Consider the following 57187-nt stretch of genomic DNA (forward strand, 5'->3'; position numbering starts at 1 on the left):
CCGGCGGGCGGCGCTGGCGGCGTTCGGCGCGTGGCAGGCCGGCCCGACCGTGGAGGGGCGCAGCGCGCTGCTGGGCGCGATCACCGACGCCTACCGCGGCCGGATGACCGGGCACGTCGGCGCGATCAACGGGCTCGCGATCAGCGGTGACGGGAAGGTCGCGGCGTCCGGCGGACGGGACGGCACGCTGCGGCTGTGGGACGTGCCCGCGCGCCGCGAGCTGGCCGTGCTGGACGACGAGGGCAAGTGGTACCGGACGGTGGCGATGAGCACCGACGGCCGGCTGCTGGCCTCCGCCGACCCGCTGGCGAACAAGGTAGAGCTGTGGGACGTGGCCGCGCGCAAGCGGGTCTTCACCGTGCCGGAGAGGGCGGTGGACACGGCGCTCTCGCCGGACGGCGGCACGCTCGTCGCCTACACCGACCGCGGTGTGGTGGTCTGGGAGACGACCGGGTTCACCGAGCGGGCCGTGTTCGTCGCGGCGCCGTCGATCCGGATGGCGTTCACGCCCGACCCGGGCCTGATCGCGTTGACCAGCGGCAACGACGTGGTGGTGCACCGCGTGGGCGACGGCGCGGTGGTCGCGACGCTGACCGGGCACACCGGCGAGGTGAACTCGCTGGCGTTCGCGCCCGACGGCGGGCTGCTGGCGAGCACGGGCATGGACGCGACGGTCCGGTTGTGGGACGTCGGGACGTGGACCGCGCGCAAGGTGATCACCGCGGCCGAGGTGGGGCTGAGCTCGGTCGCGTTCACGCCGTCCGGCAAGGCGGTGGTGGCGGGTGCGGTCGGCGCGAGCGTCTACTCGTGGGACATCGCGACCGGTGAGGCGCTGACCCAGTTCGCCGCGGGCTCGGTGACCACGTTCGGCGTGGCGATGTCCGCCGACGGCCACACGCTGCTCAGCGCCGACTCCACCGGGGTGCTCACCGTGTGGTCCTACGAGCGGTTCACGCTCGGCCCGCGTGACGCGGTCGTGCTCGGCGCGGCGTTCCAGCCCGGCGGTGACCTGCTCGCCACCACCAGCGGCAACGGCGTGGTGCGGCTGTGGGACCACCGGAACTCGCGGTTGGTCCGGGAGATGGCAGGCCACGGCGACAGCGCCTACGACGTCGCGTTCAGCCCGGACGGCGGCGAGCTGGTCACGGTGGGCAAGGACGGGCTGCTCGTGGTGTGGAAGGCGGAGACCGGCGCGGAGGTGCGCCGGTTCTCCCGGCCGGGCACGGAGTTCACCGCGGTGCGGGTCAGCCCGGACGGCAGGACGATCGCCGTCGCGGGCCGCAAGCCGACCGGGTCGGAGGAGGAGCGCGACGAGCTGCTCCTGTTCGACGCCGCCGACCTGCGCCTGGTGAGCCGGCGGCCGACGGCCCAGGAACCGCGCAACACACCCGTCAACGGGGTGGAGCCCAACTACCCGACCGGCGTCTCGTTCAGCCCGGACGGCCGCACGCTCGCCGTGGCGTTGTCGGGCGGTCGGATCGGGTTGTGGGACCTGGCGGACCTCGGTTCGGAGTGGACGATCCTGCCCGGTCACGAGAGCATCGCGCTCGACGTGGAGTTCAGCCCGGACGGCGCGGTGCTCGCCACCGGCGGCGGCGACCGGCTGGTGCGGCTGTGGCGGGTCAAGGACGGCGTCGAGGTCGGCACGCTCACCGGCAACGACGCGCCGGTGCGGCGGGTGGCGTGGAGCCCGGACGGCCGGACGTTGGCCACCGCGAGCCAGGACACCGTGCTGCGGCTGTGGGAGGTCGACGGGGCGCGGCAGCTGGCGCGGCTGGACCGGCACGGCGGCGAGCTGAACGACCTGGCGTTCGACGCCGGCGGTGAGCGGGTCGCGTCGGTGGGCGCCGATGGCGCCGTCCGGCTCTGGGACCTCGCGCCGGACCGCGCCGTCGAGGTGCTGTGCGGGGCGCTCGACCGCGATTCGCTGGCCGAGGAGTGGCGGGCGCTCGGACCGGACCGGGGCGATCCGCCCGGTTGCCCGGAGTAGCGCCGTGCCGAGGGTGGTGGTGCGTGGCGCGGGCCTGGCTTCGGTGGTGCTGGGGCCGGGCGAGTCGCTGCTGTTCGGGCGTGCGCCGCACGGTGTCGTGGGTCCGGCCCGCCCGGGGCGGGTGGTGGTGACGCTGCCGGACTGCGCGCCGCACGTGTCGCGGCTCGTCGGCGAGTTGGCGGTGGGCGCGGACGTGGTGTCGTTGACGTGGCTCGGCGCGGGTGAGGCGCAGCTGTCCAGCCTGTTCGACGCGCCGGGTGGCGCGCGCCGGGTGATCCTGACCCGGTCGGCGTCGGCGTTGCTGGACGTCGGCGAGAACCAGCTGGTGCTGCTGCTGGGCCGCAACGGTCCCGGCGACGGGTTCGCCGACCTGCTGATCACCCTCGACGTGGAGCACGTGCCGTCGACGTCGGAGGTGGCGTTCGGCGCGGGCGGCGAGGACACGCGGACCGGTCCGGGGCTGGTGCGGGGCGGTCGGGACTGGTTCGTCGCGCTGGCGCTGTGCGAGCCGTGGCTGGTCGGCGCGGACGACTACCCGAGGCCGCCGTCGAACCGGGAGGTCTTCGAACGCGTCCGCGAGTGGCACGGCTACACCTGGAACCTGCACCGGGCGCAGCGGGTGGACGACGCGATCCGGGCGATCTCGGCGATCGCGTTCGGCGCGACGGACGACCCGTTCGCGGCCCCGCACGAGGGCCGGTTGCAGAACACCCGGTTCGCCGTGGCCCGCCGTGCCGCCGAGGTCCGCCTGGTGACCGCCGCCGACCTCGCCGAGGTGGAGCGGACGGCCAGGAACCGGAAACTTCCACCCCCGCCGTCCTCGCCGGGCCACCAGCCCGCTCCGTAGCGTCCTGGGTCAGGGCGCCGGATGGGTCGCCCCACTCCTCACGGCACACGACCGGTTCCGCCACGCGGCTCCCGGGTCCGCGCCGTACCCGGGAAGGACGACAGCCATGGTGCAGCACGATTCCGCCAACTCGCCCGACATCACCCGCCTCGCCGAGCCGCGCGTCAGGAAGGGCGGCGGCATCGTCGTGCTGCTGGTGCTGATGACCCTGGCCAACGCGCTCGTGCTGGTCCTCGGGGTGGTGGGCTGGGTGGACGAGGTCGACCACGGCGCCGAGTGGGGCGACGACTCGTTGCGGCTCGTCGTGCTGCTGACCGCGGTGAGCCTGGTCGCCGTCGTCGGGCTGGTCGGCGCCTGGTTCACCCGCAAGTGGGGTCCTCGGCTGTACGTGCTGACGTCCGGGTTCAGCCTGCTGTTCGGCCTGCTCGTCTCGGGAGGCGCCGGCTTCTCGCCGCTGAACCTCGTCGGCCTCGGCCTCGCCGTCGGTCTGTGGCTGCACGCCGAGGCCAAGTGGTAACCCTCCCGACCGCGAGAGTCCTACGTCCAGAACGCGAGAGTCCTACGTTCAGAACACGCGTGTCCTACGTTCGGAACACCCGAGTTGAACGCTCAGCACGTGCCCGGCTGTCCTGAGCGTTGAATTCGGGTGTTCTGAACGTAGGACACGCGTGACGCGAACGTAGGACTCTCGCGGCGTGAAGGTAGGACTCTCGCGGTCAGGGTTTGGCGGTGTAGGCCTGGCGCAGGCGGGCCAGGGTGTCGTCGTCGATGTCGTCGGCGCTGCTGATGCCGATCAGCAGGGTGGTGTCACTGCCCGGGGAGCCGGCCAGGCGCAGCCCCAGGTCGACGCGGGCACGGGTGGTCGCCTTCACGGCCGCGAACGTCCGGCGCGGCGACACCAGCGCCACGTGCGTCCTGTGCGCCCGAACGCTCATCGGACCCAGCAACGCCGCCTCGGCCAGCAGCCGGTCGAGGATCGGGCGCAGCTCGGGCCGGTCGGCGTACTGGGCGTCCACCAGGGCGTCCGACGACGCGCTGAGCAGGTCCGGGTAGCCGAACCGCTCCATCACCAGCAGCATCTGCGGATACCCGGTCACGCCCTGGTCACGCAGCCAGAGCCGCAGGTCGCACTCGTTGTCGAGACCGGACGACAGGACCCGCCGGTTCCACTCGGGCACGCCCTCGCCGGTGCCGCGGCGCAGCAGCGCCACGGACCAGTCGACCATCTCCCGCCAGTTCTCCGCCACCGCCACGGACGACATCCTGCCGCCTCACGGCAGACGTTGCCCGAAGAGCAGCGCGCCCGCCACGGCGATCATCCCCAGCACGGTGCCCAGCATCACCCACGGCCGCGACGCGTCGGCCTGCTTCTTCTCGTACCCGATCTGCTCGCCCAGCGTGTCGTACACCCGCCGCAGCTCCTCGGCGCTCGCGGCCTTGAAGAACTCGCCGCCGGACAGCTTCGCGATCTCCTTCATCGAGTCGTCGTCCACCGGCACCTCCTGCCGCCGCCCCTCGATCTCGACCACACCCTCCTCGGTGCCGAACGAGATCGTGGAGATCGGGACGCCCGCCTTCTTCGCGTCCTCAGCCGCGTCGAACGCGTCACGCGTGCCGACCGTCTCCTTGCCGTCCGTCATCAGCACGACCCGGGCGGGCGGTGGCCCGTCCGCGCCGCCGACGACCTTGCCGAACGAGTCGATCGCCGCCAGCGCGGCCACGATCGCGTCACCGGTCGCGGTCGACTGGGCCAGCTTCAGCCCGTCGATGCTCTGCGTGACCGCCGCGCGGTCGGTGGTCGGCGCGACCAGCACGGTGGCCGAACCGGCGAACGAGATCAGCCCCAGGTTGATGCCCGGGGTGAGCCCGTCGGCGAACGACTTGGCGGCCACCTGCGCGGCGTCCAACCGGGACGGCTGCACGTCGGTGGCCTTCATCGACAGCGACGTGTCGATCACCAGCATCACGGTCGCGCGGTTGCGTGGCACCTTCTGCTCGGCGGTCGGCCCGGCCAGCGCCACGGTCAGCGCGATGAACGCGACCATCAGCAACGCCGGCGGCACGTGCTTGTACCAGCCCTGCCGCTTGGGCGCGACCTTCTCCAGCATCGACAGGTTGGCGAACCGCAGCGTCCGCTTGCGCATCACGCGTTGCAGCACGACGTAGAACGCGGCGAGCGCCACCACGCCCACGATCAGCAGGAACCACCACGGCGCGGTGAAACCCGACAGGCTCATCAGGCCACCCCTCCCGACCAGCGGCGCTTGCGCGCGACGACGAACCGCACGATGTCGGCGATCCAGTCCGAGTCGGTGCGCAGCACCAGGTGGCCCGCGCCGGCGCGGCGCAGCCCGGCGGCCACCTCGGCGCGGTGCTCGGCAGCGGCGGCGGCGAACTCCCGGCGCAGCAGCGGCGACGCGACGACCTCGCGCTGCCTGCCCGACTCCGGGTCGGCCAGCACGACCCTGCCCACCTCGGGCAGGTCGATGTCACGCGGGTCGATCACCTCGATGGCCACCAGGTCGTGCCGGGCGGACAACGCGCGCAGCGGGCGCTGCCACTCCGTGCCGCCGAGGAAGTCCGACATCACCACGACCAGGCCGCGCCGCCGCGGCGGGCGACGCAGTTGCTCGACCACGTCGGCCAGCGAGCCGCGGGTGCCCTCGGGAGCGCGCGGCGTCTCGGCGACCTTGCGGATCAGGCCGCGCGAGTGCGCCAGGCCGCCGCGCGCGGGCACCCGGACGAGGTCCTCGCCGGTGGAGACCAGCGCGCCGATCCGGTTGCCGCCGCCGCGGGTCAGGTGCGCCACCGCGGCCGTCGCGGCGACCACCAGGTCGCGCTTCTCGCACGCCGCCGTGCCGAAGTCGAGGCTCGGCGACAGGTCGATCGCGAGCCACGTCTCCAGCTCGCGGTCGGCGACGGTCTCGCGGATGTGCGGCACGGTCGTGCGCGCGGTGACCGCCCAGTCCATCCGCCGCACGTCGTCGCCGGGCTGGTAGGGCCGCGCCTCGCCGGGTTCGGAACCCGGTCCGGGCACGAGCCCCAGGTGGTTGCCCTGGAGCAGGCCGTCGAGCCGGCGGCGGACCTCCAGTTCGAGCGTGCGCAGCGCCGCTTCCATCCGGCCGCCGTGCAGCACCGGCGGCGCCCAGTTGGGCCGGTCGACGCCCTGCGGGTTCGCCTCGGTCACGGCCTGCCCGCGGGCTGCGGCGTCTGCGGACGTGCGGAGACCTGCGGCAGCGGCACGGTCTGGAGCACGCGGGTGATGATGTGGTCCAGCGGCACGCCGTCGGCCAGCGCGTCGTAGGACAGCACCAGGCGGTGGCGCAGCACGTCCGGCACCACGTCCACGACGTCCTGCGGCAGCACGTAGTCACGGCCGCGCACCAGCGCGAGGGCGCGGGCGGCGGCGATGATGCCGAGGCTGGCGCGCGGCGAGGCGCCGTAGGCGACCCACCCGGCCACGTCGGTGAGCTGGTGCTCCTTGGGCGCGCGGGTCGCGATGACCAGCCGGACCACGTAGTCGACCAGCGCGTGGTGCACGAAGACCCGGGAGGCCACGCCCTGGAGGCGGACCAGCTCGTCCGGGCCGAGCACCTGGCTGGGCACCGGCGGCTCGACGCCCATCCGGTAGACGATCTCCCGCTCCTCCTCGGCCGTCGGGTACTCGACCTGGATCTTGAACAGGAACCGGTCGCGCTGCGCCTCGGGCAGGGGGTAGACGCCCTCGTTCTCGATCGGGTTCTGGGTGGCCAGGACCAGGAACGGGGTGGGCATCGGGAACGTCTTGCCGCCGATGGACACGTGCCGCTCGGCCATCACCTCGAGCATCGCCGACTGCACCTTGGCGGGCGCGCGGTTGATCTCGTCGGCGAGGACGAAGTTGGCGACCACGGGGCCGAGCTCGACGTCGAAGGTCTCGCTGCCCTGGCGGTAGATGCGGGTGCCGAGGATGTCGGCGGGCACCAGGTCGGGGGTGAACTGGACGCGGGAGAACGAGCCGCCGACCACGCCGGCGAACGTCTCGACGGCCAGCGTCTTGGCCACGCCGGGCACGCCCTCCAGCAGCAGGTGGCCCTTGGCCAGCAAGCCGACGAGCATCCGCTCGACCAACCGGTCCTGACCGACGATCACCCGCTTGACCTCGAACACGGTGCGTTCGAGCAACTGGGCGTCACGAGCCGGCGTGTTGGGAGCCTCGGCGGCGGGCTCGGACAAAGGTCCTCCTCGACAGGGTTGTACGACGGTGGCCCAGTCTTCCCTGCCGACGGTATGGCTCTTGTGAAGGGGGTCCACCCCGGAATCGGGCCGCGATGCAGCTCACGCCCATCCCACCCGATCTTGGTCACGCGTCGCGGTGCGAGATCGGTCACCCGTCACGGTGCGAGGTCGGCGGGGGTGTCCACGTCCCGAGCTTCACCCGGTCGGGCGGTGACGGGGACCGGGTCCAGCGGCCCGAGGACCGAGCGCGCGGAGACGTCGCGAGGGTCGGCGGGCACGGCTCGGCGCAGCGCCCCGGTGCGCCACGCGCCGGTGAGCCACTGCGACCGCCCCCCGTCGTCCACGAGGACCGCGCCGGTGTCGCCGACGGCCGCGAGCAGCCGGTCCACCGTGGACCGGGTGATGCCCGGCTGGTCCACCGCGAGCACCACCACCAGGTCGGTCTCGACGTGCGCGAGCCCGGCGGCCAGCCCCGCGACCGGTCCGCCGCCGGGCGGGTCCTCCCGCGCCCACGTCACGCCGGGCACGTCGTCCTTGCGCGGACCTACCACGACGGTCCGCGCGGCGAGCGCGACCGCGTCCAGCACGTGGTCGAGCAGCGTGCGGCCGCGGACCACGACCGACGCCTTGTCCACGCCGCCGAGCCTGCTGCCCCGACCACCCGCGAGGACCACCGCCGTCCAGGACGTCACGGGCCAACGGTAACCGCTAGACGGGCTCGCCCAGCGCGTCGTCGTCGGAGGTGAAGAGCATCCACAGCAACGCCGCCACCACCAGGGCGCTGGTCACGAACACCGGGAACACCAGGTCGAACGCGGACGTGCCCTGCGGCGACGGGATCGTCGGGTTGGTCGTGACCCGCACGGCGGCCATGCCGGTGTAGTGCATGCCGGTGACCGCCACACCCATGATCAGCCCGGCCGCGATCCGCGCCGCCGCCGTCTTCACGACCAGGGTGAACCAGAACGCCGCGGTCGCCGCGACCACCGCGATCACGAACGACAGCGCGACGAGCGTCCGGTCGTAGGAGATCTCGCCGCGGAACCGGATGGCGGACATGCCCAGGTAGTGCATGCCGGCCACGCCGAGCCCGGCCAGGGTGCCCGCGACGAGCAGCCGCATCTTGGTGAACCGGACGAGCGTGACCAGCGACAACCCGACCCCGACCACCCCGATCGCCACCACGGCGGACAACGCGGTCAGCGGCACGGAGTACTTGATCGAGGCGTCGGGCACGTCGAAGCCGAGCATGGCGATGAAGTGCATGAGCCAGATGGCGATGCCGCCGATGGCGAACGCGCCGAACACGGTCCAGCGCGTCTTGAGGGCACGGCTCGGCTCCGCTTGGGCGCGCGCCATGCAGGCGAGGCCGATGAGCGAGCCGATCACCGAGACGATGTAGGCGAGCACGAGGGTGGAGAGGCCGTCGGAGAAGTGCTGCATCGAGTCGTGGTCCACGCCTCTTACTAACTCACCGTGACCACGTTCACCAGAACGGCCCAGGTGAATTCATTGATTCGCAATGCAACTGGCCAATTTCTCTACTCAGCGTAGTCACATGTTACGCCGAACAGCCGACACCCAGCGCCGTGCGGGTGAGAACCGCACGGTCCGCTCCCACCGCCGTGCGGGTGAGGGCGGCGCGGCTCACGCGCCGGCCAGGCGGCCGACCACGCGGTTGCGGCCCGCGTCCTTGGCCTCCAGCACCGCGACGCTGGCCTCCTCCACCGCGTCGGTGACGGACGCGCCCGGCACGACCTCCACCGCGCCGATCGACACCGTCACCAGGCCGCCGGTGTTGCCCCGGTGCTCCAGCCCGAGTCGTTCCACCGCCTGCCTGATCCGCTCGCCCGACGCCAGCGCGCCGTCCAGCCGCGTGCCCGGCAGCAGCACGGTGAACTCCTCGCCCCCGTACCGGTACGCGCGATCACCCGCACGGGTGGTGCGGTCGATGGCCTCGGCGACCTCGCGCAGCGTCTCGTGCCCGGCCAGGTAGCGGTAGAGCGTGTTGTAGCTGTGGAAGCGGTCGATGTCGACCAGCAGCAGGCTGTACGGCTCGCCGGCGCGGTTGCGGCGGGCGTGGTCGGCGTCGAACGTCGCCGGGTTCGGCAGGCCCGTGCGCTGGTCGATGGTCGCCGCCTCGGCCAGCGCCCGGTTCTCCGCGTGCAACTCCTCCAGCCGTTCGGCGAGCCGGTCGACCTGGTGCTTGCGCGCCAGCGCCCAGTCCTCCAGGTCCTGGTCGTAGACGGCGACGCCGACCGGGCCGATCGTCTTCGCCCGGTACATCGCCAGGTCCGCCTGGTGCAGCAGGTCCTCCGCGCCGTGACCGGGCCGGACGAACGTGATGCCCGCCGACACCGACACCCGGATCACGCCCTCGTCCAACGTCACCGGCGTGCCGATGACGGCCAGGATCTCCTGCGCCGCGGCGATCGCCTGCTGCTCGTCCAGCTCGTCGAGCAGCACGGCGAACTCGTCGCCGCCGAGCCTGGCCGCCGTGCCGCGCCCGGCCACCACCGCGGCCAGCCGGGACGCGACCAGGCGCAGCACGTGGTCGCCCGCCGCGTGCCCGTGGCAGTCGTTGACGTCCTTGAACTGGTCGAGGTCGAGGAACACCAGCACCGGGCCCGGCGTGCCGCGCACGGCCTGCTCCAGGCGCGGCAGGAAGCCGGTGCGGTTCGCCAGGCCCGTGAGCGCGTCGGTGTTGAGCCTGCTGCCCAGCTCGTCGGCCGTCTCCGCCCAGCCCGTGACGTCGAGCGCGACCACCACCAGGCCGCGCACGTCCGGGTCCTCGCTCAGGTCGCGGGCGATCAGGTCGACCCGCCGGTGCACGGAACCCTCCACCGGCACCGCGCACGTCAACCGCGACGCGCCTGCGCGCCCCGCCGCCTGGAGGAACGTGCCGACCGCCGCCGCGTCGCCGTTCGCCACGAGGTCGGGCAGCAGGCCGGACGCGGCGCCGAACAACCGCCGGGCGGCCGGGGACGCCCACCGGACGCCCAGGTCACCCGGGTCCACCACCAGCACCGCGGCGTCGGCCCGGTCGAGCACCGCCTGGTGGAAGCCGCCGTTCATCGCGACGCGCTGAGGAACCGCAGCAGGGCGCGGTCGAACTCGTCCGGCCGGTCCAGGTTCACCAGGTGGGCGGCGCCCTCGACGACGACCTTCTCCGCCCGCGGCGCGGCGTCGAGCACGAGGTCGGCCACCACGTGGATGTCCGACGAGTCGAGGTCTCCGACCACCACGAGCGTCCGCGCGGTGAGCTCGCGCAGGCGGTCCACCGCGTGCACCTCGTTCCCCGTGATCGTGAACGCGCCGCTCGACACGGCGCGGACGGTGAGCACGCGGCACAGTTCCCGCACCGCCGGGTCCACCTCGTCCGGTGACCGGTGCGGACCGTCGACCCACATCCGCAGCACGCGCTCCGCGACCTCGGCCACCGTGGTCGACGTCCGCAGCCGCGCGAACTGGTCCACGATGAACGGGTCCTCGAACTCCATCCCGCTCACGCCCGGCCCGACCAGCACCAGGCCCGCCACCCGGTCCGGGTGGGTGACCGCGAAGTCGATCGCGGTGCGGGCGCCGAGCGACAGGCCGACCAGCGTCGGCCGGTCGAGCCCGAGCCCGTCCAGCAAGTCCCTCAGGTCTTCGTGGTGCGCGTACGGGCCGGTCACCGGCGACGACTCGCCGTGGCCCCTCGCGTCGTACCGGACCACGGTGTGGTCCCGCGCCAGCAGGTCGAACTGGCGGTCCCACACCGCCACCCCGAGCCCGCCCGCGTGCAGCAGCACGACCGGCGGCCCCTCGCCACGTCTGTGATAGGTCAATTCGCCGTCGTCGAGAATCAATCGGCCGGCCGTCATGGTCCCCCCTGGACTTGACTTCCTCCCTCAGACCACCGACGCTACCGAACCCACGCCTCGCATTCAGGTGATCACCCGCATTTTCCGCAATTCCAGGGCTTGCTTTGCGCGATCGTGTCGAATTGGGGTTCATATCCACCCGTAGTCCACTGTGGACGAACCAGGCGGGACGGCTCCGACAACTCGGTGGACAGCCGCTCGCGGTCCTGCCTAACCTCACCGCCACCCGTACCCACGTGTGCGAACGAGGTGCATTGCATGCCCGTCCGGTCCACGGCCGCCCAGCGGCCGATCACGCCGACCTCTCCCCTGGACGTGAGGACTACCGGAAGTGGACATTCCCCGCGGTTTCACCATCCGTGAAAGCACCCACCGCATCCACAACCCGTTCGACGACGCCAAGCTGGCCGTCCTCGGGCGGGCGCTGCGCCCGGAACCGGGGTGGCGCGTGCTCGACCTGGCCTGCGGCTCGGGCGAGATGCTGTGCACCTGGGCCCGTGACCACGGGCTGACCGGCACGGGCGTCGACCTGAGCGCGACGTTCATCGCCTCGGCGAAGGCCCGCGCGGCCGAGCTGGGCGTGGCCGACCGGGTGGAGTTCGTGCACGGCGACGCGTCGGGTCACGTCGCGGACGAGCCCGTGGACATCGCCGCGTGCGTCGGCGCGGCGTGGATCGGCGACGGCGTGCCCGGCACGGTGGAGCTGTTGCGGCGCAGCCTGCGCCCCGGCGGCCTGCTGCTGCTCGGGCACCCGTTCTGGCGGCTCGACCCGCCCGACCAGGCGACGGTCGAGGGCTGCCACGCGACCAGCCGGGACGACTTCCTGCCGCTGCCCGACCTGCTGGCGGGGTTCGGGCAGCTGGGCTGCGACGTGGTCGAGATGGTGCTCGCCGACCAGGACAGCTGGGACCGCTACGTCGCGGCGCAGTGGCTCACCACCCGCCGCTGGCTGGACGAGAACCCGGATGACGAGCTCGCGCCCGCGCTGCGCGCCGAGCTCGACACCGCGCCGGTCCGGTACGCGCGGTACGAACGCGAGTACCTGGGCTGGGGCGTGTTCGCCTTGGTGGACCGCTGACGCGGGGGCGCGGGCCCCGGATCGTCGTGGGCCCGCGCCACCATGGGCGCATGGGTGATCGTCGACTGCTCATCGGGGTGCTTCCGCCCGGCGGAAGGCGCCCGCCCCGACTCACCCGGCGTGACCCACGACTGGCGCACCGACCCGGAGGTGCCCGAGGGGCGGTACCGGAAACGGCTCTACGTCCGACCCGACCCGGAGGCGACGGCGATCCTGCACGTGCGGCAGTTCGGCAACCCGTGGCACCGGCGGACGATCGACTTCCGCGACCGGCTGCGCGCCGAACCGGCCGTGCGGGGTGCGTACGAGGCCGCGAAGCTCCGGGCGGCCGAAGCGCACGTCGAAGATGGCGACTACGACGACTACACCCGCGCCAAATCGGATTTCTTCCGCTCGACCGGGTGAATTCACTCAAGCCGTACGGCCGACACGCCGATGGGGCGTTGCTCGATCGAGCGAGATCCCGACGTGCGCAGGAGGAGTTCGGCATGGGTTTGCGCGACCGCGTCCGCGATGTCGTGGACGGCAGGCGCTTGCAGCGGATGGTCATCGCGGTGATCGTGGTCAACGCGGTCACCCTCGGCTGCGAGACGTCGACGGCACTGGTCGCGTCCTACGGCACCGTCTTCGACGTGGTGGACCGCACCACCCTGGCGATCTTCGTCCTGGAACTGGCCGCGCGGCTGTACGCGCACGGCCCCCGGTTCTTCCGCGACCCGTGGAACGTCTTCGACTTCGTGGTGGTCGGCGTCTCCCTGCTACCGGCGGCCGGTCCGCTGTCGGTGGTCCGGGCCCTGCGCATCCTGCGCGCGCTGCGCCTGGTCGCGATGGTGCCGAGCATGCGCCGGGTGGTGACCGCGCTGGTGAAGTCCGTGCCGGGCCTGCTGTCGCTGTCCGGGCTGCTCGTGCTGATGCTGTACGTCGGCAGCGTGGTCGCCATCAACCTGTTCCGCGCCAGCGGCGATCCCCGGTTCGGCGACCTCGGCGCGACCATCCTGACGCTGTTCCAGCTCACCACCGGCGACGGCTGGTCGGACGTGATGCGCGACCTGATGGCCACCCAGCCGCTGGCCTGGATCTTCTTCGTGATCTACCTGCTGGTCGGCACGTTCACCATGCTGAACCTGTTCATCGCGGTCGTGTGCAGCGCGATGGAGTCCGAGGGCGCGCCGCCGCCGAGCGCGCCCGACGACCGGCTGCTGGAGGAGATCAAGGCGCTGCGCGAGGAAGTCCGGGCGCTGGGCCTGGACCCGATCGGGGACCGGCGTTGACCGGGCGGCCTTGACCGGGCGGCGTCCACCGGGGAGGACGCCGCTCACAGCAGGCGCGTCACGTACGGCGTGATCCCGCCGTACCGGACCGGAGCGACGCGGACGTGCGAGCCGGAGTACGGGGCCTCGACCATCATGCCGTCGCCGAGGTAGAGCGCGACGTGGGTGCCGCCGCCCGGTCCCCAGAACAGCATGTCGCCGCGCCGCGCCTGGGAGAGCGGCACCTTGCGGCCGGCGTTGTACTGGTAGCCGCTGTAGTGCGGCAGGTAGACGCCGACGCCCGCGAACGCGTACATCATCAGCCCGGAGCAGTCGAAGCCGACGCTGTAGTAGTCGCCGTGCGCGTCGCCGGCGCCACCGTCCCGGATGCCGACGGTCGGGCCGTCGTAGTTGCCGCCGCCCCACGAGTACCGCACGCCGAGCTGCGCCAGGGCCCGGGCGACGACGGCCTCCACCCCGGTGCCGCTCGGCGCCGTCACCGCCGGCGGTCGGGGCGCCTGGGGCGCGGTCGCGGGAGCAGCGGCGGCGGCGAGGGCGGCCAGGCGTGCGGCCTCCTCGTCCTCGCGGCGCTTGTCGGCCAGCCACCGGTCGTACTGGGCGCGTTGGCCCTCCAGCCCTTCGACCGCGTGCAAGGCCTGGTCCAGCTCGCCCTCCACCCGGGCCTTGTCGTCCTGGAGCCCTCGCGCGGCGGCGGCCTGACCCTCCTGCGCCCGCACGGCGGTGGTCCGCGCCGCGTCGGCGTCCCGCGCGGCCTGGTCCGCGGCGGCCTGCTTCCGGTCGGCCAGGTCGAGCGCGGCACGCGCGGCGGAGTTCTTGTTCACCTGCTCGGCACGGGTGCGCTCGACGTCGTCCAGCGCGTCGAGGCTCGACTCGCTGACGGCCTGGAGCAGTTGCGCGCGGGCCAGCAGGTCCTGCGGGCTGGTCGCGCCGAAGTAGGCCGAGACGGAGCCGACCAGGCTGCCCTGCTGGAAGCTGGCGGCGGCGAACTCGTCCAGCCGCACGCGGGCGTCCTCGACGGCCCGGGCGGCGGCGTCGGCCTCGACCCGCGCCGCGTCGGCGGCCCGGCGCGCCCGGTCGGCCTCGCCCTGGGCGGTCTCCAGGTCGACCCGCGCCTTGTTCGCCAGCTCCAGCTGGAACGCGACCTCGTCGGTGAGCTCGCGCAGCCGGGCCTCGGCGTCGGTGAGCCGACCGGTCAGCTCGCCGACGTGGGCCGCCTTGGCGTCGGCCTGCTGCCGGCCGGCGGCGATCTCGGCGTCGCCGGGGTTGGGCGGCGGTGGCGGCGCCGCGTGCGCCGTGCCGCCCAACCCCACCGCGGTGGTCAACGCGATCACGATCGGGATCACCCATCGAGTCACGACTGCCGCCCTCCCCGCGCACTCGGCCGATCGGCGTTACGCCGAACGGCGCTACGCCGGTCGACTCTGCCACTCGTGCCTCGCTGTTTCCAACCGACCCGGCGTCAACATCAGCCACACGGGTCACAGCGGCCACGGGGAAGCACCCTCACCCGGGTGACCGGATCACCGTCAGTTGACCTCGCGGTCGAGGTCGGCCCAGTACGGCTCGCGCAGCTTGAACTTCTGCACCTTGCCGGTGGCGGTGCGCGGGATCGCGTCGCGGAACTCGACCGACGTCGGCGCCTTGTAACCGGCGAGCCGCGCCTTGCAGTGCGCGATCAGCTCGGCCTCCGTCACCTCCGCGCCCTCGGCCCGCACGACCAGCGCCTTGATCGTCTCGCCCCACTTGTCGTGCGGCACGCCGATGACCGCCGCCTCGGCCACCCCGGGGTGGCCGAACAGGGCGTCCTCCACCTCGATGGACGACACGTTCTCGCCGCCGGTGATGATCACGTCCTTCTTGCGGTCGGAGATCGTCAGGTGGCCCTCGTCGTCCAGCTCGCCGCCGTCGCCGGTGTGGAACCAGCCGTCCTCCAGCGCCCGGGCGCTGGCCTCGGGGTTCTCCCAGTAGCCGGCCATGACGACGTTCCCCCTGGCCAGCACCTCGCCGGTCGGGGACACCTCCAGCCGCACGCCGAGCCCCGGCGCGCCCGCCCGGGACAGCTTGCGCGCCCGTTCCGCCGGCGGCAGCCCGTCGTCGGCCGGTCGGGTGCGGTTGAACGTCAGCAGCGGCGACGTCTCGGTGAGGCCGTAGAGCTGGAGGAACTCCCAACCGAGCTCCTCGCCCACGCGGGCGATGGTGCGGCTGGGCGGTGGCGCCCCGGCGCAGATGACGCGGACCCGGTCGCGGCCGGGGATCTCGCCGTCCCAGTCCCGCGCGGCGTCCAGCACGGCGTTCCACACGGCGGGCGCGCCGCACATCAGGGTGACGCCGTGGTCGCGGACCCGGTTGAGGATCTCCGTGCCGTCGACCTTGCGCAGCACGACCTGCGGCACGCCGAGCCCGGCCAGGCCGTAGGGCATGCCCCAGCCGTTGCAGTGGAACATCGGCAGGACGTGCATGTACACGTCGCGCTCCCAGACGCGGGCGTGCATGGCGAACGTGACCGCGTTGAGCCAGATGTTGCGGTGGGTCATCTGGACGCCCTTGGGCCGGGCGGTCGTGCCGGAGGTGTAGTTGATCGTGGCGGTGGCGTCCTCGTCCGGCTCGCGCCAGGGCCGGGGCTCGGTGTCGAAGCGCATCAGCTCGGTCTCGGTCTGCTCGCCGAGCACGAAGCGGTGCCGCGCGGTGACGCCGGCCAGCTCCAGCTCGGGGTCGACGAGCAGCGCGGACGCCCCGCTGTGCTCGACGATGTAGGAGACCTCGTCGGGCCGCAGCCGGAAGTTGACGGGGACGGCGACGCGGCCCGTGGCGGGCACCGCGTGCAGCAGTTCGAGCAGCCGGGCCGAGTTGTGGCTGACCACGGCGACCCGTTCGCCCTCGCCGAGGCCGAGCGCGTCGAACCCGGCCTGCCAGGCCCGGACACGGGTGGCGAACTGGCCGTACGTGCTGGTCGGCACCGGTGCGGCGGGCTGCACGGGCTCGTCGACGGAGGCCGTGGTGTCGGCGAAGACCTGCTCCGCCCGGTAGAGGAAATCGGCGACGGTCAGGGGTACGCGCATACGAGGTGACCTTATTTACCCGCGACGGCCCCGGCTACCTCCTCGTCACCCGGTCGTCAGCACGAACCTCCGGTTCACCGGCTGGACGGTGCGGGGGTGGTCGGCGTGCGTGCGGATGAAGGCGCGCAGGGCCGGGTCGTCCACCTGGACCGGCTCGTTCATCACGACCCAGCTGACGATCTCGTCGAACTCGCCGGTGGTCAACGAGCCCTCGTAGCGGTGGAAGCCGCCGCCCGGGAAGAGCGCCGGCAGGTCGATGCCGCTAGGCGGCTTCCCCTCCGACGGGCCCGGCTCCCCGAGGTCGACGAACACCGCCACCACGCACGCCCGCAGCTCGTCCTCCGCCCTCAGGTGCACGGCGTGCATCTCCGCGCCACGCGACCGGCCGCGCACCCAGTGCTCGCTCGGCCGGTGGAAGTGGAGGTTGCCGAGCCGGAACTCCTGCCCGCCGAGGCACACCAGGTGCTCGCCCCGCGGCCGGAACCGCCACCCCTGGCCCTCCTCCCGGGCGCTGAACTGGTCGGCCCGCCAGCGGACGTCCAACTCCTCCGCCAGCCGGGGCACCACCACCGCGTCACGGAGGTTGATCGGTGACTGTTGACTCCCCATACGGCCACCTTGGCACCGCGATGCGCCCACGATCAGGTGGTCACGCGTCACGAGCGGGTGGTTCACCAGGTGCTCGGGTCGCCCCACGTGCGGATCGGGCCGGTCGCCACCACGGGCACGGCGGCCAGTTCCGGCAGCGCCGACGCGGCCGGCTCGCGCACCACCGCCGCCGCCAGCGAGTCGTACGGCGTCGGGTCCAGGGAGCAGATCACCACCGCCGCGCCCGCCTTCGCCGCCAACGGCACCAGCCGCGCGGCGGGCTCCACCGTGAGCGACGTCCCGGCCACGAGCATCACGTCGCAGTCCAGCACCGCCATCCGGGCCGAGCGCAGCACGTCGTCGTGCAGCGGCTCACCGAACGCGACCGCCGCCGGCCGCAGGACCCCTCCGCACACCGTGCAATCCGGCGGGACCTCGCCGCCGCGCACGCGCGCCAGCGCCGCGCCCATCGGGCCGACCGCGCCGCATGAGACGCACACCACACGTGACATGGACCCGTGCAGCTCGACCACCGGGGACCCGGCCCGCTGGTGCAGCCCGTCGACGTTCTGCGTCAGCAACGAGCGCACCCGCCCGGCCCGCTGCAACCCGGCCAGCGCGCGGTGCGCGGCGTTCGGCTCGGCCGTCCACAAGGGATCGTCCAGCCAGGACTCCCACACCTCGCGCCGCACGCGTGCCGACGTCAGGAACGCCGACGCGTCGAACCGGAACCGCACCACCCCCGACGCCAGGGAGACGCCCGCGCCGGTGAGCGCGGTGATGCGCCGCGCGAGGGCCATCACGTCCCGTGCACTCATGCCACCACCGTCCCACACGCCTGCGAGCATGTCGGGGTGCGCGGGACACGTCGGCGGAGCCGACCATGAGACGACTGTCAGCGGAGCCGACCACCGGGCGTTGGGCGGGCGCGGTGCTCGGAGTTATCGGTTTGGTCACAGCGGTGACGGGTTTCTTCCTGCCGTGGCTGCGCTCCGGCACGGTCACGAGGACGAGTTACGAGGTGCTCGCTCTGCGTGGTTTCGCCGGGTTGGACGGTGTGCCGGGCGAGGTCGTCCGGGGCGCGTGGGTGGCGCTCACCCCGTTGGCGGTGGGCTGCGTGGTGCTTTGGGCGGTGCGTTTTCACCGAATCGCGGCATGGCTCGCACTGGTGTTTGGCACGATTGCGGGAACGGTGGCGGCACTTGCCGCCGTCCAAGGGGGCAACGAGGCGGCACTGGTCGGGATCAGCCTGACCGGACCGGTGACCACCCTCGGTGGTGCTGTGCTGGGGATCGCCGGGGCGATCACCGTGCTCACCGCGAAATCCCGCACAGCGATCAGCACTCCAGGAGGAGCACCGTGACGTACCCAGGTGGCGGCGGAGGCGAATGGCCACCGCAGAACAACCCGTACGGCCAGCCGCAGCAGGGCGGCTACCCGCAGCAGGGGCCGCAGCAAGGCGGTTACCCGCAGCCGGGTCCGCAGCAGGGCGGCTACCCCCAGCAGGGCGGCTACCCGCAGACCGGTCCCCAGCCGCAGCAGCAGGGCTACCCGCAGACGGGCCCGCAGGGCTTCCCGCAGCAGCCGGGTTACCAGCAGGAGTTCGGCCAGCCCTACGGCCAGCAGCCCTACGGCCAGGGACCGGTCGGCTTCGCGGGCGGCGAGCCGCCGAAGAAGAAGCGCACCGGCCTGGTCGTCACCGCCGTCGTCGCCGTCCTCGCGCTGGCCGCGGGCACGGTCGCCACGGTGTGGGCGCTGCGCAGCTCCGACGAGGTGGCCGCCGGCTCCGAGAGCCCGTCCACCGCGGCGAACAACCTGCTCAGCGCGTTGGGCAGCGGTGACGTCCTGGGCATCATGAACGGCCTGGCGCCCGCCGAGGCGAAGCTCAGCAAGGACTACACCGAGGCCACGATCAGCGAGGCCAAGCGGCTGGAGATCCTGAAGAAGGACGCGGACCCGAACAAGCTCAGCGGCGTCCAGATCAAGAGCGAGGGCATCAAGTTCGACGACGCCGCCGCGGAGAAGGTCAACGACCACCTGACGATCAACAAGGTGATCGAGGGCAAGATCACGGTCACCTCGGACGTCAAGCAGATCCCGTTGACCGACAAGCTGGTCGACGCGCTCGGCGCGGAGCTGGACAAGGCCGGCACCGAGACCGACACGCTGGACTTCGCCAAGGAGATGGCCGACCGGAAGGGCAAGCCGATCGGCATCGCCACCATCAAGGTCGGCGACGAGTGGTACCCGAGCCTCTTCTACACCATCGCGAACGCCGCGCTGGAGCAAGAAGACCTGAAGTGGCCCGCCCAGGGCATCGCGCCGGCCGGCGCGGGCTCGGCGGACGACGCCGCGAAGCAGATGGTCGAGAAGGCGCTCGACGGTGACATCGAGGGCGTCCTCGCGCTGCTGCCACCGGACGAGATGGGCGTGCTCCAGGACATCGGTCCGGTCATCCTGGACCAGGCGGGCAAGACGCCCGCCACGGGCGCGAAGCTGATCGAGCTGGAGACCGACTCGAAGGACGTCTCCGGCGGCAAGCTGCTCACGATCCGCAAGCTGGTGGTCGAGGCCGAGGGCGAGACCGTCGAGGTCAGCCGGGACGGCGACTGCTACGCGGCCACGGTCAAGGGCCAGACGCAGCGGCTGTGCGCGGACGAGATCACGCAGCTGGTGGAGCAGCAGGGCGGCAGCGACATCCCGCCGGCCGCGGTCGACGTGATCGCCCGGATCGGCGCGCAGGTGCTGAAGGACGGCATCGGCGTGGTCGCCACCGAGGTCGACGGCAAGTGGTACGTCAGCCCGTTCCGCACGTACAGCGAGCTGTTCCTGACGCTGATGCGCGGTCTGGAGCCGAAGGACATCGACGAGCTGATCAAGGCGATCAAGTAAGCCGCACCACACCACCGGAACGCTCCGCAGGGGTCCCCGCCAAGGGCAGGGTTCCGGCAAAGTCGTTTGTGCTGGTGAGGGTTTGATTGTGGGACGGGCACGGCGCTCTGGTCGATCATGTGAGTGTCTACGTCGCATGATCTTGGGAGTGCCGTGCCCGCGTTGTCATCCTGCCCGATGCCCGTGGTTGTCGACCGGCTGGCCTCGGTGCCGGTCGGGCAGGTCGCGGACCTGCGGGTTTTTCTGGATCGGGTGCCGGATCCGCGCAAGCGTCGTGGGGTGCGGCACTCCCTGTCGTCGATCCTGCTGCTGTCCGCGGCGGCGGTGGTGGCGGGTGCGCGGTCGTTCGCGGCGATCGCGGAATGGGCCGCCGACGCGCCGCAGCGGTTGTTGCGACGGCTCGGGGTGCGGTTCGACATCGTCGGCGACCGGTTCGTGGCACCGGAGGAGTCCACGGTGCGCAGGGTGTTGTCGCGGGTGGACGGTGACGCGCTGGACGCGGTGATCGGCGCCTGGTCCGCGTCGCGGGTCGACGGACGGGAGACCGGCGGGGTGTTGCCGGCGGTGGCGGTGGACGGCAAGTCGGTGGCCGCCACGTTCGGCCGTGCCGGCGGCTCCGGGGTGCACCTGATGGCCGTGTTCCGTCACGAGGACGGCATCGTGGCCGGTCAGCGGCAGGTCCCGACCGGCGGCGAACTCGCCGGGTTCCGGCCGCTGCTGGACACCGTCGACCTGGCCGGGGTGGTGGTGACCGCCGACGCGCTGCACACCCAACGCGACCACGCCCGCTACCTGCACGAGCGGGGCGCGCATTACGTGTTCACCGTCAAGACCGGCTGGCCGAGGGTCTACACCCAGCTCGATTCGCTGCCCTGGGACGACATGCCGTGCCTGGTGTTCCGGGAGCGCGGGCACGGCCGCACCGAACTGCGCACCGTCCGTGTCGCCCCGCTCGGGGACCGCGGGTTCGGCGAGGTGGACTTTCCCCACGCGAACCACGCGTTCCTCGTCGAGCGCTACCGGACCTGTCACACCACCGGCAGGCGCGGTGCCTACGCCGCGCTCGGGGTGACCAGCCTGACCGGCGAGGACGCCCACCCCGCCCGCGTCGCCACCTACCTGCGCGGACACTGGCAGATCGAGAACCGGCTGCACTGGGTCCGTGACGTCACCTACGGCGAGGACGCCTCCCGGATCCGCGCCGGCCACGCACCCCGCATCATGGCCGGCCTGCGCAACCTCGCCGTCAACGCCCTGCGCCTGGCCGGCCACACCAACATCGCCAAAGGGTCACGGGCCATGGCCCGTGACCCCCGACGACCACTCCAACTCCTCGGAATCACCCACTGAACAGCACAAACGACTTTGCCGGAACCCTGCCCGCCAAGGGGGCCCCTGCTTTTATTCTGCCCCAGGGGTCCGACAATCCCGGCCGCCAAGACGCTGCCAAGACTTCGCCGGAACGCCGCGGCGCTGCGGAGCCACCGCCGGAACGCCACCCGGACGCCACTCAGACGCCGCAAGGTGCCGCGGGAACGCCGTCAGAACACCGTCAAGCGCTGCCGGGCGGCCACCAGGATTGTCGAGGCACCACTGGCCGAGATGCCGGTGCGGACAACCGGACGGTGGACACCCGAGGCGGATCGACCGCGTCGTAGTGCGCCGGCACAACCCGCTTCCCACGAGCCACAACGTCCGGTTGTGCGCACATAGGCTCAAGCGGTGGACACGGAGGCACTGCGGTCGTTCGTCCGGGCGGCCGAGCGGGGACAGCTGGGGCACGCCGCGGCCGAGTTGGGCGTCACGCAGCAGGCGGTCTCGAAGCGGGTGGCGGGTCTGGAGCGCGAGCTGGGTGTCCGCCTGTTCACCCGCACCGCGCGGGGTGTCGAGCTGACGCTCGACGGCCAGGCGTTCCTCCCCCACGCCCGCGACGTCGTCACGGGTGTCGACCGCGCCGTCACCGCGGTCCGGCCCGGCTCCCGGGCCCTCCGGATCGACGTCCTCGGGCTGCGCAGCGCGCAGGCCGTCGTCCTGCACGACTACTGGCGCTCACGCCCCGGGACCAGGCTCGACGTGGTGACCCTCAGGGTCGACGACCCGCTCCTGGCGGTGGCCGCGGTCGAGTCGGGCGAGGTCGACGCCTCGTTCCGCGCGGTCACCGACCGGGCCGCGCTGCCACCCGGCGTGCGGATGGTCCACGCGTTCGACTCGCCGCTGGAACTGCTCGTCGGCCCGAGGCACCCGCTCGCTGCCGCACGCGGGCTGACGCCGGGCCGGCTGCGCGGGCACCGGATCTGGGTGCCGGGCATCGCGCCCCGCAGCGAGTGGGCGGAGTTCTACGACCAGCTCGCCACCGACTTCGACCTCCGGATCGACGCGGCGGGCCCGAACTTCGGCAACGAGGTCCTCCAGGACACCCTCGCGGACTCCCCGGACGTGGCGACCCTCGTCGGCGCGCGCGACCGGTACACCTGGCCGTCGCACCACGACCTGCGCCGCATCCCGATCACCGGGCCGGTGATCGCCTACCCGCTCTCCCTCCTGCACCCCGGCGCGAACCCACACCCGGGACTCCGGCCGATCATCGCCCACCTGCGCGGCCTGCCCACGCTCCCCGGCGACGTCTGGCGCCCGTCCTGGGCGCTGACGCCGTCCCCGGACGACACCACGACGAGGGAGTGACCGTGCGTGACGACCGCCTCGTGCGCATCCGCAGCGCCGAGTTCCGGGCCATGTCCGAGAGGGTCCTGCGGGCCACCGAGCTCACCTCCCGCCTCAACGTCCTGCCGTTCGAGGACGAAGCGGGCAAGGCGGAGCTGCTGGCGGAGATCCTCGGCCGGCCGCTGCCGGACCGGGTCACCGTCCACCCGCCGTTCTACACCGACCACGGCCTGCGCCTGGACCTGGCCGAACGGGTGTTCATCAACCAGAACTGCACGTTCCTGGACTACGCCGGCATCCGCCTCGGCGAGCGCGTGATGATCGGGCCGAAGGCCACGTTCATCACCGTCGGTCACCCGGTGGATCCCGAGGAGCGGCGGGGGTGGCTGAGCGGCGGGCCCATCGACGTGGCGGAGAACGTGTGGATCGGCGCCGGCGCCACGATCCTGCCCGGCGTCACGATCGGGCGGGACGCCGTGATCGCCGCCGGGGCGGTCGTGGCCGACGACGTGCCGGCGGCGAGCCTGGTGACCGGCGCCAAGGCCGCTGTCCGCAGGCAGTGGTGACGCCGGTCTCAGGGCGGCGGGGCTAGCCGCGACGGGGGCCCAACGCGCTGCCGAGCCAGGTCGCGCCCGCCACGAACAGCACCGCGACCACGCCCGAGAGCGCCAACGCGGACGTGACGCCGTCGTCGTGGGACAGCGCCCACAGCACGTTGCCGACGGGCGGGGTGCGGCCGAACAGGAACACCAGCACGACCAGCGCGGTCGAGGCGAGCACCGACCAGCCGGTCTGCGTGATCACCGGACGGCCGCACAGCACGCCGACGCCGACGCCGACCAGGGCGCACACCGCCAGCGCCGCGAAGCCCTGCGCCACCGTACCCGGTGGGTACGGGCGGGGTTGCGTCAGGACCGGCGCCAAGGCGGCGACCAGGGCCACGCCCAGGGCCGCGAGCACGGCCAGCGCGGTCACGGCGGACTGGGTGCGCGCCCAGCCCCCGGCGGTCACCACGGTCATCGTCCGGCGCACCGGGTCCTCCGCGGTCGCGATGACGACCGTCAACCACGCCGACACCGGGTAGACCAGCACGCACGTGCCGGCGTACGCGGGGAGCGGAGGTCCGGCGTCGGAGGCGTAGAGCATCCCGAGCACGGCCCCCAGCAGCAGCAGCGGCGGCAGCCAGCGCTGCGTGCGCAGCACGTCCACCAGCAGGTACCGCACCAGCGCCGTCACGACCGCACGCTCCGCACCGAGCAGCCCAGCCGCAGCGCCTCGGTCAGCACGCCGTCGCTGAACCCGGCCCGCACCTCGACCCGCGCGCCACCGCCGACCTCGTGCGCCGCGAACACCCCTTCCAACGCGCTGATCAGCGCGAACGCCTCCCCCACCCGATCGAGTTCGATCACCACGCCACCCGGACGAGTCGCGCCGAGCGCCACCTCGCGCGCACCCGGCAGGTCGTGCCCGTGGTGGTCGGTCAGCACGACGGCGGCCCGCGACGACGTCACCAGCTCGCCGAGCACGGCGCTCGCGGCGGCGTCCAGCCCGGACCACGGCTCGTCCAGCACCAGCAGGTCGGTCGCGTGCAGCGCCTGCGCCAGCGCGACCTTCTGCGCGTTGCCCTTCGACAGGGTGGCCATGGGCGCGTCCGGGTCGCCGACGAACCCCAGGGCCTCCACGAGCTCCCACCGCGCCGGCACACCGCGCACGGCGGCGAGGTGGCGCAGGTAGGCGCGGGCCGACAGCTTCACCCCGGTCGGGAACCGCTCCGGGGCGTACCCGACCGACGCGCCGCGGCTCACCCGACCGCTCGTCGGCGCGGTCACGCCCGCCGCGACGCGCAGGAGGGTCGACTTGCCCGCGCCGTTGCCACCGCGCAGCACGACCACCTCACCCGGTTCCACGGCGAGCGACACGTCGCGCAGCACCCACGGGCCGCGGCCGTAGCGCTTGCCGATTCGATCAAGACGCACCACGGGTGTGATGATGCCCCGATCAAGGTAGGGCCGGGTTGAAGCGGAATACAGGACACGCGTACTGTTTGGGGTGAGAGGGCATCGCACCCGCGGGTGCGGGAGACTCGGCAGTAGTTCCCCTACCGACTTTGCGCGTCACCAGATGGAGTTTCACGTGACTGCACCAGCGAGCAAGGACAGCTTCGGCGCCCGCGGCACGCTCACCGTCGGCGACGCCTCGTACGAGGTGTTCCGGCTGAGCGCGGTCGAAGGCGCCGAGCGCCTGCCGTACAGCTTGAAGATCCTGTTGGAGAACCTGCTGCGGACCGAGGACGGCGCGAACATCACCGCCGACCACGTGCGCGCGCTGGGCAGCTGGGATCCGTCGTCCGAGCCGGACACCGAGATCCAGTTCACGCCCGCCCGCGTGGTGATGCAGGACTTCACCGGCGTGCCCTGCGTGGTCGACCTGGCCACGATGCGCGAGGCGGTGACCCAGCTGGGCGGCGACCCGACGAAGGTCAACCCGCTGGCACCCGCCGAGCTGGTCATCGACCACTCGGTGATCGCCGACATCTTCGGCCGGCCGGACGCGTTCGAGCTGAACGTCGACCTGGAGTACCAGCGCAACAAGGAGCGCTACCAGTTCCTGCGCTGGGGCCAGACCGCGTTCGACGAGTTCAAGGTCGTGCCGCCGGGCACCGGCATCGTGCACCAGGTGAACATCGAGCACCTGGCCCGCGTGGTGATGGTCCGCAACGGCGTCGCCTACCCGGACACGCTGGTCGGCACCGACAGCCACACCACCATGGTCAACGGCATCGGCGTGCTCGGCTGGGGCGTCGGCGGCATCGAGGCCGAGGCCGCCATGCTCGGCCAGCCGGTCTCCATGCTGATCCCGCGCGTGGTCGGCTTCAAGCTGCACGGCGAGCTGCCCGCCGGCGCGACCGCCACCGACCTGGTGCTCACCATCACCGAGATGCTGCGCAAGCACGGCGTGGTCGGCAAGTTCGTCGAGTTCTACGGCTCGGGTGTCGGCGCGGTGCCGCTGGCCAACCGCGCCACCATCGGCAACATGAGCCCCGAGTTCGGCTCGACCTGCGCGATCTTCCCGATCGACGGCGAGACCATCGACTACCTGAAGCTGACCGGCCGGTCCGCCGAGCAGCTGGCGCTGGTCGAGGCCTACGCCAAGGAGCAGGGCCTGTGGCACGACCCGGCCGTCGAGCCGGTCTACTCCGAGACGCTGGAGCTGGACCTGTCGACGATCGTGCCGTCGATCGCCGGCCCGAAGCGCCCGCAGGACCGCATCGAGCTGACCAACGCCAAGGAGGCGTTCCGGCAGGCGCTGGGCGCCTACGTCGCGAACACCGACGGCGTGGACAACTCGCCGGTGGACGAGGCGTCCGAGGAGTCGTTCCCGGCCAGCGACTCGCCCGCGCTGAGCAACGGTGACGCGGGCGGCAAGCCGCACGTGTTCCACACCGCCGCCGAGGGCGCGGAGGGCCGGCCGTCCAAGCCGGTGAAGGTCACGCTGGACGGCGCGGAGTTCGAGCTGGACCACGGCGCCGTGGCCATCGCCGCGATCACCTCGTGCACCAACACGTCGAACCCGTCGGTGATGCTCGGCGCGGCGCTGCTGGCGAAGAAGGCCGTGGAGAAGGGCCTGGAGCGCAAGCCGTGGGTCAAGACGACCCTCGCGCCGGGCTCCAAGGTCGTCATGGACTACTACGAGCGCGCCGGGCTGCTGCCGTACCTGGAGAAGCTGGGCTTCCACCTGGTCGGCTACGGCTGCACCACGTGCATCGGCAACTCGGGCCCGTTGCAGGACGAGATCTCGGCCGGCATCAACCAGGGCGACCTGGCCGCGGTGTCGGTGCTCTCGGGCAACCGGAACTTCGAGGGCCGGATCAACCCGGACATCAAGATGAACTACCTCGCGTCCCCGCCGCTGGTGGTGGCGTACGCGCTGGCCGGTTCGATGGACAAGGACATCACCACCGAGCCGCTGGGCACGGACCAGAACGGCGAGCCGGTGTACCTGGCCGACATCTGGCCGTCGGCGCAGGAGATCTCCGAGGTCGTCGCGTCGGCGATCTCGCCGGAGGGCTTCACCAAGGGCTACGCCGACGTGTTCGCCGGCGACCAGCGCTGGCAGTCGCTGCCCACGCCGACCGGCAAGACGTTCGAGTGGGACCCGCAGTCGACCTACGTCCGCAAGCCCCCGTACTTCGAGGGCATGCGGATGGAGCCGACCCCGGTGACGGAGATCAGCGGCGCGCGCGTGCTGGCGCTGCTGGGCGACTCGGTCACCACCGACCACATCTCCCCGGCCGGCGCGATCAAGGTCGACTCGCCCGCGGGCAAGTACCTGACCGAGCACGGCGTCGAGCGCAAGGACTTCAACTCCTACGGTTCCCGGCGGGGCAACCACGAGGTGATGATCCGGGGCACGTTCGCCAACATCCGGCTGCGCAACCAGCTGCTGGACGACGTGCAGGGCGGGTTCACCCGGAACTTCCTGGAGGAGGGCGCGCCGCAGACCACGATCTACGACGCGTCCGAGGCCTACGCCGCGGCGGGCGTCCCGCTGGTCGTGCTGGCGGGCAAGGAGTACGGCTCGGGCTCGTCGCGCGACTGGGCCGCGAAGGGCACCTCGCTGCTCGGCGTGCGCGCCGTGATCGCCGAGTCGTTCGAACGCATCCACCGGTCGAACCTGATCGGCATGGGCGTCCTGCCGCTGCAGTACCCCGCCGGTTCGACGGCGGCGTCGCTCGGCCTGGACGGCACGGAGACCTTCGACTTCACCGGCATCACCGCGCTGAACGACGGTGACACGCCGCGCACGGTGCACGTGGTGGCGACGAAGGCGGACGGCTCGACGGTGGAGTTCGACGCGGTGGTCCGCATCGACACGCCGGGTGAGGCCGACTACTACCGCAACGGCGGCATCATGCAGTACGTGCTGCGCAAGATGGTCCGCAGCTAGTCGCCAGGCGTGGGAGGGCCGTCCACCTCCGGGCGGATTCTAGGGATCGTCGCAACACCGGTGATTAACTGGCTTGGGCCAGGAGCTTAGCGAGGCGCTCGGCTGGGTTGTCCCAGCCGAGCGTTTTGCGTGGGCGTTGGTTGAGTTCGGTGGCGACGAAGGCCAGGTCCGTAGGGGTGTGGACGGCCAGATCGGTGCCTTTGGGGAAGTACTGACGCAGCAGGCCGTTGGTGTTTTCGTTGGAGCCGCGCTGCCAGGGGCTGTGGGGGTCGCAGAAGTAGACGGGGATGTCGGTGGCCAGGGTGAAGGCGTGGTGTTCGGCCGTCTCGGAGCCCTGGTCCCAGGTCAGGGATCGCCAGAGGTGGGCGGGCAGGGTGGCCGCGGTGGTGGTCAGGGCGTCGCGGACGTGTTCGGCGGTGCGTCCGTGGGGTAGGTGCAGCAGTAGCAGGTAGCGGGTGGTGCGCTCGACCAGGGTGCCGATCGCGGAGGCGCCGTCCCTGCCGATGATCAGTCGGGTAGCGGGGACGCATTACTGCGTCCCCGCCCCCTCAGAACCGTGCAAGCAGCTTTCACCGCACACGGCTCAAGCAAGCCCCAAAGGCTCGCCGGCAGGCAACAGTGCTGGACTTGTCATCGCGGCGGTTCATTCCGTCGTTGACAATGGGCGTGGAGGAGGTGGATTCGTTGATCGCCCGGCGCACTCTCGTCTGGAAGCGCGATGTACTGCTTGGAGATCGCCTTCCGGATGACCACCCGCCATGTTTCCCATTCTCGTGGGCTTCGCGGCGGGTGGTCGGCGTACAGCAGGAGACCTCCGCAGGCTGGGCAACGACCGTGTTGCGCCTGTATGAGGCGCATGGTCATGGCGTCGACCGGCAGAGGTGTTCCCTTGCGGCGCCGCTGAGCCCAGTATGATTCCAGGGCGGGGTCGTCCGGGGACGCCCTTCCCTTGACCAACCGGTGCCGGACTATCTTCGTCCAGGAGAACTTGAGGAGGTAGGCGCCGCTGTCGCGGTCACCGAACACCCACCTGTCCTTCCTGGTCCTGTTGAACCGGCCGAAGTACTTGTCGGATACCCAGTGCTTCGACTTGTTCGGGTGGCTGTGCTTGGCCCACTTGTAAGCGAGCTTCCACATGTGGTTGTCCAGCGCCGTGAAGATCTCGCTGGACACCACTGTCCTGTAATAGGCCGACCAGCCGCGTACGATCGGGTTGATCTTCTTGAGCACCGCACCGGCGTTGGCCCCACGCAGGGCCAGCATCTCGGCGCTGAGCCGTTCCCGGATTCGTCGCCGGGCCGCCCTGCTCGGCTTGATCAGCAGTTTGCCGTGATAGCGGCGGACGTTGAACCCCAGGAAGTCGAACCCGCTCTCCGCGTGGACGATGCGCGTCTTGTCCTCGTGGAAGGCGAGTCCTCTGGGTGTCAGCCATGCCGCCAGTCGTTCCTTGACCTGTTCGGCCTGTTCGCGACTGGTGCACATCGCGACAAAATCATCCGAGTACCGGACCAGCACGGGGCTGCCGCTTTGCGCACTTCCGGCGTCCCTGCCGGTGGTGTAGTAGCGGACGCCCGCGGCCTCCTCCATTCCGTGCAGGGCCACGTTGAAAAGCAACGGGCTGATCACCCCACCCTGCGGAACTCCTTCCTCGGTCGGGGCGAACCGACCGCGATCCACGATCCCGGCCTTGAGCCACTGTCGGACCAGTCCCCGGGCGGGGAAGGTGCCGAGTGCGGCCATGAGCCGGGCATGGCCGATGCGGTCGAACGCCGCCGTCAGGTCCGCGTCGAGCACCCACGCACGCTGCGGATTCTTCCCGTTGAGCGTGGAGTAGACGGCTCCGATCGCGTCGTGACAGCCACGGCCGGGCCGAAAACCGTACGACTTCGGCTCGAACCGCGCTTCCCATTCGGGCTCCAATGCCCCCAATGCCACGGCTTGCAGGCACCGGTCGACAATGACGGGAATCCCGAGCCCGCGCTTCTTCGTGGTCCCCGACTTGGGGATGAACACCCGCTTGACGGGCTTGGGAATCCACGGTCGGGCCCGGTGCTGGACCCAGTCGGCCAGTGCGGCCTTGTCCTGGGACATCAGCACGACCTTCCCGTCGACTCCCGCCGTCGCGCGTCCAGCATTGATCTCCGTGACCCGTCGCACGCCCAGAAGCGTGTTCGAGCGGGATCGGAGCATCAGTTTCTGTAGATTTCGGACCTTCTTCAGGTCCCCTGCCTGCGATGCCGCGAAGATTCTCTGCCGCAGACGCCGTACGTCTTCCTCGACCCGCCGCCAGTCGATCGACGGCCAGTCCAAGTCCTCGCCCTCGGGTCCGTTCACCGGCGCAGAAACAGCCGAGACGACCGAGGCCGCTCCGCCCGTGATCCACACAGCGTCCAACTTGTCCCTCGGTTCCGTCGTCCTGTCCAGTGTTTCCCCACAGGCTCACCCGGCCCACGTCAGCACCCTTTCGGGTCCGGGCAGCGCACCCGTATCCGGACGGTTATCCGGGGCCACCGGCGGAGAATCCGGTCAAAGCGCCCAAGTTTCCCGTTTCCTTTCGGCTTCCGGCATTGGCTTGTTGGGCCGTCCTGTTCCCGCTGGAGAGTTGAGCCTTCCTTGCGGTCGACCGACCGGGCCACGAAGGCCTGGACCTCAACGGGTTTTCCACGTTCCACACGAGTGAGATACGACCGGGGTGGGTGCTCCCTTTACCCCGAGGCGGCGGTGTCCACCTGGCCGGAGAGACCTCTGCCAGCCAGCGCCTGCCGCTTCTCAACGGCCAGCCATGCACCCCACTAACACATTCCATCGGCGGGGCTTGGGATCACGAGGCATCATCGGGAGTTCACTTGCGTTCACCCGTCCGGTCTTCCCCTTGCCGGTAACTCCCGGATGGAACAGGAGTCCTTGGGCTTTCCCCCGAGCTTCGCACCACGCCGTTACCGGAATCGCACGTCGAGGGCGGGGACGGGTCATACGGACACGGACCCGTGACTGCACCTACGGCCTCATCAACCGCCTCTCCAATCGGTCAGTCCACTCACATTCGTGCGACTTCGTGTCGCACGGTCGCCTTCCCAGTGGCCGGGCACCGCCCGGTCGGCGGCCTCGGCGGGACGTTCGCTGATCATGACCATCGGGTGGGCGAAGCGGGACTGTCGGGCGTCGGCCTGGCGGCGCGGGACGCGGCGGGCGCGTCCGGTGCGCAGCGCGCGGGCGATCTCGCGGCGCAGCTCGCCCCTGCCTTGCAGGTAGAGGGTCTGGTAGATCGTCTCGTGGGTCACGTGCATCTCCGGCCGGTCGGGATGGTCCCGGCGCAGCAGTGCCGCGATCTGCTCGGGACTGCGCCGCCGGTCCAGATGGTCCTGGACGGCCCGGCGCAGCTCCGGGCCGGAGGTGATCTTCCGTGTCTTCGGGCGTGGACGGCGGGCGTCGGCGCGGGACTGGGCGGCATGCGGCCGGTAGTCCCCGCCGATCGGGTGGGCGTTGCGCTTGAGTTCCCGGCTGATCGTGGCGGGGTCGCGGTCCAGTTCGGCGGCGATCGCCCGGACCCCGACGCCTTCCCGCCGACGGTCGGCGATGCGGATGCGCTCGTCTTCGTTCAGGTATCGGCCCCGCACGCCCGGGGGCGCCACCGAGGTGATCGGTGGCGCCCCGCGATGCGAGCCGTGAGGGGCGCGGCCGTTGCGCCATTTCCGGCCGGTCCGGGCATCGACCCCGACGATCCGACAGGCTTCCCGGTTGCCCACTCCACACCGCACAAGATCAAGCTATGCGGCGCGTTCCCGGCTCAGGCGCCTAGGCCCCTGAGGTGTCCGGTCCTTACGGATCTCGAAGTCCATCGCATCCCCAGAGCTGGGGTGTTGCGACGATCCCTAGAATCCGCCCCGGGTGGGGCGGCCCTTCCGCATTCCCGCGCCGGGCTCGCCGCACGCCTGCGCGGACCCGGCGGGACGCGTGACCGCCGCAATGTCGTCACAAATGAAGTTTCGCCCGTAACGATCCGCAGATCAAAAACGACGAGAAATTCCTGTTAACCCGTTCGGGTGAACCGATTGCTCTTCGTGAGAATTGGTGTTTAACCTCTTCATGCCGACGCATCCGAGTCGCACGGCAAGTGTCATTCGGCCGGATCTTCGCTGGTCCGAGCCTGTACGGGGACTGACTTACCCGGCTTCACCGGAATGCGCGAACGTGATTCCAGAGGGGATTTCACGTCTCGTCGGCGCGCACGAGGAGGTGCGAATCCGAATGCACACCACCACTCGAAGACGGGCTTGCGGCGTGACCGCGATCCTGCTGGCCGCACTCGCGGCCCCGATCGCCGGCACCACCGCGGCCGCAGCCGCGGGAGGCACGGTCGCCGGCACGAAGACCCTGGGCGCGACGGACATCGCCTGCGGCGGGTCCGTCCCGGTCACCGTGACGCTCGACGCCGAGAGCGGCATCGCGGGCAACCCGGTGGACGTCGAACTGGTCCTCGACCGCTCCGGCAGCATGCAGGACGCGATCGACGAGCTGAAGACCGCCGCCAAGTTCTTCGTGGACATCCTCGACGAGGCCACCGACGGCTCGCTGGACGGCGTCATCGCCAACGGCAGCCGGATCGGCGTGGTCAGCTTCGCCGACAACGCCTCCGTCGACGTCGGGCTCACGTCCAACGCGAACGCGGTCAAGGCGGCGATCGACGCCCTGACCGCCAACGGCCTCACCAACCACTCCGCCGCCATCTCCACCGGCCAGTCGCAGCTGGCGGGCTCGCTGCCCGGCAACGCCAAGAAGATGATCGTCATGACCGACGGCCAGACGACCACCGGCGGTGACGCCAGCGACGACGCGCTGGCCGCGCGCAACGCGGGCACCGAGGTCTTCGGCATCGGCCTCGGCACCGTGGACGCCGACGAGATCCGTGACTGGACGACGAACCCCGACGGCACCCACTACTACGGGGCGCCGACCCCCGCGCAGTTGCAGGAGGTCTTCGCCGCCATCGGCGCGGCCATCGTGGTGCCCGCGGCGTCCGGCGTGACCGTGGTCGACACCGTGTCGCCGCGGTTCGCGGTCAGCGGCGCGGCGGCGTCCAAGGGCTCGGTCGGCCAGAACGGCAACCAGCTCACCTGGACCATCGACGAGCTCGGCACCGAGACGGTGACGCTGACGTTCACCGCGACCCACCTCCAGAGCACCGGTGGCGGCGTGCTGGCGGTCAACCCGACCGTCGCCTACACCGACGCCGAGGGCCACGTCGTGACGTTCGGCAACCCGACGGTGAACGTGCGCGGTTGCGCCGCGGCCATCGACGTGGAGCCCGAGCACGCGGTCAACGAGCTGGGCACGCCCGGCCAGACGCACACCGTGACCGCGACCGTCACCGACGACTTCGGCGCCCCGGTGCCGAACACCCCCGTCGACTTCTCCGTGCTCAGCGGCCCGAACGCGGGCGCGGCGGGCAACGGCGGCACCTCCGCCGCCGGCGCGGTCGACTTCACCTACCCGGGCGCCCAGGGCCTGGCGGGCCTCGGCACGGACTCGATCCGCGGCTGCTTCACCCACGCCGCGGGCCACCGGGTGTGCGACGACGTGCTGAAGGACTGGGTCGACACCACTCCCCCGGTCGTGACCTGCCAACCGACCAACAACCCGAGCGGCGGCAACACGCCGCCCGCCCAGAACGAGGACGGGTTCTTCATCATCTCCGCGACCGACGCGGTGGACCCGAACCCGCAGGTCTTCGTGTCCGACTCGGCCAGTCCGGCGGTCTTCGGCGGGTTCCCGAGCGGTACCAGGATCAAGCTGGTGCAGGCCCCCGGCGCGACGCCGAACCAGAAGCCCGGCGTCGGTGACATCGACTGGCGCATCACGCTCAAGGGCGACGCCCTCGTCCACGGCGTGGACTCGTCGGGCAACAAGTCGGCTCCCGTGAGCTGCCTGGTCCCGCCGCCGCCGAAGTAGCCGTCCCACCGAGACCGTGAGGGGCGTCCACACCCGGGACGCCCCTCACACCCGTACGACCGCGCCCGTGGTCCGCCTCGCGGTTCGGCCTCGCCGTTCGGGCTGGTGGTCCTGGCGGGTGCGGCCGTCGCCTTGGCGACGACGACCGCACCCCGTGCCCCTGTGATCCGGCGCGCCGAGTCGTCCTGAGCGTTGAACTCGGGGGTCCTGGACGTAGGACTCTCGGCGCGTGGACGTAGGACTCGCGGAAGGGCTAGCCGACGGCGCGGGCCAGGGTCAGGGCGAACCGGCCCTCCGGGTCGGTCCACCAGCGTTCGAGGGCGAAGCCCGCGGCGGTCAGCTCGCGGGCCACGCCCTCACGGCGGAACTTCGCGGACACCTCGGTGCGCAGTTCCTCGCCCTCGGCGAACTCCACGTCCAAGGACAGGGCGGTGACGTGGGCCTTCACCGGGCGCAAGGCCCGCAGGCGCATCTCGATCCACTCCTCCTCGGCGTTCCACAGGGCCACGTGCTCGAAGTCCGCCGGGTCGAAGTCGGCGTCCAGCGTCCGGTTGATCACCCGCAGCACGTTCCGGTTGAACTCGGCCGTCACCCCCTGCGCGTCGTCGTACGCGCGGACCAGCACGTCCGGGTCCTTCACCAGGTCCGTGCCGAGCAGCAACCACTCCCCCGGCTCCAGCACCTCGCGCACCGAGGCGAAGAACTTGTCCCGCTCCTCCGGGATCAGGTTGCCGATCGTCCCGCCCAGGAACGCCACCACCCGCGGCGGCGCGCCGGGCAGCAGGCCGAGGTGCTCGGTGAAGTCGCCGACCACGCCGTGCACCCGCAGCCCGGGGTACGCGGCCATGATCGCCCGCGCCGCCTCCGTCAACGCCGACGGCGACACGTCCAACGGCACGAACTCCTGGAGCGTGCCGTGCGAGCGCAGCGCGCTGAGCAGCAGCCGGGTCTTCTCCGACGAGCCGGAACCCAGCTCCACCAACGAGTGCGCGCCGGTGAGCGACGCGATCTCCGCCGCCCGCGCCACCAGGATCTCCCGCTCCGCGCGGGTCGGGTAGTACTCGGGCAGCCGGGTGATCTCCTCGAACAGATCGCTGCCGACCGCGTCGTAGAACCACTTCGGCGACACCCACTTCGGCCGCGCGGTGAGCCCTGCCCGCGCCTCGGCGCGCAGCGCGATCGCCGCGTCCTCCGGGGTCAGGTGCACGTCCAGCACAGGCTCGGTCATCCTCTTCCAATCCGTTGAACGTCCACAGTAGACACATCAGCCGTGACGACGTGCCCGTCGGGCACCTCCCGCCAGCGCGGGTCGTCGTCCAACGGCTCCGAGGCCAACGTCACCGCGCCGTCGCCCGAGCGCACCCACAACGAGTGGGTCCACGTCGTGCCGGCGAGCACGGCGCCGTCGGTGAGCAACAGGTTCAGCCGCGAACCGGGCGCGGCGGCGGCGACTTCGGACACGACCGAAGCCAGCGCGGCGCCCGGCGCGGCCCCCGCGGCGAGACGTGACCGCACCAACTCCCACAGCAGAGCCGCGTCGGTCGGCGCGTCCAACGTCAGCAACGAGGCCACCGGCACCGTCTTGGCCACGTCCACCACGGACTCCGGCCAGTCGGCGACCCGCCCGTTGTGGCTGAACAACCACCGCCCGTCGGTGAACGGCGCGCACGCGGTGTCCGCCACCGGCATGCCGACCGTCGCCGAGCGCACCGCGGCCAGCACCGCGCCGGACACCGTCACCCGGCTCAGCGCGAGCAGGTTCTCGTCGGACCAGATCGTGCCGGCCCGGCGGTAGCGCACCGCCGGGCCGCCCGGCGCGGGGTACCACCCCACGCCGTAGCCGTCCACGTTGACCGTGCCGCCGCCGCGCATGTCCCGAGGGGCGTACGACTGCCGCACCAACGAGTGCGGCGGGTCGTGCACCAGCGCGGCGACGGGCACGGCGGGGCCCAGGTAACCCAGGTGGCGGCACACGGTCAGGTCAGTTCGTCCCGTGAGGCGTCCCGCGCGCAGCGGAAGCCGGCGAAGATCTGCCGCCGGATCGGGTAGTCCCAGTTCCGGAACGTCGAGCGCACCGCGGACTGGTCGCTGCCGAACGACCCGCCCCGCAGCACCTTGTAGTCCGGCCCGAAGAACACCTGGGAGTACTCCGCGTACGGGAACACCTCGAACCCGGTGTAGCCGTGGAAGTCGGAGCTGGTCCACTCCCACACGTCACCGATGAGCTGGTGCACGCCCAACGCCGACGCGCCCGCCGGGTACGCTCCGACCGGCGCGGGCGTCAGGTGCCGCTGGTTCAGGTTCGCGTGCGCCTCCGTCGGCTCCTCGTCGCCCCACGGGTAGCGGCGGGACCGGCCGGTCGCCGGGTCGAAGCGGGCCGCCTTCTCCCACTCCACCTCGGTGGGCAGCCGCTTGCCCGCCCACTTCGCGTACGCCTCGGCCTCGTGGTAGCAGACGTGCACGACCGGCTGGTCGGGCTCGATCGGCTCCGTGCGGCCGAACGCGGTGCGGTACCACTGGTCACCCACCCGTTCCCAGAACCGGGGCGCGACCAGCGGCGCCTTGCGCACGTGCGCCCAACCGGCCTCGCTCCACCACCTCGGGTCGCGGTAGCCGCCGTCGGCGATGAACGCCGCGTACGCGCCGTTCGTCACCGGCGTGGTGTCGATGAAGAACGGCTCGGTGACCACCTGGTGCGCGGGCCGCTCGTTGTCCAGCGCCCACGCCTCGGTGGACGTGCCCATGGTGAATGGCCCACCGGGCACCAGCACCTCGGCCGGACCGACCGGGCCGCCACGCGGCGGCCTCGGCGCGTCCAGCACCGGGTCGCCGACGCGCAGCTGGTGCGTGGCCAGCATGGTCTCGTCGTGCTGCTGCTCGTGCTGCACGATCATGCCGAACGCGAACCCGCCGTCGACCAGCCGGTGGCCTTCCAGCGGGGTGCGCTCAAGCACGTCGAACACCTTGTCGCGGACCTCGCCGACGTACTTGCGCGCCTCGGCCGGACCGAGCAGCGGCAGTTCCGGCCGGGCCGACCTGGCGTGCTTGAACGCGTCGTACAGCTCGTCGATGTCCGCCCGGACCGGCTCACGGCCACCCACGTCGCGGACCAGCCACAGCTCTTCCTGGTTGCCGATGTGCGCGAGGTCCCACACCAGCGGCGACATCAACTTGGAGTGCTGGCGGACGAGGTCGTGGTCGTCCACCGCGTCGGTCAGCAGCCTGCTGCGGTCACGCGCCCTGGTGAGCTGGGCGGCGACCTGGTCGCGAAGGTTCTCGGTGCTGGTCATGAACGGCGCCCTCCGGTCTTCTCAGCGAGCGTGCGGTGCAGCTCTTCGGCGATCGCATCGGTCTGGCCGACCGACAGGTCGGTGTCGGACAGCGCGGCGCAGCCCAGGTCGACCACGTCGCGCGCCGCGCGGGCGAGCACCGGGTCGGCCAGGCCGTAGCGCGCGGCGGCGAGCCAGCGGTTCGCGGCGCCCTCGGTCGCCGCGAGCACCTCGTCCGCGAACTTCGACGTGCTGAACAACGCCGCCATCAGCACGACCGGCGGCAGCCACTGGCCGTGCGGCGGCGAGTCCAGGTAGCGGATCTCCAGGTACCCCCGCGGGCGGACCGGCGGGAACTGGAGGGTGAGGTGGTAGTCGAGGTCGTCGGTCGTCGGCGGGCGGTCGAGCGCTCCCGCGATCCAGTCGGCGAACGTCAACGGGTGCGGCGGCAACCAGTTCGGTCCCGGTCTGCGCACCGCGATGACCGGTGTGTCGAGCACGCGCTTGGCCCACGCGTCGGCCGGGTTCGCGCACACCGCCGCCTGCCGGGTGCGCACCGGGTCGGTGGCGTAGAGGGTGCGCATCCTCGCGCTGGCCCAGTCCGTCCGCCGGCCGTTCACCCCCGGCGAGTTGGCGAACAGCGCGGTGACGACCGGTCCGAGGGCGTGCACCGCGGCCCAGCGCTTGGGCAGGTCGACGGCCAGCCCGAAGTCCAGGCAGACCTGGAGGCCCGCGGTGCTGCACATCATCGTGATGCCCTCGGGCCCGATCGGGGCGAAGGCGTGCTCCATCGCCGCGTAGCGCGGGACCTGGAGCATCCGGCGCGGCGGGCGGAACGGGTCGGCGCCGTGCTGACCGAGCCGGAGTCCGGCCGGTTCGAGCAGGCTGTGGAGGTGGTCGATGTCCGCCGCGACGGTCTTGAGCAGATCCGTGAGCGAATCCCGCGGCGGTGTCGAGATCTCGACCTGGCCACCCGGTTCCACGGTCAGCGGGGTGCCCGAGGGCAGTGGGCGCTGAGGGCTGTCGGGGACGAGGGTCGGTGGTGCGTGCCCGCCGAGCGCGGCCGCGAGGATCTTCGCGTCGAGCGGTCGGCTGGGATCTTCGACGTGGTGGACGGTCCATTCCAGTTCGACTCCGAGCAGCCTCGGAGGCCCGTGCTTGAAGCAGACCGAGGCGACGTAGGCCTCGGCCTCCGCTCTATCGCGGAACACCGCCGGGGAGGGCCCCGGAGCCGGTGCGTTACGGACAGCAGTCACTTGTGGCACTCCCCGTGATCAAAATCTCGTCCGTTCGACGCTACACGCAGGCACCGACACTCGCAGCTATGGAAACCGTTGCGGATCAACGACATGTCGGGTGGTGTGAGCGGGGCTGACGGCCGGTCGGGTGGCGGGTGGCTGCGTTCCGGTGGCCTCCCGACTGCTCCGAGTGGACGCTTCCCGGTGCGCGAACGGACAATCCGGGCGCGGCGTGAACACCTCGTGGCAACCGGGTGACCGCTCAGGAACCCGGGTACCCGACGTCCACGCGCAGCACGCGGTCGTTGCCGACCTCCTCGTCCAGGTCCCACGTCGTCGTCACCCAGAGGTCGCCCCCGGAGTCCACCTCGACCGTCCTGAGCCGCCCGTACTCGCCCTGGAAGTAGACCGACTCCTCGACCAGCTCCGAACCCTCGACGCGCAGCCGGTACAACCGCTTGCCGACGGTGGTGCCGACGAACAGGTAGTCGTTGACGATCGCCAACCCGCTCGGGCCGCCCGCCGTCGTCGGCCACATCCGCTTCGGCGGGATGCTGCCCTCGCAGTACCCCTGCGTGCCCTCGCAGCCGGGCCAGCCGTAGTTCCCGCCGCGCTGGATCAGGTTGAGCTCGTCCAGCGAGTTGTTGCCGAACTCCGTCGCCCACAGCCTGCCCTGCGAGTCGAAGTCGAGGCCCTGCACGTTGCGGTGCCCGTAGCTCCAGATCGCCTTGCCCGGGAACGGGTTGTCCCCCGGGATCGAGCCGTCCGGGTAGATGCGCAGGATCTTGCCCGCGTCGGTGTCCAGGTTCTGCCCGTGGCTGCCGTTCTGCGCGTCGCCGGTGGAGACGAACAGGTACCGGCCGTCCGGGCTGAACCGCAGCCGGCCGCCGTTGTGGTAGCGGTTCTTCGGCACGCCGTCCAGGATCGTGGTCCAGCCGGTGAGCGTCTCGCCGATCAGCCTGGCGCGCACGACCTGGTTGCCGGCCGACGTCGTGTGGTAGATGAACACGTGGTGGTCGGTGGCGAACGTGGGCGACAGCTCGATGCCCAGCACGCCGCCCTCGCCGTCGGTGCCCTGCGCGCCCGGCACCCGGCCGACGTCGGTCCGCGTGCCGTCCGGCGCGAGGCGGTAGAGGGTGAACCGCTCCCGTTCGGACACCAGTGCCGTGCCGTCGGGCAGGAACGCCAGCCCCCACGGCACGTCGGTGCCCTCGCGCACCGTCGTCACCGCGCCGGGCCTCGGCTCGCCCGGCGGCGCCACTCCGCCGGGCGCGACGATCACCTCGTCGCCGAACGCCGAGAGGTTGCCCGCCGCGTCACGCGCCCGCACGGCGAACCGGTACCCGGTGCCGGTGCTCAGGCCGGTGACCGTGGTGGACGGGCCGTCGGTCGTGCCCACCTGAGTGCCGTCGCGGTGCACCACGTACCCGGTGACGCCGACGTTGTCGGTGGAGGCCTCCCACGCCAGCGACACGCTGGTCGGCGACTTTCCGGTGGGGCGCAGGCCGCCCGGCGCGGTGGGCGGCTCGTCGTCCGGCGGCGGGGCGTCGGTGCGCACGACGACGTTGTTGCTGGCCTGCGAGACGTTGGGCGCGGCGTCGCGGGCGAACACCGTCCAGTCGTACGCCGTGTCGGGGCGCAGGCCCGCGACGGTGGCGGACAGGGTCGTGCCGGGCACGCTCGTCATGAGCTGGCCGTGCTGGTAGACGTCGTAGCCGACCACGCCGACGTCGTCCGCCGCCGCGTCCCACGCGAGCGACACGCTGGTCCGGGACCGGTCCGTGACGCGCAGGTCGCGCGGCGGGGTGGGTGGCTCGGTGTCGGTGTCGTCCACCGCGAGGCGGTCGGCGTTCGGGCCGCCGTCCCCGGTGGTGGCGGTGGCGCGGACCCGGTTCACGCCCGCCCGCAACCGCACGGACGTGGTGACGTCGCGCCACGTGGACCACCCGCCGGTGCCGGGGAAGGAGACGACGCCCGCCCGAGCGCCGTTCACGGTCAGCGCGAGCGGGCGGTCGGCGTCGGTCCCGTTGGCGTAGCGGAAGACCAGCGCGTGCGCGCCCGTCCGGGCCGCGCTCACGGCGTACTCGACGTAGCCGCCGAACGCGTTGTCGTAGTCGACGTACCCGGTGCCGGTGAACCCGGCGTGCTCGGTCTCCACCGCGCCGCGCGAGATGGTCGCGGCCTCGGACTGGTGGTCGGCGAGCCCCTGCGCGGCGCCGGAGGCGGTGAGGAGGCACAGCGCCGTCGCGGCGGTCACCGCGGCGACCGCGAACCTCCGTCGCGGCGCGTGCGCCGGACGCGGGGCCAGTGCGTGCGATCCCATGGGTGTCCCCTCACCGGCTCCGGTAGCGCGCGGCCTGGCGGCCGAACTCCGCCCGCGAGGACGGCACGTCCAGGGCGATCCGGTCCAGCACCTTCACCGGGCGCCGTCCCTCGGGCAGGGCGAACGACGACCGCAGCGCGCCGACGTGGCCGGCCGCGAACGGCACCAGTCGGACCGGCGCGCCGGCCCCGCCCGCCAGCGCGTCCAACTGGTCGGCCATCACCGCCTCGTCGCCGACGCGGACGTGCAACGCGGCCTCGTGCACGAAGAAGCTCGCGGCGGTGTGCGGCGGCCGGTCGACGCCGGAGCCGTCGTCGCCGAGGGCTTGGGCGTACGCGGGGGTGCGCAGCGGTTCCGGGACGCACAACGCCTCGTAGACCACCACGGCGCGGTCCGGCCGACCGTCGCCGACGTCGCCGGGCCGTCGGCCGACGAGCCTGATCAGATCGATCAAGTCCGGGCCGTGCCGACTGCGGTCCACCGTGGACGGTCGGTTCGACCAGCCCAAACCCGGCACCAGCTTCAGCGGCGGACGACTGTCCTCACCTGCGGTCACGGTGCGCCACCGTAGTGACGGTGACCTGGGGTTTCGAGCCGAGACGTCGAAGTACACCCCAAAGTGGACGAGGCAAGCCGTACGTACTGATTGGATTTCGTCACGCGGCCCTGACAACATCGACAGGTGCCCAGGGTGAGCCAGGACCACCTCGATGCCCGTCGCCGTCAGATCCTCGACGGCGCTCGTGCGTGTTTCGCGCGTTTCGGCTACGAAGGCGCGACCGTGCGCCGCCTGGAAGAGGCTACCGGCCTGTCCAGGGGCGCCATCTTCCACCACTTCCGGGACAAGGAGTCGCTGTTCCTCGCGCTCGCCGAGGACGACGCGCTGCGCATGGCGGAGGTCGTCGCCCGCCAGGGCCTCGTGCAGGTGATGCGCGACCTGCTGTACCCGCCGGACCCCAATGACGTCGAGCACCCGGCGGACTGGCTCGGCACGCGGCTGGAGGTGTCGCGGCGGCTGCGCACCGACCAGGAGTTCCGGGCCAGGTGGGCGGAGCGCTCGCGGCAGCTGACCGACGCGACCCGGCAGCGGCTGGAGCGCCAGCGCGAGGCCGGGAACCTGCGCGACGACGTGGACGTGGACGTGCTGACGTCGTTCCTGGAGCTGGTGCTGGAGGGCCTGGTGTCGCACCTGGCCATGGGCCTGCCTGCGGACGACCTCGAACCCGTGCTGGACCTGGTGGAGGAGAGCGTCCGGCGGCACCGCCGCAAGGGCTGATGGCCCGGTGCCCCTGGGCCGCGGGTCTCGCCCGGTCGACGAGGTGGTGGCCGTGGTGCCGCTCGCCCTCTCGCGCGGCGGGTCGACCGTGAGGTCCGGCGCGGTGCCCACCGCGGGGTCGCCGACGTCGGTGATCCTGCTGGTCGCGGCGGGCCGACTGGTCGGCGCGCCACTCGGAGCAGCCACCGCTAGGCCGACGCGCACCGGCCGGGTGACCCCATAGGATCGCCGACATGGCTGACGCCCGACCTGCCCACGTGCACCGGGTGCGGGTGCGCCCGGTCGACTGCGACCGCCAGGGGATCGTGCACGCGTCGCGCTACGCGGTCTTCTTCGAGGCCGCCATGGTGGAGACGCTGCGGTCGTTGCTGGGCTCCTACAAGGAGCTGGAGAAGCACGGCGTCGACTTCGTGCTGGCCGAGACCTCCATCCGCTACCTCCACCCGGCCGGGTTCGACGACCTGCTGCGCATCGCGGTCCGGGTGCGGACGTTGGGCACCACCACGTTGACCATGGGGTTCGACGCGGACGTCGACGGCACGCCGGTGGCCACCGGCTGGAACCGGTACGTCTCCTTCGGCACGCCCGAACTGCGCAGCACCCCGATCCCGGCCGAGTTCCGCGAAGTCCTGGAACGCCGCCCGGCCGCCAGGTCCGCGAGCAGGCCCGCGACTAGGTCCGCGCCCGCGCCCCGGAGCTGACCGCGTGACCCGCGCCTGACCCCTCGGCGCGCGCCACCACCCGGCCGCCCTCGACGCGGATCGCGGTCTCGGTCTCGTCGCTGACCGACGGCACGCCCGCCGCGCCCGCCAACGCGCCGGTCTCGTCGCACACCACCCGCAGCCGCGGCCACGCCGCGACCGGGAACGCCTGCCGCAGGTTCACGCACAACCGCGTCGGCACCAGCCGCGCCAACGGGGCCAGCTCCCCCGGCGTGCCGGTCACCATCGCGAGGGTCACCCGGCCGTCGGTGGCCCGCACCGCCTCCTCCACGGCGGCCAGCCGGTTCAGCCCCAGCACGACCACCACGCCGTCCTCGTCCGGCGTCACCTCCGCGCCGGGCACGAGGTCCACGACGGCCGGCGGCGCCCACGGCCGGTCCTCCGGGAGCACCGCCGCGCCGGGGGGCGCCGCCCACCAGTCGTTCAGCTCCAGACCCGCGAGCCGCTCGCACGCGCTGACCACGTCGAACGGCTCCAGGAAGCCGGGCGCGGCGGTGGCGAGGCCGCTCGCGCCGTGCAGGGTGGCGAGCACGACCTCGGCGAGGCGGACCACCCGGACCGGTGGCGAGCCGGGCGGCGGCGCGGCCGGGTCGAGCGCTTCCAGGGCGAGGCTGAGCAGCACCGCGTCCAGCTTCATCAGCTGCGTGAACGGCCGGCGCGTCACCTCCTCGGCGGCCACCTCGGGCAGGAAGTCCCGCGCCAGCGCGTCGTGGTCGAGCGAGGTGACCCACGCGCGGGCCAGCGCGCCGAGCGCCGCCCGCCGGTCCGAGCCGCGGTGCGGGTTGGCCGGAACCGTCGCGCGTTCCGCCAGGTCGGCCAGCACCGCGAAGTACAGGGCGCGCTTGCCGGGGAAGTTCGAGTACACGGCACCCCTGGTCAGCTCGGCGCGCTGGGCGATCGCGTCGACCTTGGCGTCCCGGAAACCGCGTTCGGCGAACTCCGCGCGGGCCGCGTCCAGCACCCGCGCCCGGTTGCGCTCCTGCGCCTCCGCCCTGCTCAGCCGCACCATCACGCTCCCCGTTTGCCAAGCGTCGTGCGACCAAGATACCGTGACCATTCAGATGATGAGAACATCTGATCTGAACATTCGGAGGTTGGACTTGACGATCGTGCCCGACATCGACCCCGCGAGGCCCGAGGTGCTGCTCGACCCGTTCACCGCCTACGGCGAGGCCCGCGAGCGCTGCCCGGTGGCGCGCATGCCGCTGCCCGGCATGGGTGACATGTGGGTCCTCACCCGGCACGAGGACGCCAAGGCGATGCTCGCCGACCCGCGCTTCGAGCTGAGCCCCCACAGCTTCATGGGCCTGCCCGGCATCCCCGAGCACTGCAAGCCCTACCTGCGCACGATGTCCGAGATGAACGGGCCCGAGCACCTCCGGCTGCGCAAGCTGGCCGCGCCCGCGTTCACCGCGCGTCGGGCGGAGGGCTTCCGGGCGCGGATCGAGGCGATCGTGGACGCGCTGCTCGACGCCCTGCCGGACGGCGACACCGTGGACCTCATGGAGCACTTCGCCCGGCCGCTGCCGATGGACGTGATCTGCGAGCTGGTCGGCATCCCCGCCGAGAACCGGACCCGGTGGCGCGAGTACGGCGCGGCCGTGGTGAGCGGTTACGGACCGGGGTTCATCGCGGCGATCCCGGGGATCGTCGAAGGCGCGCTGGAGGCCGTGGAACTGCGCCGGACCTCACCGGGCGACGACCTGATCTCCCAGCTGCTCCGGGCGCGGGACGAGGACGGCGACCGCTTCACGGACGCGGAGCTGGTCACGCTGGTCTGGCAGCTGGTGATCGCCGGGCAGACGCCGAGCAACCTCATCGTCAACGCCCTCGAAGCGCTGCTCACCCACCCCGACCAGCTCGCCGCGCTGCGGGCGGACCCGGGCTCGATGCCGCGCGCGGTGGAGGAGCTGACGCGGTGGGTCGGCCCGCAACTGCTCACCGTGCCCAGGTTCGCCAAGGAGGAGGTCTCCTTCGGCGACGTGGTGATCGGCAAGGGCGAGCCGGTGATGACGGCGATCGTGTCCGCCAACCGCGACCCCCGGGTCTACGCCTCCCCGGACGAGCTGGACGTCACGCGCACGCCCTCGACCGGCCACCTCGGTTACTCGCACGGGGCGCACTTCTGCCTCGGGGCCGCGTTCGCCCGGGTGCAGACGCAGGTGGCGCTCTCGGCCGTGCTGCGGCGGTTCCCGGACCTGACGTTGGCGGAGGCGCCGCAGCGGACGCCGGACGGCGGCACGTGGCGGCTGGCGTCGCTGGTGGTCAGGCGCTGAGGTCGGCGCGTCGCTCCGGTGAGCCGGCCGACGGTCGACTTGCCGACGCCGGCGGGACCGAGGAGCCACAACGCGCGGGAGCGTGGTTCGGCCGGGCTTGAACCTTTCTCGCGTCCAGGCCACCGTGGTGGCATGCCGTCCACGGTGAAGAACGCGACGTTGCTGTTCCTGGGGCGCACCGTCGTCCGGGCGCAGGCCCTCCTCGGTGATCCCGCCGCCCGGCTGCTCGGGGAGAACCCGACCAGCGACCCCTACCCGGTGTACGAGTCGGTGCGCCGGCAGGGCGTGCTGGTGAAGACGAGGATGGGGCTCTACCTCACCGCCTCGCACGAGCTGTGCTCGCGGTTGTTGCGCGACCCCGGTTTCGGGCCGCTGTCCGCCGGCGCGCTGTCGCCGGTGGACTCGTCGGTCGAGCTCGACGGCCGACGCCTGGTGAACCCGGTCGAGGAGTCGTTCCTGGTGCGCAACCCGCCCGACCACACGCGACTGCGACGGCTGGTCGCGCCCTGGTTCACCCCGCGCGGGCTGCGCGCGCAGGCGGCGACCGTGGAACGGGTGGTCGACGAGTACCTGGACGAGGTGGCGGACCGGCGCACGTTCGACCTCGTCGGCGACTTCGCGGCCAGGGTGCCGATCCAGGTGATCGCCGACCTGCTCGGCGTGCCCGGCGCGGACCACGCGACGTTCGCCCGGTGGGGCAGCGCGCTGGTCAACGCGCTCGACGGCGTGCGCGACATGCGCGAGATGCGGGCGTTGCAGAAGGCGTTGCGGGAGTTCGAGGCGTTCCTGGACGACCTGATCGCGCACCGGCGGCGGCGCCCCGGCGGTGACGACATCGTGTCCGCGCTGGTCGCGCACGACGACCTGACCCGCGAAGACCTGATCGCCACGACGGAACTGCTGCTGGTGGCCGGGTTCGAGACCACGGTCAACCTGATCGGCAACTCGGTGCTGGAGGTGTTGGGGCACCCCGAGGTCCGGGAGCGGCTGCTCGCCGACCCCGGTCACGCCGACGCCGTGGTGGAGGAGACGCTGCGCCACGACCCGCCGGTGCAGTACACGGTGCGGGTGCCGTTCGAGACGACCGAGGTCGCGGGCACGCGGCTGCCGAAGGGGACGCCGATCATGCTGATGCTGGCGGCGGCCAACCGCGACCCGGCGGTGTTCGCCGATCCGCACCGGTTCGACCCCGGCCGCGCGGACGTGCGGGAGCACCTGGCGTTCTCGTCCGGCATCCACTACTGCCTCGGCGCCGGACTGGCCCGGATGGAGGGTGCGGCGGCCCTGCGCGGCCTGTTCCGCCGGTTCCCGGACCTGAGGGCGGCGGGCCGGGTGCAGCGCCGTCCGTCGCGCGTCATCAGGGGCGCGGCGAGGCTTCCCGTCACCACGGGCACGGAAAAACGCCACCTGATCGCGCAAAACATCAGCTGAGCCTCAGGAATGTGGTGCATGCTGGTACTCGCGCGACGACCCGCCGCACCGCCGCCGCGGCGGGTCGTCGCGTCCTTTCCGCACTAGTGCGGATTTTTCCGGCCACCCACGTGTTCTCCGGCGTCGTGCTCCCGCCGGGCCCGCTCGACCTTCTCCAGGTTCACCGCGGACCACTCGGCCAGGTGTGCGAACAACGGCGCGAGGCTGCGCCCGAGCTCGCTGATCTCGTACTCCACGCGAGGCGGCACTTCGGCGTGGTACGTGCGGACCACGAGCCCGTCGCGTTCCAGCTGCCGAAGTCGCTGCGTGAGCACCTTGGGCGTGATCGTGCCGATGCGGCGTGACAGCTCCACGAACCGCTGCCGCCCGAACTCGTTGAGCGCCCACAGGATCGGCGTCGTCCAGCGGCTGAACACGAGGTCCACCACCGGCGCGATCGGGCAGGCCTGCTCCGGGGAGAGCGCCGCCCGAGGTGTGCCACTGGTCACGAAAAGCCCTCTCCGCCGATACTTTCCCCTAGGTACCTACTATATCCAGGACAGTAGCTTCCCCCGAGTACGCAGGACGCGAACGACGGGGAGTGGACATGATCGTGGTGACCGGGGCGACCGGGAACGTCGGCGGGGCGCTGGTGCGGGTGCTCGTCGAGGCGGGTGAGCAGGTGACCGCCGTGTCACGCGGGGTCTCGGCGCGGGAGCTGCCCCAGGGCGTGCGCCACGTGCGGGCGGACCTGGTGGAACCGGCGGGGTTGGCGCCCGCGTTCGACGGCGCCGGTTCGTTGTTCCTGCTGACGTCGGGTGACTGGATGTCGACCGGTGGCGACGGGGCCGTGGTGGAGGACGTGCTCGACCGCGCGCGGGCCGGTGGTGTCCGGCGGGTCGTGCTGCTGTCCTCGCAGGGCGTGGAGACGCTGCGCCACTCCCCCGACCTGGAGGACGCCGTCAAGCGGTCGGGGCTGGAGTGGACCGTGCTGCGGCCCGGCGCGTTCGACTCCAACGCCTTCGCCTGGGCCGCGACGATCCGCGAGCGGCGGGTGGCCGCGGCGCCGTTCGCGGACGTGGCGCTGCCCGCCGTCGACCCGGACGACATCGCCGCCGTCGCGGCGGTGACGTTGCGGGAGGCGGGCCACGACAGCCGCACGTACGTGCTGACCGGGCCGGCGGCCGTCACGCCCCGGCAGCAGGTCGCGGCGATCGGGGACGCGCTGGGCGAGCCGGTCCGGTTCGTCGAGCAGACCCGCGAGGAGGCACGGGCGCAGCTGCTGCGGTTCATGCCCGAGCGGGTCGCGGACGCCACGCTCGACGTCCTCGGCACGCCGACCGCCGACGAGCAGCGGGCGCGCCCGGACGTCGACCGGGTCCTCGGCCGCCCGGCCGGCTCCTTCGCCGACTGGGCCGTGCGCAACGCGGCGGCGTTCGAGTAGCCGCGGCCGTTCGGGTGACCGTTCGGCGAGGGGCGTGCGCCGCACCCCTCGCCGAACGGCGTCAGGTCAGTCCACGCCCCGCATCAAGCGGTGGATGGACTTCGTCGCGACGGCCAGCGCGACACCGAGGCCGATCGCCACCGCGCCCAGCACGCCGAAGTACGCCACGGCGTTCTCGTCGCTGTAGAACCGGACCACGATCGCGCCCACACCCGAGCCGGCCGCCGTGGCCAGGAACCACAGGCCCATGGTCTGCGAGGCGAACGCGCGCGGCGCGAGCTTCGTCGTCACCGACAGGCCCACCGGCGACAGCAGCAACTCACCGCACGTCATGACCAGGTACATCAGCACCAGCCACAGGAAGCTCACCCGCACCGACGGGTCACCCTGGCTGACGACCATCATCAGCAGGAACGACAAGCCGACCAGCAGCAGCGCGTAGGCGAACTTGCGCGGCGTCGCGGGCTGGCGCTTGGCCAGCTTCACCCACAGCAGCGCGAACAGCGGGGCCACCGCGATGATCATCACCGGGTTGATCGACTGGATGAACGACGGCGGGAACTCAAGGCCGAGGAACGAGTTCTCGACCCTGGTGTCGGCGAACGCGGCGATCACCGTCGCGCTCTGCTCGAACAGCAACCAGAACATCGCCGCCGCGATGAACAGCGGGATGTAGGCGATCACGCGCGACCGCTCCACCGGCGTGGTGCGCGGACTGCGGATCATCACGGTGAAGTAGCCGATCGGCAGCAGCACCGACAGCAGGCTGATCAGGTTGATCACGCCCTCGGCGCCGAGCACCCCGAGCACGACCAGCAACGCGACCACGGCCACCGCGCCGAGTGCCGCGGCCACGATCCGGCCGATCACCCGGACGCGTTCCCCGGCGGGCAGCGGGAACGGCGGCGTGGCGGCCGAGTCGCCGAGACCGCGCTGCCCGAGCCGGTAGACGACCAGGCCCAGCGCCATGCCGACCGCCGCCGCGCCGAAGCCGAGGTGCCAGTCGTAGGTCTCGCCGAGGAACCCGCACACCAGCGGCGCGAGGAAGCCGCCGAGGTTGATGCCCATGTAGAAGATCGTGAAGCCGGAGTCGCGGCGCGGGTCCTGCCGGTCGTACAGGCCGCCGACCACCGTGGAGATGTTCGGCTTGAGCAGGCCGGTGCCGAGCACGATCAGGACGAGGCCGGTGTAGACGCCCGCCACGCCGATCGGCAGCGCGAGCGCGACGTGCCCGAACATGATCAGCACACCGCCGTAGAACACCGCGCGCCGGCCGCCGAGCACCCGGTCGGCCAGCCAGCCGCCCGCGACGCCGGACATGTAGACCGACGCGCCGTAGATGGCGACCAGCGACAACGCGAAGCTCTTGTCGAGCCCGAGGGCGCCTTCGGCGGTGGACCGGTACAGGTAGTAGGCGAGGATCGCCTTCATCCCGTAGTAGGAGAAGCGCTCCCACAGCTCGGTGAAGAACAGCGTCGACAGTCCTCGGGGGTGACCGAAGAAGCCCCGCTGCGGGGTGGAGACGGCGCTCGTGGCGCTCACTGGGTCCTCCTGTGTCAACGATGTCACCGTCGGCGTACCGGGTCACGTTACGCCGAACGGGGGTAAGCGCCGAAACCGTGATACGCCCGAGTGGTCTACCGCACAGCCTCGGGGTGCGCTCCGGGTCAACGTTTGGTGCACTCGTGGGGTGGATCTGATCGAGGCTCACGGACGCGCGATGACGGAGTTCGACTCGCGGGTGCGCCAGGTGCGCCCCGAGCAGTGGGAGTGGGGCACCCCGTGCGCGGAGTGGTCGGTCCACGACCTGGTCAACCACCTGGTGCACGAGCAGCTGTGGGCGCCGGAACTGCTGGCCGGCTGCACGGTCGAGCAGGTGGGCGACCGGTTCGAGGGCGACCAGCTCGGCAGCGACCCGCTGCACTCGTGGGTGCTGGCGGCGGCTGCCGCGCGTGAGGCGTGGATCGCGCCGAAAGCGCTGCTCAAGCCGGTGCACCTGAGCTACGGCAAGGCCACGGCGGTCGACTACGGCTGGCAGATGACGTCCGACCTGGCCGTGCACGCCTGGGACCTGGCGCGCGCGATCGGCGCGGACGAGCGGATCGACCCCGACCTCGCCGAGACGGTGCTGGAGCACCTGGAGCCGAACGCGCGGGCGTGGGCGGCGAGCGGATTGTTCGACCCGCCGGTGCCGGTGCCCGACGACGCGGACCCGCAGACCAGGCTGGTCGCGCTGCTCGGCCGGACCCCGTAGCCGTCGTGACGGCTGTCCGGGTGACGGCGGTCGTCTCGGACGGCTGTCCGCGCAGCGACTGCCACCGTGGGGAAGAGCCCATCGGAGGCTCTTCCCCACGGCCCATTCCCTGGTCACGGGCGGGGCCCCCGTGACCAAGCCCGGTCGCGCACGCCCCGTCCCGCGCAGTTCCCCCGACTGCGCCGGACGGGGCGCACCTCCCCCTCGCGGTGTGCGCGGCCCCCGACATCTCGGCGCACAGGTCAGTGATAGCCCTCGGGCGTTGTCAGCGGTCGGTGGGCGATGCCTTGACAACACTTCCCGGACAACGACGTCGGGCCCCACCGCGTGGTGCGGCGGGGCCCGGACGGTGTCGAACGGTGGTGGTGGAACCCGGTCGGGTCAGGGGCCGTTGACCCCCGGCTCCCAGCTCTCCGGCCGGCCGCTCTCGGTCAGCAGCAGCTGCCAGTCGCCGAAGCCCATCGGCGCGTCGTGGTGCCACGGGAACTTGCCGTCCGCGGTCGGCAGGATGATCTGGAGCGCGGCGAAGTCGCCCTTGCCGTAGAGCAGGAACGCGCTGCCGAAGAACTCCGGGTAGAAGCCCTTGAAGACGCGCTCGAACGTGACCGGCACGCCGCCGAGGAAGTCGTAGTAGAGCCGACCGGGCACGAACCGCTCGCCACGCCTGGCGCGGTCGACGTAGGCGCGGATGAGCACCTGCGCGTGCTCGGGCGGCAGGCCGAGCACCACGGCCTCGGCCACGCCGAAGCGACGCCACGCGCCGACGGAGAACGAGTAGCCGGCGCCTTCGCCGTCCTCCGGCACGGTGACGACGGCGTGGCCGTGCTGCTCGGCCTGCGTCAACAGCCAGTTGCGCAGGTTGATGTCCTGGACCGAGGGGGCGGAGGGGTTCGACACCCGGCCATTGTGCCCGTTGCCCACGTCAACCCCGCATAAGCGCGGCCACGACGTGCCCCGGACGGACGACAGCCCCTGCGGGCGGACGGCGGCTCCGGACGGACGACCGCCCCGCGTCGACGCTGCCGACGCGGGGCGTTGAGCCGGAAATCCGGTTCAGTCGACCTCGGCCATCACCTCGTCGGAGACGTCGAAGTTCGCGAACACGTTCTGCACGTCGTCGCAGTCCTCGAGCGCGTCGATCAGCTTGAAGATCTTCCGCGCGCCCTCGGCCTCCAACTGCACGGTCACCGACGGCAGGAAGTTCGCCTCCGCCGACTCGTAGTCGTACCCGCCGTCCTGGAGGGCCTTGCGCACCGCGACCAGGTCACCGGCCTCGGACACGACCTCGAAGCTCTCGCCCAGGTCGTTGACCTCCTCGGCGCCCGCGTCGAGCACCGCCATCAGCACGTCGTCCTCGGACAGCCCGTCGCCCTTCGGCACGATCACCACGCCCTTGCGGGTGAACATGTAGGACACCGAGCCCGGGTCGGCCATCGAGCCGCCGTTGCGGCTCATAGCGGTGCGCACCTCGGACGCGGCCCGGTTGCGGTTGTCGGTCAGGCACTCGACCAGCACCGCCACGCCGTTGGGGCCGTAGCCCTCGTACATGATGGTCTGCCAGTCCGCGCCGCCCGCCTCCTCGCCGCCGCCGCGCTTGCGCGCGCGCTCGATGTTGTCCAGCGGCACGGAGTTCTTCCGCGCCTTCTGGATGGCGTCGTACAGGGTCGGGTTGCCGTCGGGATCACCACCGCCAGTCCGGGCCGCCACCTCGATGTTCTTGATCAGCCGCGCGAAGAGCTTGCCGCGCTTGGCGTCGATTGCGGCCTTCTTGTGCTTGGTGGTCGCCCACTTCGAGTGGCCGCTCATCTGTCCTCCGTCGAATACTCAGCCCGCCGCACGGACCATGTCCACGAAAAGGCGGTGCACCCGCCCGTCGCCGGTCAGTTCCGGGTGGAACGAGGTGGCGAGCACGTGCCCCTGCCGAACCGCGACGATCCTACCGGCGGCCTCTCCGGCGTCTTCCGTTTCGGGCACCCGGGCGAGCACTTCCACGTCCGATCCCGCCGATTCCACCCACGGGGCGCGGATGAACACGGCGTGCACCTCTCCCACATCGGTGAAGTCGAGTTCGGCCTCGAAGGAATCGACCTGCCTGCCGAACGCGTTGCGCCGCACCACGATGTCGAGCCCGCCGAGCTGGTGCTGGTCGGGCCGCCCGTCCAGGACGCGGTCGGCCAGCAGGATCATCCCGGCGCACGAGCCGTAGGCGGGCATGCCCTCCTCGATCCGGGCGCGCAGGGGTTCGAGCAGGTCGAACGTGGCGAGCAGCCGGCTGATGGTCGTCGACTCGCCGCCGGGCAGCACCACGCCGTCGACCTCGGCCAACTCCTCGGGCCGGCGGATCGGGCGGGCGAGCACGTCGGCCTCGGCCAACGCGACGAGGTGCTCACGGACGTCGCCCTGGAGGGCGAGGACACCGACGACGGACACGGCTGGATTTCCTCCTAGGTGAACTGCCACCAGCCTAGGTGACCGGGCCGGACGGGTGCTCGTGGCACCCGTCCGGCCGTTCGGTCGTCCCGCGACGCGCCAGTCGCGCACCGCGACCCGTTCGGCGGCCTGGTAGGCCGTCGAACGACGGGCTGTGGCGGCTCGCCCGCACCTCGGAGAATGGTCCGGCGAGCACAGGGGAAGCCGGGACGCGCGCCGACCGCCGGTTCCGATCGACCGCGGGACGCGGCGGACGGGAATGGCGATCGGTCGATTGGAAAAACGAATCGCGGCGGGCGATCCGGCGTCCGGCGCTTTCACCGGCTTCTCGGCATGGCCTTCGACCGGGACGCGCGGTGGCCTGTTGTAGCAGGTCCGGCAGCCGAACAGCCCGATTGGGGCACTCGACGGCGGCCGACTGCGCGCGCACTGTCACACCATGACGACGAAATGTTAGTGGCTCGCGGCCGGCTGCCGGAAATCGCTTGAGGAAGACTTGATGTAATCCTCTTCACAATGGCCGGAAAGGGCCTGGCCCGTCCCTCGGCCGTACCCGGAGAGGGCGCGGTCGAGGTCGGCCCAGATGTCCTCGACGTCTTCCAGGCCGACGCTGAGGCGCAGGAGGTCGGCCGGCACGCCGGACGCCTCGCGGGCGGTGTCCGGCACCAGTCGGTGCGTGAGCGCGGCGGGGTGCTCGATGAGCGTGTCGACGGAGCCGAGGCTCACCGCGGGCGTGACCAGTTCGAGCCGGCGCACGACCTCGGTCGGGTCCTCGCGGGTGGTGAACGCGAGCATCGCGCCCGGACCGCGCAGCTGCGTGCCGAGCAGACCGGCCGGGTCGGCGCCGGGCAGGCTCGGGTGCCGGACCAGACCGGTGCCGGGGTGGGCGGCGAGCCGCGCGGCCAGGTCGGTCGCGCTGCGCTGGGCCGCTTCGACGCGCAGCGGCAGCGTGGCCAGGCCGCGGTGCATGAGGTAGCCGCCCAGCGGGTGCAGCACCGCGCCGGTGATGATCCGGACCTGGCGCAACGGCCCCGCGTGCGCCTCGGCGCACGCCACCACGCCACCGAGCACGTCGCCGTGCCCACCGAGGTACTTGGTGCCGGAGTGCAGCACGTAGGTGGCGCCGAGGGCGGCCGGGTTCTGGAGCACGGGTGTGGCGAACGTGTTGTCGACCATCACCGGGACATCACCCGACCGGGCGACCACGGCGGCGATGTCGAGCAGGTCCAGGTTGGGGTTGGCCGGTGTCTCGATGACGACCAGGCCGGTCTGCGGGGTGATCGCGTCGGCGACCTGGTCGACCGACGCGTAGGTGGTGCGCACGCCGAGCAGGCCGGAGGACAGCAGGTGGTCGGTGCCGCCGTAGATGGGGCGCACGGCGACCACGTGCGGTTTGCCGGTCAGCACGCACGCCGCCTGCACCACCGCGGTCACCGCGGCCATGCCGCTGCCGAACGCCACGGCGGCCGACGTGCCCTCCAGCGCGGCCAAGGCCTGCTCGAACCGGGCCACGGTCGGGTTGTGCAGCCGGGAGTAGACCGGCGAGGCGGCGTGCGCCGCGCCCTCGGCGAGGTGTTGCAGCGCGTGGCCGCCCTCGGCCTGGTCGGGGATCGGGTAGGTGGTGGACAGGTCGATCGGCAGGGCGTGCACGCCCAGGTCGGCGAGATCGTCGCGCCCACCGTGCACCGCCATCGTTCGCAACCGGGTCATGCCCGGATCTTGGACTTCTCGTCGGTGAACGGGGCACACTTCCGCAGGTCGTTCGGGCGGAAGAGGGATTTGCTGTGCTGGATTCGGTGGACGCGGCGATCGTGCGGGAGTTGCAGAAGGACGCGCGACTGCCCAACAAGGACCTGGCGGACCGGGTCAACGTGGCCGCGTCGACGTGCGTGGTCCGGCACCGCTCGCTGCGCGAGCGCGGCGTGATCACCGGCTACCACGCGGAGGTCGACCTGGCCGCCGTGGGACGGCCGGTGCAGGCGATCATCGCGGTGCGGGTCAGGCCGCACACGAGGGCGATCGTGGAGCCGTTCATGGACTACGTGCTGACGTTGCCGGAGGTGCTGGCGATGTCGCACGTGGCGGGGCCGGAGGACTTCCTGGTGCACGTCGCGGTGTCCGACACGGCGCACCTGCAACGACTGGTGCTCGACCGCTTCACCACCCGCCGGGAGGTGAGCGAGGTGCAGACGAACCTGCTGTTCCAGCACGTCCGCAAGCACACCGTGCCGCCGGTGGGCGGTGATCGGTGAGGTGGTGCGGACCGGTGGCGCGCCGGGCCGGCTGCCCGGGGAACGCGTGCGCCGGCGCGCCGATCGGGTGAACTTGTGTTAGCAAGGGGCATGGGGATCGCGGCGGGTGAGGTCGAGGCGTTGCGCGAGTCGCTGGACGGGCGCTGGGGTGCGGTGCGGCGGAGCTCGCTGGAGTTGCTCGGCGGGCTGAAGCCGCCCGGCGACCTGGAGCGCGAGGAGTACCGGGCCTGGGTGTTGGAGCAGTTGCACGAGCTGGCCCGCGGCGGGCACCCGTTGATCGGGTTCCCGGCCGAGCACGGCGGGCAGGGCGACGTCGGCGGCTCGGTGGTGGCGTTCGAGGTCCTGGGGTTCGGCGACCTGTCGTTGATGGTCAAGGCGGGTGTGCAGTGGGGGCTGTTCGGTGGCGCGGTGCAGGCGTTGGGCACCGCCGGGCACCACGAGCGGTACCTGCGGGCGATCATGGGCCTGGAGCTGCCCGGTTGCTTCGCGATGACCGAGACCGGGCACGGGTCGGACGTGCAGCACCTGCGCACCACGGCCACCTACGACCCGGACACCGAGGAGTTCGTCGTCGACACGCCGGACCCGTCGGCGCGCAAGGACTACATCGGCAACGCGGCGCGTGACGGGCGGATGGCGGTGGTGTTCGCCCAGTTGGTGACGGGTGGTGTGACGCACGGCGTGCACGCGGTGCTCGTGCCGATCCGGGACGAGGACGGCGCGCCGATGCCGGGTGTCCGGATCGAGGACTGCGGGCCCAAGGCCGGGCTGAACGGCGTGGACAACGGGCGGCTGTGGTTCGAGCGGGTGCGGGTGCCCCGGACGAACCTGCTCAACCGGTACGGGGACGTCGCGCCGGACGGCACGTACTCCAGCCCGGTCGAGGGCGGGGGCCGGCGGTTCTTCACCATGCTGGGCACGTTGGTCCGCGGGCGGATCAGCGTGGCCGGCGGCGCGGGCAGTGCGACGAAGAAGGCGCTGGCGCTGGCCGTTCGGCACGGTGAGGCGCGGCGGCAGTTCACCCGGCCCGACACGGGCGAGGAAGTCGTGGTGCTCGACTACCTGGCGCACCAGCGGCGGTTGTTGCCGGCGCTGGCGACGTCGTACGCGCTGCACTTCGCGCAGGAGGAGATGGTGTCGGCGCTGCACGACGTGGCCGACGACCGGCAGCAGCGGGAGTTGGAGTCGCGGGCGGCGGGGTTGAAGGCGGTGGCCACGTGGCACGCCACGCAGACCATCCAGACGTGCCGGGAGGCGTGCGGCGGCGCCGGGTACCTGTCGGAGAACCTGATCGCCGGGTTGAAGGCGGACACCGACGTGTTCACCACGTTCGAGGGCGACAACACGGTACTGCTGCAACTGGTCGCGAAAGGGCTGCTGACCAGCTACCGCGACCACGTGGGCGACCTGGACCCGTGGGGCATGGCGCGGTTCGTGGCGGACCAGGCGGTCGGCGTGGTGATCGAGCGGACGGCCGCGCGGGCGATCATCGACCGGCTGGTGTCGGGCAGCTCGGACGCGCTGCTGGACCGGGGGTGGCAGGTGCGGCAGTTCGAGGACCGCGAGAAGCACGTGCTGGAGGGGCTGGCGCGGCGGCTGCGGCGTGCGTCGGAGCAGGACGCTTTCGACGTGTTCAACGCCGCGCAGGACCACGTGCTGCACGCCGCGCGCGCCCACGTGGACCGGATCGTGCTGGAGGCGTTCGTGGCGGCGGTCGACCGGTGCGGGGACCCCGGGGCGACGGCGTTGCTGGACCAGGTGTGCGACCTGTACGCGTTGAGCACGATCGAGGCGGACCGGGCGTGGTTCCTGGAGCACGGCCGGCTCACGCCGCAGCGGGCGAAGGCGGTGTCCCAGTCGGTGAACGAGCTGTGCGGCCGGCTGCGCCCGCACGCGCGCACGCTGGTGGACGCGTTCGGCATTCCGGAGACGTGGCTCACGGCCCCGATCGCCCGGCGAGGGACCGAGAGCGCTCCGATAGGTCCAGAATGAGAGGTATGGACGACAGTGCGCTGATCAGCCTCGGACTGGCCCGGTACGTGCGAGCGGTGGCCGAGGAGATCGGCGTGCCACCCGAGGGCACCGAGTTCGAGGTCAGCGACACCGCCACCGCCTACCTCGGGCTGGAGGGCCCGGGGCCCGACCTGATGCTGCTGTGGAACGAGCGGCGCGGTTGGTCGATCGCGGTGGAGACCGACCCGACCGAGAGGCCGGTCATCATGGCGCACCTCGGTCTGCCGCTCGTGCCGCCGCCGGACGAGGTGGCGCAGTTCGTGGACGACGTGCTGGCGGGCCGGACCGGTGGCGCCGAGCCGGACTTCGGCACGACCCAGGACCGCCACCGCCTCGCCGGCCGGTTGAGCGCGTACCTCTAGGACACGCCGGCGAACCGCAGGCCGGCGGTCGTCACGGCGGCCAGCACGACCACCACGACGAACGGCGCCTTGCGCCACGCCGCGACACCGGCGACCAGGACGCCGATCGGCAGGGCGAGGCCCGCGAACCCCTGGCCCTTGGTCAACGAGGCGGTCGCGACCAGGGCGAGCAGCAGGACGGTCGCCGAGGTGGACATCAGCAGCTTGACCCGTTCGGACAGCTCGATCCGGTCGCGCAGCAGCGGTCCGGCCAGGCGGAACGCGTAGGTGCCGGCGGCGAGCACCAGGACCGCGGTCAGCGTCACGGCGCCACCTCCTGTCGTGCGGTGATCAGCAGGCCGCCCAGCGCGAGCAGCACCGGGACGCCGGCGGGCAGGAACGGCGTGGCGGCCAGGGCGATGGCCGCGCCGAGCAGGGCGGCGTGCCGGGTGGCCTTGTCCTTGAGGGCGGGCAGCAGGAGCGCGAGCAGGGCCGCCGGGAACGCCGCGTCCAGCCCGAACGCGGCCGGGTCGCCGATGTTCCGGCCGATCAACGCGCCCGCGACCACGGCGACGT

Annotated in this window: 52 protein-coding genes and 2 pseudogenes (2 of these 54 only partly in view); 22 read left to right on the forward strand and 32 right to left on the reverse strand. The window is 72.0% G+C overall.

Translation table 11 applies throughout. From position 1 onward, the window contains the following. The 3 genes from ACQPYE_RS23915 to ACQPYE_RS23925 form a co-directional block, all read left to right on the forward strand. On the forward strand, positions 1–1990 hold the end of the coding sequence (locus ACQPYE_RS23915) for an nSTAND1 domain-containing NTPase (RefSeq protein WP_498714618.1). It extends 2432 nt beyond the left edge of the window; only the last 1990 of its 4422 coding nucleotides appear in the window; its start codon lies off the left edge, out of view; the stop codon is at positions 1988–1990. Between the two features lie 4 nt (positions 1991–1994). Beyond that, positions 1995–2837 carry a hypothetical protein gene (locus tag ACQPYE_RS23920; protein WP_498714619.1) on the forward strand — a complete coding sequence of 281 codons (843 nt, stop codon included), beginning with the start codon at positions 1995–1997 and terminating at the stop codon, positions 2835–2837. 106 nt (positions 2838–2943) lie between these two features. Then, the gene (locus ACQPYE_RS23925) at positions 2944–3354 is read left to right on the forward strand and encodes a hypothetical protein (RefSeq protein WP_498714620.1); all 411 of its coding nucleotides are present in this window, start codon (positions 2944–2946) and stop codon (positions 3352–3354) included. A gap of 199 nt (positions 3355–3553) precedes the next feature. On the opposite strand, the gene ACQPYE_RS23930 is transcribed toward ACQPYE_RS23925, so the two are convergent. From ACQPYE_RS23930 to ACQPYE_RS23965, 8 genes are all read right to left on the reverse strand, one after another. After that, positions 3554–4099, reverse strand: a complete 546-nt coding sequence (locus ACQPYE_RS23930; protein WP_498714621.1) for a DUF5655 domain-containing protein — start codon at positions 4097–4099, stop codon at positions 3554–3556. Between the two features lie 9 nt (positions 4100–4108). Next, complete coding sequence (locus tag ACQPYE_RS23935; protein WP_498714622.1) at positions 4109–5074, reverse strand: VWA domain-containing protein; 966 nt, start codon at positions 5072–5074, stop codon at positions 4109–4111. Continuing rightward, entirely contained in the window at positions 5074–5955 is an 882-nt protein-coding gene (locus ACQPYE_RS23940) for a DUF58 domain-containing protein (RefSeq protein WP_498722973.1), read from the reverse strand. Before ACQPYE_RS23940 ends, ACQPYE_RS23935 begins: the two co-directional genes overlap by 1 nt. A gap of 65 nt (positions 5956–6020) precedes the next feature. After that, positions 6021–7052, reverse strand: coding sequence for an AAA family ATPase (locus ACQPYE_RS23945; protein WP_498714623.1), 1032 nt, complete (start codon positions 7050–7052; stop codon positions 6021–6023). A gap of 158 nt (positions 7053–7210) precedes the next feature. Beyond that, entirely contained in the window at positions 7211–7747 is a 537-nt protein-coding gene (gene mobA / locus ACQPYE_RS23950; RefSeq protein WP_498714624.1) for a molybdenum cofactor guanylyltransferase, read from the reverse strand. A gap of 16 nt (positions 7748–7763) precedes the next feature. Next, positions 7764–8513, reverse strand: a complete 750-nt coding sequence (locus ACQPYE_RS23955; protein ID WP_498714625.1) for an MHYT domain-containing protein — start codon at positions 8511–8513, stop codon at positions 7764–7766. 189 nt (positions 8514–8702) lie between these two features. Continuing rightward, entirely contained in the window at positions 8703–10130 is a 1428-nt protein-coding gene (locus ACQPYE_RS23960) for a sensor domain-containing diguanylate cyclase (protein WP_498714626.1), read from the reverse strand. Beyond that, positions 10127–10918: an alpha/beta fold hydrolase gene (locus ACQPYE_RS23965; RefSeq protein ID WP_498714627.1), complete on the reverse strand. Its 792-nt coding sequence runs from the start codon at positions 10916–10918 to the stop codon at positions 10127–10129. Before ACQPYE_RS23965 ends, ACQPYE_RS23960 begins: the two co-directional genes overlap by 4 nt. Positions 10919–11249: 331 nt before the next feature. On the opposite strand from ACQPYE_RS23965, the gene ACQPYE_RS23970 reads away from it, so the two are divergent. From ACQPYE_RS23970 to ACQPYE_RS23980, 3 genes are all read left to right on the forward strand, one after another. Beyond that, a complete protein-coding gene (locus ACQPYE_RS23970; protein WP_498714628.1) occupies positions 11250–11996 on the forward strand; it encodes an SAM-dependent methyltransferase in 747 nt (248 codons plus the stop codon). Between the two features lie 120 nt (positions 11997–12116). Further along, entirely contained in the window at positions 12117–12401 is a 285-nt protein-coding gene (locus tag ACQPYE_RS23975) for a GrpB family protein (protein ID WP_498714629.1), read from the forward strand. A gap of 83 nt (positions 12402–12484) precedes the next feature. Then, the gene (locus tag ACQPYE_RS23980; protein ID WP_498714630.1) at positions 12485–13267 is read left to right on the forward strand and encodes an ion transporter; all 783 of its coding nucleotides are present in this window, start codon (positions 12485–12487) and stop codon (positions 13265–13267) included. A gap of 44 nt (positions 13268–13311) precedes the next feature. Here the strand turns inward: ACQPYE_RS23980 and ACQPYE_RS23985 are convergent, their stop codons facing one another. The 4 genes from ACQPYE_RS23985 to ACQPYE_RS24000 form a co-directional block, all read right to left on the reverse strand. Next, positions 13312–14622, reverse strand: coding sequence for an NlpC/P60 family protein (locus tag ACQPYE_RS23985; protein WP_498714631.1), 1311 nt, complete (start codon positions 14620–14622; stop codon positions 13312–13314). Positions 14623–14793: 171 nt separating this feature from the next. Next, entirely contained in the window at positions 14794–16326 is a 1533-nt protein-coding gene (locus ACQPYE_RS23990) for an AMP-binding protein (protein ID WP_498714632.1), read from the reverse strand. A 45-nt stretch (positions 16327–16371) separates the two neighbouring features. Beyond that, the gene (locus tag ACQPYE_RS23995) at positions 16372–16935 is read right to left on the reverse strand and encodes a carbonic anhydrase family protein (protein WP_498714633.1); all 564 of its coding nucleotides are present in this window, start codon (positions 16933–16935) and stop codon (positions 16372–16374) included. A 62-nt stretch (positions 16936–16997) separates the two neighbouring features. Further along, positions 16998–17732, reverse strand: a complete 735-nt coding sequence (locus tag ACQPYE_RS24000; protein ID WP_498714634.1) for an SIR2 family NAD-dependent protein deacylase — start codon at positions 17730–17732, stop codon at positions 16998–17000. Between the two features lie 143 nt (positions 17733–17875). Here ACQPYE_RS24000 and ACQPYE_RS24005 point away from each other — a divergent pair, with 143 nt between their 5' ends. The 5 genes from ACQPYE_RS24005 to ACQPYE_RS24025 all read left to right on the forward strand — a co-directional run bounded on the left by ACQPYE_RS24005 (position 17876) and on the right by ACQPYE_RS24025 (position 23033). Continuing rightward, entirely contained in the window at positions 17876–18277 is a 402-nt protein-coding gene (locus tag ACQPYE_RS24005) for a hypothetical protein (protein ID WP_498714635.1), read from the forward strand. Next, complete coding sequence (locus ACQPYE_RS24010; RefSeq protein WP_498714636.1) at positions 18274–19806, forward strand: flagellar basal body protein FliL; 1533 nt, start codon at positions 18274–18276, stop codon at positions 19804–19806. Before ACQPYE_RS24005 ends, ACQPYE_RS24010 begins: the two co-directional genes overlap by 4 nt. A gap of 177 nt (positions 19807–19983) precedes the next feature. Beyond that, on the forward strand, positions 19984–21156 hold the full coding sequence (locus tag ACQPYE_RS24015; protein ID WP_498714637.1) for an ISAs1 family transposase: 1173 nt from the start codon (positions 19984–19986) through the stop codon (positions 21154–21156). Positions 21157–21528: 372 nt separating this feature from the next. Then, positions 21529–22488 (forward strand): LysR family transcriptional regulator, encoded by a 960-nt coding sequence (locus ACQPYE_RS24020; protein WP_498714638.1) that lies wholly within the window; start codon positions 21529–21531, stop codon positions 22486–22488. Positions 22489–22490: 2 nt separating this feature from the next. Beyond that, positions 22491–23033 (forward strand): DapH/DapD/GlmU-related protein, encoded by a 543-nt coding sequence (locus ACQPYE_RS24025; protein ID WP_498714639.1) that lies wholly within the window; start codon positions 22491–22493, stop codon positions 23031–23033. 22 nt (positions 23034–23055) lie between these two features. Here the strand turns inward: ACQPYE_RS24025 and ACQPYE_RS24030 are convergent, their stop codons facing one another. Continuing rightward, complete coding sequence (locus ACQPYE_RS24030) at positions 23056–23703, reverse strand: hypothetical protein (RefSeq protein ID WP_498714640.1); 648 nt, start codon at positions 23701–23703, stop codon at positions 23056–23058. Continuing rightward, the gene (locus ACQPYE_RS24035) at positions 23700–24443 is read right to left on the reverse strand and encodes an ABC transporter ATP-binding protein (RefSeq protein ID WP_498714641.1); all 744 of its coding nucleotides are present in this window, start codon (positions 24441–24443) and stop codon (positions 23700–23702) included. Before ACQPYE_RS24035 ends, ACQPYE_RS24030 begins: the two co-directional genes overlap by 4 nt. Before the next feature lie 157 nt (positions 24444–24600). Between ACQPYE_RS24035 and ACQPYE_RS24040 the strand changes: the two genes are divergently transcribed. After that, positions 24601–27414, forward strand: a complete 2814-nt coding sequence (locus ACQPYE_RS24040; protein WP_498714642.1) for an aconitate hydratase — start codon at positions 24601–24603, stop codon at positions 27412–27414. Between the two features lie 64 nt (positions 27415–27478). Here the strand turns inward: ACQPYE_RS24040 and ACQPYE_RS24045 are convergent. The 3 genes and pseudogenes from ACQPYE_RS24045 to ACQPYE_RS24055 form a co-directional block, all read right to left on the reverse strand. Further along, positions 27479–27925: pseudogene (locus ACQPYE_RS24045) on the reverse strand (IS30 family transposase); the annotation flags it as partial. 119 nt (positions 27926–28044) lie between these two features. Beyond that, positions 28045–29799, reverse strand: a complete 1755-nt coding sequence (gene ltrA / locus ACQPYE_RS24050; protein WP_498714643.1) for a group II intron reverse transcriptase/maturase — start codon at positions 29797–29799, stop codon at positions 28045–28047. A 680-nt stretch (positions 29800–30479) separates the two neighbouring features. After that, positions 30480–31253 (reverse strand): annotated as a pseudogene (locus tag ACQPYE_RS24055) (IS30 family transposase); the annotation flags it as partial. Positions 31254–31695: 442 nt separating this feature from the next. Between ACQPYE_RS24055 and ACQPYE_RS24060 the strand changes: the two are divergent. Next, on the forward strand, positions 31696–33363 hold the full coding sequence (locus ACQPYE_RS24060) for a vWA domain-containing protein (RefSeq protein WP_498714644.1): 1668 nt from the start codon (positions 31696–31698) through the stop codon (positions 33361–33363). Positions 33364–33616: 253 nt separating this feature from the next. Here ACQPYE_RS24060 and egtD read toward each other — a convergent pair whose 3' ends face one another. The 6 genes from egtD to ACQPYE_RS24090 all read right to left on the reverse strand — a co-directional run bounded on the left by egtD (position 33617) and on the right by ACQPYE_RS24090 (position 40749). After that, positions 33617–34591: an L-histidine N(alpha)-methyltransferase gene (gene egtD / locus ACQPYE_RS24065; RefSeq protein WP_498714645.1), complete on the reverse strand. Its 975-nt coding sequence runs from the start codon at positions 34589–34591 to the stop codon at positions 33617–33619. Continuing rightward, entirely contained in the window at positions 34588–35337 is a 750-nt protein-coding gene (egtC, locus tag ACQPYE_RS24070) for an ergothioneine biosynthesis protein EgtC (protein ID WP_498714646.1), read from the reverse strand. The genes egtD and egtC overlap by 4 nt, the downstream gene beginning before the upstream one ends. Before the next feature lie 2 nt (positions 35338–35339). Further along, the gene (egtB, locus tag ACQPYE_RS24075; protein WP_498714647.1) at positions 35340–36653 is read right to left on the reverse strand and encodes an ergothioneine biosynthesis protein EgtB; all 1314 of its coding nucleotides are present in this window, start codon (positions 36651–36653) and stop codon (positions 35340–35342) included. Beyond that, on the reverse strand, positions 36650–37843 hold the full coding sequence (locus ACQPYE_RS24080; RefSeq protein WP_498714648.1) for a glutamate-cysteine ligase family protein: 1194 nt from the start codon (positions 37841–37843) through the stop codon (positions 36650–36652). The genes egtB and ACQPYE_RS24080 overlap by 4 nt, the downstream gene beginning before the upstream one ends. Before the next feature lie 289 nt (positions 37844–38132). Continuing rightward, positions 38133–40193: a PQQ-dependent sugar dehydrogenase gene (locus tag ACQPYE_RS24085; RefSeq protein WP_498714649.1), complete on the reverse strand. Its 2061-nt coding sequence runs from the start codon at positions 40191–40193 to the stop codon at positions 38133–38135. A 10-nt stretch (positions 40194–40203) separates the two neighbouring features. Then, positions 40204–40749, reverse strand: coding sequence for a Scr1 family TA system antitoxin-like transcriptional regulator (locus ACQPYE_RS24090; RefSeq protein ID WP_498714650.1), 546 nt, complete (start codon positions 40747–40749; stop codon positions 40204–40206). Positions 40750–40875: 126 nt separating this feature from the next. Here ACQPYE_RS24090 and ACQPYE_RS24095 point away from each other — a divergent pair, with 126 nt between their 5' ends. Both ACQPYE_RS24095 and ACQPYE_RS24100 read left to right on the forward strand, forming a co-directional pair. Then, a complete protein-coding gene (locus ACQPYE_RS24095; RefSeq protein WP_498714651.1) occupies positions 40876–41469 on the forward strand; it encodes a TetR/AcrR family transcriptional regulator in 594 nt (197 codons plus the stop codon). Between the two features lie 233 nt (positions 41470–41702). Then, positions 41703–42170, forward strand: coding sequence for an acyl-CoA thioesterase (locus ACQPYE_RS24100; RefSeq protein WP_498714652.1), 468 nt, complete (start codon positions 41703–41705; stop codon positions 42168–42170). Here the strand turns inward: ACQPYE_RS24100 and ACQPYE_RS24105 are convergent. Continuing rightward, entirely contained in the window at positions 42142–43200 is a 1059-nt protein-coding gene (locus ACQPYE_RS24105; RefSeq protein WP_498714653.1) for a TetR/AcrR family transcriptional regulator, read from the reverse strand. The two genes, ACQPYE_RS24100 and ACQPYE_RS24105, sit on opposite strands and share 29 nt — an antisense overlap. A gap of 91 nt (positions 43201–43291) precedes the next feature. Here ACQPYE_RS24105 and ACQPYE_RS24110 point away from each other — a divergent pair, with 91 nt between their 5' ends. Together ACQPYE_RS24110 and ACQPYE_RS24115 are read left to right on the forward strand one after the other, a co-directional pair. After that, a complete protein-coding gene (locus ACQPYE_RS24110; protein ID WP_498722974.1) occupies positions 43292–44467 on the forward strand; it encodes a cytochrome P450 family protein in 1176 nt (391 codons plus the stop codon). 132 nt (positions 44468–44599) lie between these two features. Next, entirely contained in the window at positions 44600–45898 is a 1299-nt protein-coding gene (locus tag ACQPYE_RS24115) for a cytochrome P450 (protein ID WP_498714654.1), read from the forward strand. 83 nt (positions 45899–45981) lie between these two features. Here the strand turns inward: ACQPYE_RS24115 and ACQPYE_RS24120 are convergent, their stop codons facing one another. Next, positions 45982–46386, reverse strand: a complete 405-nt coding sequence (locus tag ACQPYE_RS24120) for a winged helix-turn-helix transcriptional regulator (RefSeq protein WP_498714655.1) — start codon at positions 46384–46386, stop codon at positions 45982–45984. A 98-nt stretch (positions 46387–46484) separates the two neighbouring features. Here ACQPYE_RS24120 and ACQPYE_RS24125 point away from each other — a divergent pair, with 98 nt between their 5' ends. Continuing rightward, positions 46485–47321 carry an NAD(P)H-binding protein gene (locus tag ACQPYE_RS24125; protein WP_498714656.1) on the forward strand — a complete coding sequence of 279 codons (837 nt, stop codon included), beginning with the start codon at positions 46485–46487 and terminating at the stop codon, positions 47319–47321. A gap of 66 nt (positions 47322–47387) precedes the next feature. Here the strand turns inward: ACQPYE_RS24125 and ACQPYE_RS24130 are convergent, their stop codons facing one another. Then, a complete protein-coding gene (locus ACQPYE_RS24130; RefSeq protein ID WP_498714657.1) occupies positions 47388–48863 on the reverse strand; it encodes a peptide MFS transporter in 1476 nt (491 codons plus the stop codon). 178 nt (positions 48864–49041) lie between these two features. Here ACQPYE_RS24130 and ACQPYE_RS24135 point away from each other — a divergent pair, with 178 nt between their 5' ends. Continuing rightward, positions 49042–49575 (forward strand): TIGR03086 family metal-binding protein, encoded by a 534-nt coding sequence (locus tag ACQPYE_RS24135; protein WP_498714658.1) that lies wholly within the window; start codon positions 49042–49044, stop codon positions 49573–49575. 381 nt (positions 49576–49956) lie between these two features. On the opposite strand, the gene ACQPYE_RS24140 is transcribed toward ACQPYE_RS24135, so the two are convergent. From ACQPYE_RS24140 to ACQPYE_RS24155, 4 genes are all read right to left on the reverse strand, one after another. Further along, on the reverse strand, positions 49957–50472 hold the full coding sequence (locus tag ACQPYE_RS24140; protein WP_498714659.1) for a DUF4262 domain-containing protein: 516 nt from the start codon (positions 50470–50472) through the stop codon (positions 49957–49959). A 156-nt stretch (positions 50473–50628) separates the two neighbouring features. Then, complete coding sequence (locus tag ACQPYE_RS24145) at positions 50629–51381, reverse strand: YebC/PmpR family DNA-binding transcriptional regulator (protein ID WP_498714660.1); 753 nt, start codon at positions 51379–51381, stop codon at positions 50629–50631. A gap of 18 nt (positions 51382–51399) precedes the next feature. Beyond that, a complete protein-coding gene (gene pdxT, locus ACQPYE_RS24150; RefSeq protein ID WP_498714661.1) occupies positions 51400–52005 on the reverse strand; it encodes a pyridoxal 5'-phosphate synthase glutaminase subunit PdxT in 606 nt (201 codons plus the stop codon). A 453-nt stretch (positions 52006–52458) separates the two neighbouring features. After that, complete coding sequence (locus ACQPYE_RS24155) at positions 52459–53715, reverse strand: trans-sulfuration enzyme family protein (RefSeq protein ID WP_498714662.1); 1257 nt, start codon at positions 53713–53715, stop codon at positions 52459–52461. A gap of 74 nt (positions 53716–53789) precedes the next feature. On the opposite strand from ACQPYE_RS24155, the gene ACQPYE_RS24160 reads away from it, so the two are divergent. The 3 genes from ACQPYE_RS24160 to ACQPYE_RS24170 all read left to right on the forward strand — a co-directional run bounded on the left by ACQPYE_RS24160 (position 53790) and on the right by ACQPYE_RS24170 (position 56632). Beyond that, positions 53790–54257, forward strand: coding sequence for an Lrp/AsnC family transcriptional regulator (locus ACQPYE_RS24160; protein WP_498714663.1), 468 nt, complete (start codon positions 53790–53792; stop codon positions 54255–54257). A gap of 90 nt (positions 54258–54347) precedes the next feature. Next, positions 54348–56249, forward strand: a complete 1902-nt coding sequence (locus ACQPYE_RS24165; protein ID WP_498714664.1) for an acyl-CoA dehydrogenase family protein — start codon at positions 54348–54350, stop codon at positions 56247–56249. Between the two features lie 5 nt (positions 56250–56254). Then, positions 56255–56632, forward strand: coding sequence for a DUF6292 family protein (locus ACQPYE_RS24170; protein WP_498714665.1), 378 nt, complete (start codon positions 56255–56257; stop codon positions 56630–56632). On the opposite strand, the gene ACQPYE_RS24175 is transcribed toward ACQPYE_RS24170, so the two are convergent. Next, positions 56629–56937, reverse strand: a complete 309-nt coding sequence (locus tag ACQPYE_RS24175; RefSeq protein ID WP_498714666.1) for an AzlD domain-containing protein — start codon at positions 56935–56937, stop codon at positions 56629–56631. The two genes, ACQPYE_RS24170 and ACQPYE_RS24175, sit on opposite strands and share 4 nt — an antisense overlap. After that, on the reverse strand, positions 56934–57187 hold the 3' end of the coding sequence (locus ACQPYE_RS24180) for an AzlC family ABC transporter permease (protein ID WP_498714667.1). The gene runs 424 nt beyond the window's last position; the window shows 254 of its 678 coding nt (coding positions 425–678); its start codon lies off the right edge, out of view — the gene reads right to left on this strand; its stop codon occupies positions 56934–56936. The genes ACQPYE_RS24175 and ACQPYE_RS24180 overlap by 4 nt, the downstream gene beginning before the upstream one ends.

It is taken from the genome of Actinosynnema sp. CA-299493 (assembly GCF_050946825.1).
In the GTDB taxonomy this organism is placed as follows: Bacteria; Actinomycetota; Actinomycetes; order Mycobacteriales; family Pseudonocardiaceae; genus Actinosynnema.

Bases quoted from the DNA above. Each gene is read 5' to 3' on its own strand.
- egtD (WP_498714645.1), bottom strand. From the start codon at position 34,591: ATGACCGAGCCTGTGCTGGACGTGCACCTGACCCCGGAGGACGCGGCG.
- ACQPYE_RS24170 (WP_498714665.1), top strand. From the start codon at position 56,255: ATGGACGACAGTGCGCTGATCAGCCTCGGACTGGCCCGGTACGTGCGA.
- ACQPYE_RS23995 (WP_498714633.1), bottom strand. From the start codon at position 16,935: ATGGGGAGTCAACAGTCACCGATCAACCTCCGTGACGCGGTGGTGGTG.
- ACQPYE_RS24085 (WP_498714649.1), bottom strand. From the start codon at position 40,193: ATGGGATCGCACGCACTGGCCCCGCGTCCGGCGCACGCGCCGCGACGG.
- ACQPYE_RS24125 (WP_498714656.1), top strand. From the start codon at position 46,485: ATGATCGTGGTGACCGGGGCGACCGGGAACGTCGGCGGGGCGCTGGTG.
- ACQPYE_RS24155 (WP_498714662.1), bottom strand. From the start codon at position 53,715: ATGACCCGGTTGCGAACGATGGCGGTGCACGGTGGGCGCGACGATCTC.
- ACQPYE_RS24115 (WP_498714654.1), top strand. From the start codon at position 44,600: ATGCCGTCCACGGTGAAGAACGCGACGTTGCTGTTCCTGGGGCGCACC.
- ACQPYE_RS23980 (WP_498714630.1), top strand. From the start codon at position 12,485: ATGGGTTTGCGCGACCGCGTCCGCGATGTCGTGGACGGCAGGCGCTTG.
- ACQPYE_RS24015 (WP_498714637.1), top strand. From the start codon at position 19,984: ATGCCCGTGGTTGTCGACCGGCTGGCCTCGGTGCCGGTCGGGCAGGTC.
- ACQPYE_RS23990 (WP_498714632.1), bottom strand. From the start codon at position 16,326: ATGCGCGTACCCCTGACCGTCGCCGATTTCCTCTACCGGGCGGAGCAG.
- ACQPYE_RS23965 (WP_498714627.1), bottom strand. From the start codon at position 10,918: ATGACGGCCGGCCGATTGATTCTCGACGACGGCGAATTGACCTATCAC.
- ACQPYE_RS23935 (WP_498714622.1), bottom strand. From the start codon at position 5,074: ATGAGCCTGTCGGGTTTCACCGCGCCGTGGTGGTTCCTGCTGATCGTG.
- ACQPYE_RS23960 (WP_498714626.1), bottom strand. From the start codon at position 10,130: ATGAACGGCGGCTTCCACCAGGCGGTGCTCGACCGGGCCGACGCCGCG.
- ACQPYE_RS24145 (WP_498714660.1), bottom strand. From the start codon at position 51,381: ATGAGCGGCCACTCGAAGTGGGCGACCACCAAGCACAAGAAGGCCGCA.
- ACQPYE_RS24135 (WP_498714658.1), top strand. From the start codon at position 49,042: ATGACGGAGTTCGACTCGCGGGTGCGCCAGGTGCGCCCCGAGCAGTGG.
- ACQPYE_RS23940 (WP_498722973.1), bottom strand. From the start codon at position 5,955: ATGGAAGCGGCGCTGCGCACGCTCGAACTGGAGGTCCGCCGCCGGCTC.
- ACQPYE_RS24100 (WP_498714652.1), top strand. From the start codon at position 41,703: ATGGCTGACGCCCGACCTGCCCACGTGCACCGGGTGCGGGTGCGCCCG.
- ACQPYE_RS24000 (WP_498714634.1), bottom strand. From the start codon at position 17,732: ATGAGTGCACGGGACGTGATGGCCCTCGCGCGGCGCATCACCGCGCTC.
- ACQPYE_RS24105 (WP_498714653.1), bottom strand. From the start codon at position 43,200: ATGGTGCGGCTGAGCAGGGCGGAGGCGCAGGAGCGCAACCGGGCGCGG.
- egtB (WP_498714647.1), bottom strand. From the start codon at position 36,653: ATGACCAGCACCGAGAACCTTCGCGACCAGGTCGCCGCCCAGCTCACC.
- ACQPYE_RS24165 (WP_498714664.1), top strand. From the start codon at position 54,348: ATGGGGATCGCGGCGGGTGAGGTCGAGGCGTTGCGCGAGTCGCTGGAC.
- ACQPYE_RS23930 (WP_498714621.1), bottom strand. From the start codon at position 4,099: ATGTCGTCCGTGGCGGTGGCGGAGAACTGGCGGGAGATGGTCGACTGG.
- ACQPYE_RS23925 (WP_498714620.1), top strand. From the start codon at position 2,944: ATGGTGCAGCACGATTCCGCCAACTCGCCCGACATCACCCGCCTCGCC.